The sequence below is a fragment of the Bacillus sp. SORGH_AS_0510 genome (assembly GCF_030818775.1).
GTDB lineage: Bacteria > Bacillota > Bacilli > Bacillales > Cytobacillaceae > Neobacillus.
In genome coordinates this window covers 2,675,764-2,733,434 of sequence record NZ_JAUTAU010000001.1, presented here as the reverse complement: position 1 = coordinate 2,733,434, position 57,671 = coordinate 2,675,764, and the positions used below count along the sequence as shown (strand labels likewise).

Annotated in this window: 54 protein-coding genes, 1 pseudogene and 1 riboswitch (2 of these 56 only partly in view); of the genes and pseudogenes, 34 read left to right on the top strand and 21 right to left on the bottom strand. The window is 36.9% G+C overall.

Annotated elements, in window-relative coordinates:
* The 10 genes and pseudogenes from QE429_RS14045 to QE429_RS14000 form a co-directional block, all read left to right on the top strand.
* A protein-coding gene (locus QE429_RS14045) for an MFS transporter (RefSeq protein WP_307287752.1) crosses the window boundary here: on the top strand, window positions 1-461 show its 3' portion. Its footprint begins 760 nt before the window's first position; 461 of the gene's 1,221 nt are visible here — the last part of the coding sequence; its start codon lies off the left edge, out of view; it ends in the stop codon at window positions 459-461.
* A gap of 309 nt (window positions 462-770) precedes the next feature.
* Window positions 771-1,511, top strand: coding sequence for a type I methionyl aminopeptidase (map, locus tag QE429_RS14040; RefSeq protein WP_307287751.1), 741 nt, complete (start codon window positions 771-773; stop codon window positions 1,509-1,511).
* Between the two features lie 178 nt (window positions 1,512-1,689).
* Entirely contained in the window at window positions 1,690-2,997 is a 1,308-nt protein-coding gene (locus QE429_RS14035; RefSeq protein WP_307287749.1) for a hemolysin family protein, read from the top strand.
* Window positions 2,998-3,236: 239 nt separating this feature from the next.
* The gene (locus QE429_RS14030) at window positions 3,237-4,586 is read left to right on the top strand and encodes a TrkH family potassium uptake protein (protein WP_307287747.1); all 1,350 of its coding nucleotides are present in this window, start codon (window positions 3,237-3,239) and stop codon (window positions 4,584-4,586) included.
* Window positions 4,587-6,468: 1,882 nt separating this feature from the next.
* On the top strand, window positions 6,469-7,758 hold the full coding sequence (gene istA, locus QE429_RS14025) for an IS21 family transposase (protein ID WP_307282676.1): 1,290 nt from the start codon (window positions 6,469-6,471) through the stop codon (window positions 7,756-7,758).
* Complete coding sequence (gene istB / locus QE429_RS14020) at window positions 7,751-8,503, top strand: IS21-like element helper ATPase IstB (protein ID WP_307282679.1); 753 nt, start codon at window positions 7,751-7,753, stop codon at window positions 8,501-8,503. Before istA ends, istB begins: the two co-directional genes overlap by 8 nt.
* A gap of 191 nt (window positions 8,504-8,694) precedes the next feature.
* Window positions 8,695-9,974: pseudogene (gene hmpA, locus QE429_RS14015) on the top strand (NO-inducible flavohemoprotein).
* A 141-nt stretch (window positions 9,975-10,115) separates the two neighbouring features.
* A complete protein-coding gene (locus QE429_RS14010; RefSeq protein ID WP_307287745.1) occupies window positions 10,116-11,468 on the top strand; it encodes a sugar phosphate nucleotidyltransferase in 1,353 nt (450 codons plus the stop codon).
* A gap of 13 nt (window positions 11,469-11,481) precedes the next feature.
* On the top strand, window positions 11,482-12,168 hold the full coding sequence (locus tag QE429_RS14005) for a glycosyltransferase family 2 protein (RefSeq protein ID WP_307287744.1): 687 nt from the start codon (window positions 11,482-11,484) through the stop codon (window positions 12,166-12,168).
* Window positions 12,169-12,205: 37 nt separating this feature from the next.
* Window positions 12,206-13,354, top strand: coding sequence for a glycosyltransferase (locus QE429_RS14000; RefSeq protein WP_307287742.1), 1,149 nt, complete (start codon window positions 12,206-12,208; stop codon window positions 13,352-13,354).
* A gap of 6 nt (window positions 13,355-13,360) precedes the next feature.
* On the opposite strand, the gene QE429_RS13995 is transcribed toward QE429_RS14000, so the two are convergent.
* Window positions 13,361-14,518, bottom strand: coding sequence for a glycosyltransferase family 4 protein (locus tag QE429_RS13995; RefSeq protein ID WP_307287740.1), 1,158 nt, complete (start codon window positions 14,516-14,518; stop codon window positions 13,361-13,363).
* Complete coding sequence (locus QE429_RS13990; RefSeq protein ID WP_307287739.1) at window positions 14,515-15,639, bottom strand: glycosyltransferase family 4 protein; 1,125 nt, start codon at window positions 15,637-15,639, stop codon at window positions 14,515-14,517. Before QE429_RS13990 ends, QE429_RS13995 begins: the two co-directional genes overlap by 4 nt.
* Window positions 15,640-15,802: 163 nt before the next feature.
* Here QE429_RS13990 and QE429_RS13985 point away from each other — a divergent pair, with 163 nt between their 5' ends.
* Window positions 15,803-16,363 carry a hypothetical protein gene (locus QE429_RS13985; RefSeq protein WP_307287738.1) on the top strand — a complete coding sequence of 187 codons (561 nt, stop codon included), beginning with the start codon at window positions 15,803-15,805 and terminating at the stop codon, window positions 16,361-16,363.
* 51 nt (window positions 16,364-16,414) lie between these two features.
* Here the strand turns inward: QE429_RS13985 and QE429_RS13980 are convergent, their stop codons facing one another.
* The 3 genes from QE429_RS13980 to QE429_RS13970 all read right to left on the bottom strand — a co-directional run bounded on the left by QE429_RS13980 (window position 16,415) and on the right by QE429_RS13970 (window position 18,727).
* Window positions 16,415-17,125 carry a glycosyltransferase family 2 protein gene (locus QE429_RS13980; RefSeq protein WP_307287736.1) on the bottom strand — a complete coding sequence of 237 codons (711 nt, stop codon included), beginning with the start codon at window positions 17,123-17,125 and terminating at the stop codon, window positions 16,415-16,417.
* A 33-nt stretch (window positions 17,126-17,158) separates the two neighbouring features.
* On the bottom strand, window positions 17,159-17,491 hold the full coding sequence (locus tag QE429_RS13975; RefSeq protein ID WP_307287735.1) for a hypothetical protein: 333 nt from the start codon (window positions 17,489-17,491) through the stop codon (window positions 17,159-17,161).
* A gap of 75 nt (window positions 17,492-17,566) precedes the next feature.
* Window positions 17,567-18,727, bottom strand: a complete 1,161-nt coding sequence (locus tag QE429_RS13970; protein ID WP_307287733.1) for an MFS transporter — start codon at window positions 18,725-18,727, stop codon at window positions 17,567-17,569.
* A 271-nt stretch (window positions 18,728-18,998) separates the two neighbouring features.
* Here QE429_RS13970 and QE429_RS13965 point away from each other — a divergent pair, with 271 nt between their 5' ends.
* A complete protein-coding gene (locus tag QE429_RS13965; protein ID WP_307287731.1) occupies window positions 18,999-19,766 on the top strand; it encodes an ABC transporter ATP-binding protein in 768 nt (255 codons plus the stop codon).
* Window positions 19,753-21,681 carry an FtsX-like permease family protein gene (locus tag QE429_RS13960; RefSeq protein ID WP_307287730.1) on the top strand — a complete coding sequence of 643 codons (1,929 nt, stop codon included), beginning with the start codon at window positions 19,753-19,755 and terminating at the stop codon, window positions 21,679-21,681. Before QE429_RS13965 ends, QE429_RS13960 begins: the two co-directional genes overlap by 14 nt.
* A 36-nt stretch (window positions 21,682-21,717) precedes the next feature.
* On the opposite strand, the gene QE429_RS13955 is transcribed toward QE429_RS13960, so the two are convergent.
* The 5 genes from QE429_RS13955 to QE429_RS13935 form a co-directional block, all read right to left on the bottom strand.
* Window positions 21,718-22,710, bottom strand: coding sequence for a sensor histidine kinase (locus tag QE429_RS13955; protein WP_307287729.1), 993 nt, complete (start codon window positions 22,708-22,710; stop codon window positions 21,718-21,720).
* Window positions 22,707-23,381 carry a response regulator transcription factor gene (locus tag QE429_RS13950; RefSeq protein WP_307287728.1) on the bottom strand — a complete coding sequence of 225 codons (675 nt, stop codon included), beginning with the start codon at window positions 23,379-23,381 and terminating at the stop codon, window positions 22,707-22,709. The genes QE429_RS13955 and QE429_RS13950 overlap by 4 nt, the downstream gene beginning before the upstream one ends.
* 276 nt (window positions 23,382-23,657) lie before the next feature.
* Entirely contained in the window at window positions 23,658-25,295 is a 1,638-nt protein-coding gene (locus tag QE429_RS13945; RefSeq protein ID WP_307287726.1) for a PhnE/PtxC family ABC transporter permease, read from the bottom strand.
* A 1-nt stretch (window position 25,296) separates the two neighbouring features.
* Complete coding sequence (locus QE429_RS13940) at window positions 25,297-26,049, bottom strand: phosphonate ABC transporter ATP-binding protein (protein WP_307287724.1); 753 nt, start codon at window positions 26,047-26,049, stop codon at window positions 25,297-25,299.
* Window positions 26,050-26,063: 14 nt separating this feature from the next.
* The gene (locus QE429_RS13935; RefSeq protein WP_307287722.1) at window positions 26,064-26,963 is read right to left on the bottom strand and encodes a putative selenate ABC transporter substrate-binding protein; all 900 of its coding nucleotides are present in this window, start codon (window positions 26,961-26,963) and stop codon (window positions 26,064-26,066) included.
* 396 nt (window positions 26,964-27,359) lie between these two features.
* Here QE429_RS13935 and QE429_RS13930 point away from each other — a divergent pair, with 396 nt between their 5' ends.
* Window positions 27,360-27,551 carry a spore germination protein gene (locus tag QE429_RS13930; RefSeq protein WP_307287720.1) on the top strand — a complete coding sequence of 64 codons (192 nt, stop codon included), beginning with the start codon at window positions 27,360-27,362 and terminating at the stop codon, window positions 27,549-27,551.
* Between the two features lie 17 nt (window positions 27,552-27,568).
* Here the strand turns inward: QE429_RS13930 and QE429_RS13925 are convergent, their stop codons facing one another.
* Both QE429_RS13925 and QE429_RS13920 read right to left on the bottom strand, forming a co-directional pair.
* Window positions 27,569-28,873: a nucleobase:cation symporter-2 family protein gene (locus tag QE429_RS13925; RefSeq protein WP_307287718.1), complete on the bottom strand. Its 1,305-nt coding sequence runs from the start codon at window positions 28,871-28,873 to the stop codon at window positions 27,569-27,571.
* Complete coding sequence (locus QE429_RS13920; RefSeq protein WP_307287716.1) at window positions 28,873-29,466, bottom strand: xanthine phosphoribosyltransferase; 594 nt, start codon at window positions 29,464-29,466, stop codon at window positions 28,873-28,875. Before QE429_RS13920 ends, QE429_RS13925 begins: the two co-directional genes overlap by 1 nt.
* Window positions 29,467-29,588: 122 nt before the next feature.
* Window positions 29,589-29,690: riboswitch (purine riboswitch) on the bottom strand.
* Window positions 29,691-29,887: 197 nt separating this feature from the next.
* Between QE429_RS13920 and QE429_RS13915 the strand changes: the two genes are divergently transcribed.
* The 3 genes from QE429_RS13915 (at window position 29,888) to QE429_RS13905 (ending at window position 34,239) form a co-directional block, all read left to right on the top strand.
* Window positions 29,888-30,886, top strand: a complete 999-nt coding sequence (locus QE429_RS13915) for an NAD(P)H-dependent flavin oxidoreductase (RefSeq protein WP_307287715.1) — start codon at window positions 29,888-29,890, stop codon at window positions 30,884-30,886.
* Between the two features lie 136 nt (window positions 30,887-31,022).
* Entirely contained in the window at window positions 31,023-32,681 is a 1,659-nt protein-coding gene (locus tag QE429_RS13910) for a class I adenylate-forming enzyme family protein (RefSeq protein ID WP_307287714.1), read from the top strand.
* A 10-nt stretch (window positions 32,682-32,691) separates the two neighbouring features.
* Window positions 32,692-34,239 (top strand): acyl-CoA carboxylase subunit beta, encoded by a 1,548-nt coding sequence (locus QE429_RS13905; RefSeq protein ID WP_307287712.1) that lies wholly within the window; start codon window positions 32,692-32,694, stop codon window positions 34,237-34,239.
* Between the two features lie 54 nt (window positions 34,240-34,293).
* On the opposite strand, the gene QE429_RS13900 is transcribed toward QE429_RS13905, so the two are convergent.
* Window positions 34,294-34,578, bottom strand: a complete 285-nt coding sequence (locus tag QE429_RS13900; RefSeq protein WP_307287710.1) for a hypothetical protein — start codon at window positions 34,576-34,578, stop codon at window positions 34,294-34,296.
* Between the two features lie 322 nt (window positions 34,579-34,900).
* Between QE429_RS13900 and QE429_RS13895 the strand changes: the two genes are divergently transcribed.
* Window positions 34,901-36,091, top strand: a complete 1,191-nt coding sequence (locus QE429_RS13895; protein WP_307287708.1) for a glycine C-acetyltransferase — start codon at window positions 34,901-34,903, stop codon at window positions 36,089-36,091.
* 94 nt (window positions 36,092-36,185) lie between these two features.
* Window positions 36,186-37,130, top strand: coding sequence for an L-threonine 3-dehydrogenase (locus QE429_RS13890; RefSeq protein ID WP_307287706.1), 945 nt, complete (start codon window positions 36,186-36,188; stop codon window positions 37,128-37,130).
* A gap of 204 nt (window positions 37,131-37,334) precedes the next feature.
* On the opposite strand, the gene selD is transcribed toward QE429_RS13890, so the two are convergent.
* Window positions 37,335-38,393, bottom strand: coding sequence for a selenide, water dikinase SelD (gene selD, locus QE429_RS13885; RefSeq protein WP_373463201.1), 1,059 nt, complete (start codon window positions 38,391-38,393; stop codon window positions 37,335-37,337).
* 135 nt (window positions 38,394-38,528) lie between these two features.
* On the opposite strand from selD, the gene QE429_RS13880 reads away from it, so the two are divergent.
* Window positions 38,529-38,768 (top strand): Rdx family protein, encoded by a 240-nt coding sequence (locus QE429_RS13880; RefSeq protein WP_373463200.1) that lies wholly within the window; start codon window positions 38,529-38,531, stop codon window positions 38,766-38,768.
* A gap of 100 nt (window positions 38,769-38,868) precedes the next feature.
* Here QE429_RS13880 and QE429_RS13875 read toward each other — a convergent pair whose 3' ends face one another.
* A complete protein-coding gene (locus tag QE429_RS13875; RefSeq protein WP_307287705.1) occupies window positions 38,869-39,267 on the bottom strand; it encodes an Hsp20/alpha crystallin family protein in 399 nt (132 codons plus the stop codon).
* A 103-nt stretch (window positions 39,268-39,370) separates the two neighbouring features.
* On the opposite strand from QE429_RS13875, the gene selA reads away from it, so the two are divergent.
* Window positions 39,371-40,786 (top strand): L-seryl-tRNA(Sec) selenium transferase, encoded by a 1,416-nt coding sequence (selA, locus tag QE429_RS13870; RefSeq protein WP_307287704.1) that lies wholly within the window; start codon window positions 39,371-39,373, stop codon window positions 40,784-40,786.
* A gap of 21 nt (window positions 40,787-40,807) precedes the next feature.
* Here selA and QE429_RS13865 read toward each other — a convergent pair whose 3' ends face one another.
* Window positions 40,808-40,945 (bottom strand): small acid-soluble spore protein P, encoded by a 138-nt coding sequence (locus QE429_RS13865; protein WP_024026873.1) that lies wholly within the window; start codon window positions 40,943-40,945, stop codon window positions 40,808-40,810.
* Window positions 40,946-41,058: 113 nt separating this feature from the next.
* Here QE429_RS13865 and QE429_RS13860 point away from each other — a divergent pair, with 113 nt between their 5' ends.
* On the top strand, window positions 41,059-41,328 hold the full coding sequence (locus QE429_RS13860) for a hypothetical protein (protein ID WP_307290814.1): 270 nt from the start codon (window positions 41,059-41,061) through the stop codon (window positions 41,326-41,328).
* A 57-nt stretch (window positions 41,329-41,385) separates the two neighbouring features.
* On the opposite strand, the gene sspO is transcribed toward QE429_RS13860, so the two are convergent.
* Entirely contained in the window at window positions 41,386-41,538 is a 153-nt protein-coding gene (gene sspO, locus QE429_RS13855; protein ID WP_307287702.1) for a small acid-soluble spore protein O, read from the bottom strand.
* Window positions 41,539-41,871: 333 nt separating this feature from the next.
* Between sspO and acnA the strand changes: the two genes are divergently transcribed.
* The 3 genes from acnA to abc-f all read left to right on the top strand — a co-directional run bounded on the left by acnA (window position 41,872) and on the right by abc-f (window position 47,578).
* Complete coding sequence (gene acnA / locus QE429_RS13850; protein ID WP_307287700.1) at window positions 41,872-44,577, top strand: aconitate hydratase AcnA; 2,706 nt, start codon at window positions 41,872-41,874, stop codon at window positions 44,575-44,577.
* 62 nt (window positions 44,578-44,639) lie between these two features.
* The gene (locus QE429_RS13845) at window positions 44,640-45,599 is read left to right on the top strand and encodes a phosphotransferase enzyme family protein (RefSeq protein WP_307287698.1); all 960 of its coding nucleotides are present in this window, start codon (window positions 44,640-44,642) and stop codon (window positions 45,597-45,599) included.
* Between the two features lie 263 nt (window positions 45,600-45,862).
* The gene (gene abc-f / locus QE429_RS13840) at window positions 45,863-47,578 is read left to right on the top strand and encodes a ribosomal protection-like ABC-F family protein (RefSeq protein ID WP_307287697.1); all 1,716 of its coding nucleotides are present in this window, start codon (window positions 45,863-45,865) and stop codon (window positions 47,576-47,578) included.
* A gap of 85 nt (window positions 47,579-47,663) precedes the next feature.
* On the opposite strand, the gene QE429_RS13835 is transcribed toward abc-f, so the two are convergent.
* Window positions 47,664-48,698, bottom strand: coding sequence for an NAD-dependent epimerase/dehydratase family protein (locus QE429_RS13835; RefSeq protein WP_307287696.1), 1,035 nt, complete (start codon window positions 48,696-48,698; stop codon window positions 47,664-47,666).
* A 181-nt stretch (window positions 48,699-48,879) separates the two neighbouring features.
* Between QE429_RS13835 and mtnA the strand changes: the two genes are divergently transcribed.
* The 9 genes from mtnA (at window position 48,880) to QE429_RS13790 (ending at window position 55,558) form a co-directional block, all read left to right on the top strand.
* On the top strand, window positions 48,880-49,926 hold the full coding sequence (mtnA, locus tag QE429_RS13830) for an S-methyl-5-thioribose-1-phosphate isomerase (protein ID WP_307287695.1): 1,047 nt from the start codon (window positions 48,880-48,882) through the stop codon (window positions 49,924-49,926).
* A 24-nt stretch (window positions 49,927-49,950) separates the two neighbouring features.
* Window positions 49,951-50,745: a class II aldolase/adducin family protein gene (locus QE429_RS13825; RefSeq protein ID WP_307287694.1), complete on the top strand. Its 795-nt coding sequence runs from the start codon at window positions 49,951-49,953 to the stop codon at window positions 50,743-50,745.
* 153 nt (window positions 50,746-50,898) lie between these two features.
* Entirely contained in the window at window positions 50,899-51,435 is a 537-nt protein-coding gene (locus QE429_RS13820) for a redoxin domain-containing protein (RefSeq protein WP_307287693.1), read from the top strand.
* A gap of 156 nt (window positions 51,436-51,591) precedes the next feature.
* Window positions 51,592-51,723 (top strand): FbpB family small basic protein, encoded by a 132-nt coding sequence (locus tag QE429_RS13815; RefSeq protein WP_307287691.1) that lies wholly within the window; start codon window positions 51,592-51,594, stop codon window positions 51,721-51,723.
* A 68-nt stretch (window positions 51,724-51,791) separates the two neighbouring features.
* A complete protein-coding gene (locus QE429_RS13810) occupies window positions 51,792-51,932 on the top strand; it encodes an acid-soluble spore protein N (protein ID WP_335527850.1) in 141 nt (46 codons plus the stop codon).
* Between the two features lie 136 nt (window positions 51,933-52,068).
* A complete protein-coding gene (tlp, locus tag QE429_RS13805; RefSeq protein WP_307287687.1) occupies window positions 52,069-52,299 on the top strand; it encodes a small acid-soluble spore protein Tlp in 231 nt (76 codons plus the stop codon).
* 407 nt (window positions 52,300-52,706) lie between these two features.
* Entirely contained in the window at window positions 52,707-54,746 is a 2,040-nt protein-coding gene (locus tag QE429_RS13800; protein WP_307287685.1) for an AAA family ATPase, read from the top strand.
* 28 nt (window positions 54,747-54,774) lie between these two features.
* Window positions 54,775-55,203: an acyl-CoA thioesterase gene (locus QE429_RS13795; protein WP_307287683.1), complete on the top strand. Its 429-nt coding sequence runs from the start codon at window positions 54,775-54,777 to the stop codon at window positions 55,201-55,203.
* Window positions 55,204-55,261: 58 nt separating this feature from the next.
* Window positions 55,262-55,558 (top strand): hypothetical protein, encoded by a 297-nt coding sequence (locus QE429_RS13790; RefSeq protein ID WP_307287681.1) that lies wholly within the window; start codon window positions 55,262-55,264, stop codon window positions 55,556-55,558.
* Between the two features lie 37 nt (window positions 55,559-55,595).
* On the opposite strand, the gene QE429_RS13785 is transcribed toward QE429_RS13790, so the two are convergent.
* The 3 genes from QE429_RS13785 to QE429_RS13775 all read right to left on the bottom strand — a co-directional run.
* Window positions 55,596-55,886, bottom strand: a complete 291-nt coding sequence (locus QE429_RS13785; protein WP_307287679.1) for a HesB/YadR/YfhF family protein — start codon at window positions 55,884-55,886, stop codon at window positions 55,596-55,598.
* 139 nt (window positions 55,887-56,025) lie between these two features.
* Window positions 56,026-57,174 carry a CapA family protein gene (locus QE429_RS13780; protein WP_307287678.1) on the bottom strand — a complete coding sequence of 383 codons (1,149 nt, stop codon included), beginning with the start codon at window positions 57,172-57,174 and terminating at the stop codon, window positions 56,026-56,028.
* Window positions 57,175-57,638: 464 nt separating this feature from the next.
* A protein-coding gene (locus tag QE429_RS13775; protein ID WP_307287676.1) for a hypothetical protein crosses the window boundary here: on the bottom strand, window positions 57,639-57,671 show its 3' portion. 162 nt of this gene lie beyond the right edge of the window; the window shows 33 of its 195 coding nt (coding positions 163-195); its start codon lies off the right edge, out of view — the gene reads right to left on this strand; it ends in the stop codon at window positions 57,639-57,641.

Below are 57,671 nucleotides of genomic sequence, written 5' to 3'. Positions count from 1 at the left end.
CAGATTTACACCTTTCAAACTCCATTCTTTCCATTACTTTATCCGCTGCAGGTGTTGGCGGATTAATCGCAAGTCTAACTATTAATAGATTTAGAATAAGATTAAAACTTGGTGTCCTTTTTGGACTTGCAATTATCGGAAATTCTATTGCTTATTTTGGTCTTTATTTTACAAATAACCTTATTGTATTTGCTCTTTGTTTATTACTAAACGGTTTTTCCACCACGATCTATATTATTTGTGCCTATACTTTTAGGCATGAACAGACACCTTCTGAATTTATGGGAAGAATTGGTGGGTTAACAGGCTCTTTGTTTAGGATAGGAATGCCCGTTACTATGCTCTTTTCTGGATGGATGATTAGTTGGTGGGGAACATCTTCTATTTTTATTAGCTCAGCTATCATTAACATGATTATTTTTATCTTTTATCGACGTTCCCTTCTTTGGAAACTTTCTTAGTAGAAAGCAGCAAACAAAAAGTTAACAAAAGATTAACTTACTTGGATTTTTGTATGAGTATAGGTACAATCTAAGAATGGAGTTTTTTTAGTAAAAGGCTATGTTAAAGAACAGCGTTGATTTTTATCCCCTGTTGATTGGAACGGAAGGTGCAAAGACTCCTGTGAAAGTATGGTTCAGTAGAGACCCCGCAGGCCTGAGGGCCGAGGAGGCTCGCCGAAACACCCACGGAAAGCGAAGCGCCTGGAGAGGAAATCAACAGACAAGTTTAACAAAGCCTAGTAAAATAAAATGATTGGGGAAAGAACAATGATTGCTAAGACAGAAGAAGATTTTAACGGACTAAAGGAAATAGGTAAAATAGTTGCTACCATAAGAGATGCCTTGGTACAACAGACAAAGCCTGGGGTAACTACTAAAGAACTTGATGATTTAGCAGGAGATTTATTTGAAAAAGAGGGAGCTGTTTCAGCGCCAAAAGGAATATATGATTTTCCGGGATATACTTGTATAAGTGTGAATGAAGAAGTAGCACACGGTATTCCAGGAAAACGTATCATTAAGGAAGGCGACCTTGTCAACATTGATGTCTCTGGGTCAAAGAACGGGTATTTTGCTGATACTGGTATATCGTTTGTTGTTGGCGAAGGTGATAAAATTTTAACAAAAATATGTGATGTTGCAAAAGAAGCATTCGAGGCAGGCCTTAAAAAAGCCAAACCTGGTTCTAAAAAAAGCGGGATAGGTAAGGCAGTTTTCCAAGCTGCAAGACAAAATGGATTGACTGTTATTAAAAATTTAACAGGACATGGCGTTGGTCGTTCCATACATGAGGCACCTGACCATGTATACAATTATTTTGAGCCATGGGATGATGAATTGTTAAAAGAAGGTATGGTCATTGCCTTTGAACCATTTATTTCCACTGAAGAAGAGGAAGTTTTTCAATTAGACGATGGTTGGACATATGCAACGGAAAAAAGCTTTGTTGCTCAAATTGAACACACATTAATTCTAACCAAAAATGGCCCTATCATAACAACTTTATAGTTAAATCAGTAAGATATAGATTTTTTCCTAATTGGAGAAGATTTATATCTTTTTGATTTTTATCCTCAAACCATTACGTTGACTGTACGGTTTAATATGGTATAATTTTTTGTTAGATAACTAAGTTTATATAAACAGGAGGTGTAATCCTTACTTATCCTTTTAAGTAAGGAGACCATTGATTATTGGTAATCTTATAATAATAGCAATTTTAATTGCTTTTACAGCATTTTTCGTGTCTTACGAGTTTGCTATTGTTAAAATACGGGGTTCACGAATTGACCAGCTTGTTGCTGAAGGCAACAAAAACGCGATTGCTGCGAAAACGATTGTTTCAAATTTAGACGAATATCTTTCAGCCTGCCAATTGGGAATTACAGTAACAGCATTAGGATTGGGTTGGTTGGGCGAACCTACTGTGGAACATATTCTGCACCCGCTTTTTGTGCATTTGAACTTACCTGAGTCCGTTTCAGGAGTTATGTCATTTGTCCTTGCCTTTGCATCTGTTACATTTATTCACGTGGTAGTGGGGGAATTGGCTCCTAAGACAATTGCTATTCAAAAAGCAGAGGCTGTTACCTTAACATTTGCAAAACCTATGATTCTGTTTTATAAAATTATGTATCCTTTCATCAAAGCATTGAATGGTTCCGCACGTATGGTTACAGGAATATTTGGTTTAAAGCCAGCTTCAGAACATGAAATAGCTCACTCTGAAGAAGAACTACAGCTAATCATTTCAGAAAGCTATAAGAGCGGTGAAATTAATCAATCTGAGTATAAATATGTAAATAATATATTTGAATTTGATGATCGACATGCAAATGAAATTATGGTTCCAAGAACTGAAATAGTGGCGTTTGATATCTCACAATCATTAGATGAATGTCTACAAATTGTGACTGAAGAAAATTATACAAGATACCCCGTCATTGATGGTGAAAAGGACAATATCATTGGTATGGTGAACATGAAAGAGGTTTTTACTGAATATATAAAAGGTAAAAATGTAGAAACATCTATTGCTGAGTATGTTCGACCAGTCATTCAAGTCATTGAATCCATTCCTATTCATGACCTGTTGGTTAAGATGCAAAAGGAACGCGTCCATATGGCCATCTTAATGGATGAATATGGAGGTACTGCAGGATTAGTAACAGTTGAAGATATTTTAGAAGAAATTGTCGGAGAAATCCGTGATGAATTCGATGCGGATGAAGTACCAGACATTAATAAAATTAGTGAAACAAAAACCATTGTTGATGGAAAAGTTCTTATAGATGAAATTAATGATTTATTTGGTTTAGATATTGAAAATACAGATATGGATACCATTGGTGGCTGGATTATGTCAGAGAAAATTGATGTGATCGAAGGGGATACAGTACAATATAACAATTATGAATTTAAAGTCATTGAAATTGATGGCTATCATATTAAATCCTTACAAATTCTAAAAATTAACCAAGAATCATATGCTTAAATAAAATAAGACTGACTCAAAATAAAAGAGTCAGTCTTATTTTTTTGTCCTAGTGCTTGACAAGCAAACATTTTATTTACAAATAATTCTTGTAATAGTAAGATATGATTCGTAATTATATTTGACGTTACCAAGTTTGATACATATTGGAAATGAGGTAATTATAGTGTTAACAGTCCTTTTATACCGCAACAATAAAAGGGTAGTAAACCGATCTAAGTGGAATGGATGGAGGCGAAATGGTGAATTTATTTAAAAAAAGGGGTAATCTGATAAAATTACATCCTGCGCAAATACTGGCAATAGGGTTTGCAGCCTTAATTGTCCTGGGCACAATCCTGCTGATGCTTCCTATATCGACCTATGAAGAAGGTCGAGGACTTCACTTCATAGATGCTCTTTTTGAAGCAACCTCGGCAGTGTGTGTAACAGGCTTAGCGGTTGTAGATACAGGTACCACATTTACGTTATTCGGACAAATCGTTCTCCTCTTTCTTATACAAGTTGGCGGTTGGGGATTTATGACGACTGGCATATTAATGTTTATTATTTTAGGTAAGAAAATTGGCTTGAAAGAGAGATTGCTTCTACAGGATTCATTAAATCTATTCACACTTTCTGGTGTAGTTCAACTTGTTCGAAAAATAATTGTCATAACATTGATCGTTGAAATTCTTGGTGCCACTGCTTTGGCCATCCGATGGTCGTTTGAAATGCCTTGGAGTAAAGCGATTTACTATGGCATTTTTCACTCCATCTCTGCTTTTAATAATGCTGGGTTTGGCCTTGAATCTGATAATCTTAGTAAATGGGTGAGTGATCCAACTGTAAATTTAGCTATTACCTTGTTATTTATTATTGGTGGTATCGGATTTACTGTTATTTTAGAAGTGTGGCAAAAAAGGTCATTACGAAAGTTGTCTCTTCACTCAAAAATTGCTTTACTTGTGACATTGATTCTTAATGTGGCTGGTTTCCTGGTAATCTTGATTTCAGAGTATAAAAATCCTCATACCATTGGAAAACTTAGTTTAGATGGGAAATTATGGGCATCATATTTCCAAGGTGTTGTAACACGAACAGCTGGTTTTAATACAATTGATATTGGTCAAATGACTTTATCATCCTTAGTGTTCATGATGGCTCTCATGTTTATTGGTGCATCATCAGGATCCACAGGCGGAGGGATAAAGGTGACGACCTTTGCGATCATTATGTTAGCATTTTGGTCAGTTTTGACAAATAGAGAGGATGTTAATATTTTTAGGAGACGGATTTCCTGGAGATTGGTTAACAAATCATTGTCTATTGCGGTTACTGCAATTATTTTTATTTTTGTTATTTTCTTTTTATTAACCTTTACTGAAAAGGCACCAATGGAAAAGATTTTGTTTGAAACCATTTCTGCCTTTGGTACGGTGGGGTTATCGGCAGGGTTAACTGGAGACCTCTCGCCGATAGGGAAGATACTTATTACAATACTTATGTTTATTGGAAGGATTGGCCCATTAACGATGGCATTTGCGCTTATGTCCAATCGTCCTGAATCAAAGGTAAGATATGCAGAAGAAAAAATCTTAATTGGATAATGTGAATAAAATTCAACATAAAAAACCAGAACGAGACAAAAATCGTTCTGGTTTTTATTCTTTAAAAATCTAATTTATGATACCCTATGTGTTTCAATGTAGGTCTCTAAAGCTGGATGAAATTCCTTTTGGAAATGTTGCTCTGGACATGATTTTATGATAATTGATTTTAGGGTATTGGAATGTTTAGTGTCTAACACCTTATTACATTTAGGACAATGTTCAACAAAGAGATTCTTTAGAAAGCGCATTAGTCGACCTCCTACCGCCTATTTCATTTAATTCCTATAGTTATACTATGAATTATACATGATCAATGTGAATTTTCAATGAAATTAATAATTTTCATTTGTAGAACTAGTGAAGCTTGACACATATTATGATGTTAAATATTTACCTATATATATATTCAATGGGCATAATAAAGGACAAATTGACAGAAGAAATGGCATGTAAATTGACACATGCCATTTTTGTTGTTATATCAAGGTTTAATGTCAATTTCTTTTAGTATTGACAGTCCAATATTAAAGTGTTTTTTGAGTGACAATACATATTGTACATTGAAAATTCGTGTCAATTTAGATGTCATTTAGAATGCCAAAATAAGTTCGAATTAGAGGTTAATGAGAGAAGGGGAAGGAAAATTAGAGCTTCGGTCGTTGAGACGAGTTCATAACGACCGAAGCGGTAAAAAAATCAGGTCTTCGGTCGATTAGAAGGGTTCATAACGACCGAAGGGGTAAAAAAATCAGGTCTTCGGTCGTTTAGAAGGGTTCATAACGACCGAAGGGGTAAAACAATCAGGGCTTCGGTCGTTTAGAAGGGTTCATAACGACTGAAGCTTTAAAAAAATCAGGGCTCCGGTCGATTAGAAGGGTTCATAACGACTGAAGGGGTAGAAAAAACAGGACTCCGGTCGATTAGAAGGGTTCATAACGACTGAAGCGTTAAAAAAATCAGGGCTCCGGTCGATTAGAAGGGTTCATAACGACCGAAGGGGTAAAAAAATCAGAGCTACGGTCGATTAGAAGGGTTCATAACGACTGAAGGGCTAAAAAAATCAGGTCTTCGGTCGTTTAGAAGGGTTCATAACGACTGAAGGGGTAAAAAAATCAGAGCTCCGGTCGATTAGAAGGGTTCATAACGACTGAAGCGTTAAAAAAATCAGGGCTCCGGTCGATTAGAAGGGTTCATAACGACTGAAGGGCTAAAAAAATCAGAGCTTCGGTCGATTAGAAGGGTTCATAACGACCGAAGGGGTAAAAAAAACAGGTCTCCGGTCGATTAGAAGGGTTCATAACGACTGAAGGGCTAAAAAAATCAGGAGTTCGGTCGATTAGAAGGGTTCATAACGACCGAAGGGGTAAAAAAATCAGGACTCCGGTCGATTAGAAGGGTTCATAACGACCGAAGGGGTAAAAAAATCAGGGCTTCGGTTCTTTAGAAGGGTTCATAACGACCGAAGGGGTAAAAAAAACAGGACTTCGGTCGATTAGAAGGGTTCATAACGACCGAAGGGGTAAAAAAAACAGGTCTCCGGTCGATTAGAAGGGTTCATAACGACTGAAGGGCTAAAAAAATCAGAGCTTCGGTCGATTAGAAGGGTTCATAACGACCGAAGGGGTAAAAAAATCAGGGCTCCGGTCGTTGAGACGAGTTCATAACGACTGAAGCGTTAAGAAAATCAGGGCTTCGGTCGTTTTGAGCAAAAGAGCGCATATACAATTTATTCAGATACTCTTCTTCATGTTGATTTCTGAGTAAAATAGACTGTCATTTACGCTGCCTATAAATGCTAATTTTAATATGTACAGAAATGATTGTATAAGAATGTACAGTTTTGGGTAGTACATGGCATACTCTTATCGAGGTGGAGAGTATGTATGTTCAACTAGATATTACAACAAATTTTGAAATCAACAGTCTTACAGACTTACCAAAACTTAAACTTCTTATGGAGAATTTAAATATGAAAATTAACAAGAGTAAATTAGCTAGAGAATTAAATGTAGATCGGAGGACAGTTGATAAATATATTAATGGATATGTGCCTCAAAAGAAACGAGATAGAGAATCTAAGATAGATGATTATTACGGAGTAATAAAGCTACTGCTTTCCCGAGAGTCTAAGCAGAGATTTTTTTATAAACGTGTTCTATGGCAGTATTTAAAAGATAATCATGGACTGGAATGTTCCCAGTCAACATTTCGAGCTTATATAGCTCGTAAACCAGAGTTTCAAGCATACTTTAGTGAGGGGAAACGTACAGAAACTGTTCACTCCGTAATTCGTTATGAAACCCTTCCGGGTGAACAAGCTCAAATAGATTGGAAGGAGAATATCCGGTATATAACGAAAGATGGAGAAATTCTTTATGTAAATGTGGCTGTTTTTCTTTTGTCCCATTCCCGTTTTAGAACCTTTCATTTAACAATATCAAAGTCACAAAGCGTATTGATGTCCTTTCTGACAGAAAGCTTTGAAGCCATTGGGGGAGTGCCTAAAAACCTTGTGACGGATAATATGAAAACAGTAATGGATGAACCACGAACCGAGTATTCAAAGGGAGTAGTGAATGAACGCTTTGGTCAATTTGAAAAGGATTTTGGGTTTAAAGTAAGGCCTTGTATTGCAGGACGACCAAGGACGAAGGGGAAAGTTGAAAGTCCTATGAAATTGATAGACGAGATTCATGCCTATCAGGGAAAATTTGATTATGAGGAGCTTCATGCGTTTGTGCAGAGCCTTTGTGAACGGATTAACCACAGTTACCATCAGGGTACAGGGAAAATACCTATTTTGGCCATTGAACAAGAAAAAAATCTCTTATTGCCCCTACCAAGAAAGCAAATAAGAGATTCTTATAAGATCCACCATAAACTTGTACAGGTCAATTCCGCTTGCATGATTACTTATAAATCAAACCAGTATTCAGTTCCAGCTGAATACAAAGGGAAAACCGTTGGTTTACAAGTATATGATAATCAAATCCATATTTATTATAACACGGAGTTAATCGCGAAACACGAGGTCAGTGAAATCAAACTCAACTATAAAAAAGAACACTACGTTGAGGCACTCTCAAGAGGGCTTCCGCACTTTCCGGATATTGATGAGCTGGCTAAAAATAACTTACGAGCGATTGATGAGGTGTATAAAAATGAATAGTAGTTATCAACAATTAATGCAAAACCTTGAGTATTTAAAATTAAAACAGATGATTGGTCATCTTGGTGAAACGATTGATTTTGGTATGAGTAATCAATTATCTTTTGTAGACACACTCTTAAAACTAACAAATTATGAAATCGATATGCGTGAAAAAACCATGGTTAATTCAATGGTCAAGGTGGGGGCCTTCCCCCACCGTAAAGAGATAAAGGATTTTGATTTTAATTTCCAACCATCAGTAAACAAGCAGCAAATACTTGATTTTACAACATTACGATTTCTCGAAGAGAAAGAGAATATCGTATTCTTGGGACCTAGTGGAGTCGGAAAGACACATTTAGCAACAGCCATAGGGATAGCAGCAGCCAAGAAACGAACCAGTACCTATTTTATAAAATGTAATGAATTAATCCTGCAATTAAAAAGAGCAAAATTAGAAAATCGCTTAGAAAGTCGATTAAAGCATTATGGAAAGTATAAGTTATTAATTATTGATGAAATTGGATATCTACCAATTGATCGTGAGGATGCCAAATTGTTCTTCCAGCTAATTGATTTAAGATATGAGAAAAAAAGCACCATATTAACCACAAATGTAAGCTTTAAGCAGTGGGATGAGGTCTTCCAGGATACAAAAATAGCAAATGCCATATTGGATCGTGTATTACACCACGCAACAGTTGTGAACATAATTGGTGATTCGTATCGTATTAAAAATCATTTGGAAAAGGAAAACGAGTAATTTTTGTACATTCTTAAACAATCAAAAATGTACATACTTAGCTTGACATTTACACGCTGCCGAACCGTGGTCAGGCACCTCTTAAGTGAAGCCTTTAGAATATGTCAACGTTCATTTTAACAAAACTTTCCTTCATTAGAATTTTTTATCGAGGAGATACTTAATTTGTATGAAATGAAGGGGGTTTATAGATGGAAAAAACAAATATTCAACAAAAACGCTCATGGCAAGAAGTTTTAAAAACTGTGAAAACACTCGATCCTCAAAAGCTAGAAATCATTAAGGCTACCTTACCTATTGTTAAGGACCATGGAGAAGCTATAACCAAACAATTTTATAAAAGAATGTTTAAACAGCATCCTGAACTCCTGAACATCTTTAACCAAACCCATCAACTAACGGGTCACCAACCTAAAGCATTAGCTGATGCCGTATATGGTGCTGCAGCAAATATTGAAGACTTTAGTAAGATCATGCCCGTATTAGAGAGAATTGGTGAAAAGCATCGGAGCCTGCAAATTAAGCCTGAACACTATCCTATTGTTGGTGAAAATTTACTTGGGGCCATTAAGGAAGTTTTAGGGGATGCGGCAACTAACGAAATTATTGATGCATGGGCAGATGCTTATGAGGTAATATCGGACGTTTTCATACGAATGGAAAATCGCATGTATAAAACTACTGAAACTTTGCCTGGTGGGTGGGCTGGATTTCGCGAATTTAAAGTGGATAAAAAAGTGGAGGAGAGTGATGTCATTACCTCCTTTTATTTAAAACCGAAAGACGGAAATCAAATTACTGCATTCATTCCAGGGCAATACATAACGCTAAAAGTAGAGATTCCTGGGGAAAAATATACTCATTTACGACAATATAGTTTATCTGATTCTCCTGGATTAGACTATTATAGAATAAGTGTTAAAAGAGAAGATTCTAGAGAGCAAGAGATACCAGCAGGAATCGTTTCCTCCTATTTGCATACCCATGTAAATGAAGGAGATATTCTCCCAATTACTGCTCCAGCAGGAGACTTTTATTTGGATATGGAATCTACCTTACCATTGGTGCTAATTAGCGGTGGGGTTGGACTTACCCCTATGATGTGTATGTTGAACACCACTGTTAAAAATATTCCAAAGCGGGAAATATACTTTATCCATGCAGCTATTAATAGCCATTACCATGCATTTAAAACACATGTGAATGACCTTGCAGCAGAACATAAAAATGTAAAATCATTTGTTGTTTATGAGAAACCAACAGATGAAGATAGAGAAATGAAAAATTTTGATGGGGAAGGCTACTTAAATCTCGATCAAATGCAACAAATCGTACCTACAAAAGATGCTGACTTTTACTTTTGTGGACCTGAGCCGTTCATGAAGGTAGTAAACAAATCGTTAAAAGATTGGGAGTTCCAGAGGAACGAATTCATTATGAATTTTTCGGGTCGTTTGGTAGCTTGGAATAAGGTGAAAATAACCACGCTGAAGAAATCAGCGTGGTTATTCATGTGGGTGCACCTTATGGAATTGGTTCGTTTGACCAATTCCTCTTTCTTTAAATCATCATAAAATAACCTAAGGATTCATTGTTTCCTTAGGAGGACGTTATGAAAATACTATTACTATCAGGTGGTTCAGGAAAAAGACTTTGGCCATTATCTAATCAGGTAAGATCTAAGCAATTTTTAAAATTATTAAAAGATGAAAATGGTATTTATGAGTCCATGATTCAAAGGGTTTGCCGACAACTAGATTCAATCAGTCTTCTTTCCTCGACTTATATTGTTACTTGTCAAAATCAAGTAGAAACAATTAAAAATCAGATTGGTGATTCAATAAACATTATATGTGAACCGATGCAAAGAGGAACATTTCCTTCCATATCTTTAGCCTCAACTTTTCTTTATTCTATTTTACAAGCTGATTTGGATGAAACCATTATTGTATTGCCAGTAGATGCACTGGTAGAAGAAACTTTTTTTCAACATATAAAAATAATGCCTCATATCCTAAATGAATCTAAAGCTAATCTTGCACTTGTAGGTGTCATCCCTCAATTTCCATCTAATCAATATGGATATATTATTCCAGAGAAAATAAACAAAAAAACATATGAATTAATTAGCCAATTCATAGAAAAACCAGATGAAAGTGAAGCGATAAAACTGATAAAGAAAAATTCTCTTTGGAACTGTGGTGTATTTGCCTTTCCTTTAAAATTTATTCTTTCTACCTTAAGAAGTAAGGGACTACCTATAGATTACAAACAGTTGCTTCAAATATATAAGCAGTTATCTACTATGAGTTTTGATTATGAGGTGGCGGAAAAAACACCACATTCAATAGTTGTTCCATTTAGTGGAACCTGGATGGATGTGGGTTCTTGGCTCTCAATTACAGAAGTATTGGAAGACAAAATTATCGGGATGGGATCAATATCAGATTCAACAGAAACATATGTTATCAATGAACTGGCATTACCTATACATGTTATTGGAATTTCAAATAGTATTATAGTAGCTGGACATGATGGGCTGCTAATCGCTGATAAAAATAAATCAATAAATATTAAAAGTATGATAAAGAACAATCCTCCAATGTACGAAGAAAAAAGATGGGGGAGTTATAAGGTGTTATCTCGTTCTTTGACAGTAGAAGGAATGGAAACTCAAACGAAAATTCTCAAAGTGACTCAAGGTAAAAATACTAGCTACCAAATGCACAATTTGCGACAAGAAACATGGACAATTATTTCAGGAACAGGGGAATTTATTTTAAATGATCACTGTTTTCCTATTCATGAAGGAGATACGCTGATCATCCCAAAAGGTGCTAAACATGCAGTAAAGGCGATCACATCTCTAGAGATTATTGAAGTCCAGTTGGGAACAAAAGTAGATGAAGAAGATATCTTTAAATATACCGATTCCTGGGAAGATGCAATTAAACAGTGTAAATAAGGGAGGAAGTTCATTGATCTCTATCATATGTTGCACCATTCGGCAGCACTTAATGGAGAATGTATTTAATAATTATGAAAGGCAGACGTGGCAGGAAAAAGAATTGATTATTATTTTAAACAAAGATGATATGGAAATTGGTCAGTGGGAACAACGCGCAAAATGTGCTTCAAATGTAACCGTTTATCAATCGATGGAAGAATGGACATTAGGAGAATCTCTAAATTATGCCATTGAAAAGGCAAAGTATCCTTTTATTGCAAAATTTGATGATGATGACTATTATGCCCCCAATTATTTAACAAAGTCGATGGAAACATTAGTGAAAACAAATGCAGATGTTGTTGGTAAACAATCAGTCTTTATGTACTTTGAAGAGGAGCAAATACTTGTCATCCAAAAGCCGGGTAAAGAAAACCAATTTGTGAATCAGGGGGTCAAAGGAGCGACATTACTTTTTAAAAAAGAGATTTTTGAGAATGTTAGATTTCCTTCATTAAACCTTGGTGAGGATACGTTTTTCTTACGAGAATGTGCAAGAAACAGGTTCAAAATATTTTCGACAGATAAACACAATTATGTATGCTTGAGGAAATCTAATCCCGCTCATCATACTTGGAATATTAACAATGACATTCTCTTAAGAAAGTCTAGGTTTCTGTGCATAACCGATGATTATAAACCATTCATTCAAGATTAAAGAGTAAAGAATAATAAATGCTTTTAACGGAGGGAAAATGGAAAACTATCAGGTTGTATGGAGAGGACCCGTTCTAGATTCAACTGGTTATGGTATAGCGAGCAGAGAATACGCCTTAGCACTGGACCGTCAAGGAGTTGATGTTAAAATTGAAACCTATACTTGGGGGTTTGGTTCTAAATTTATTGAAAATGTAACAAGAGAGCGGTTATTACAATTAATTGAAAAGCCAATTTCATTGGAAAAGAAAAAGATATTAATTCTTCATTCTCCTCCGGGGAATATTGTTTGGAAGGAAGAGGAACGGAAAATATTTGATCGGATAATTTTGAATACCGTATGGGAAACATCGAGAATCCCTAGTAAATGGCTGGAAACCATACAATCATTTGATGCAGTATGTGTTCCTTGTACCAATAATGTTATTGCAATGATGGATAGTGGTGTAACTGTTCCTATATTTCATGTACCACATGGTGCCGATACCGTTACATTTACACCCGAAAATAAGAAGTTAATAATGAATGATGCAACCAAAAAATTTGTTTTTTTAAGTATATTTGATTACCAACTCCGCAAAAATCCTGAAGCATTATTAAAGGCATACTGGGAAGAATTTTCCTCAACCAACGAAGTCTTATTATTGATTAAAACGTATGGCGTTCCACGAAAACACATACTTGTAGCAATAAATAAGTATAAGAAAATGCTTGGTTTTGAGAAAGAAACTGCTCCATTTTCTATCATCACAGGTGTCATAGGTGAACAGCAATTAAAAAGCCTTTATTCACTAGCAAATGCATTTGTTCTCCCGACTAGAGGGGAAGGCGTAGGACTTCCTTTTATAGAAGCATTATCAACTGGTATCCCTGTCATTGCAACTGGTTGGGGAGGGCAAATGGATTTTTTACATGAAAATAACTCATTCATAGTTGATTACCAACTTTGTACTCCTTCCACGAAATCCAATCCATTAGGGACTGTTTCACCGGACATTTATGAAAATGACAGGCAGCTGTGGGCTGAAGTGGAATTGGTTGACTTAAAAAAACAAATGAGAAATGCATACGAAAACCCAATGCTTTGTATCCAAAAAGGAGAACAAGGGAGAAAGGACATGATAAAACTAACATGGGACCAAGCTGGAATCTTACTAAAAAACTTTCTACAAAGGCTCATAGGTTAAGTGGATTTAATATCCCTCAATCTCCTCGTATATCCCTTTAGCAATACTACTCCAAGAAAAATTGGCATTTATATATTTTTGTCCACCAGTTGATACTTCATTTAGAATTTCTTCATTTTGGTGATAGTTATTTAACTTATCTGAGAAATTTTCCCTATCAACATGAAAATAATGTTTGTGATCAGTTAGTTCTAGACCTCTGATTCCAAATTCGGTTGAGAATAACGGAATTCCAGCTGATAAAAATTCTAATGTTTTAAGATTAACGCCTGCGCCAGTCATGATAGGATTAAGTGCGATATTTGCTTCCGCAAATAGTGTTAATTTTTGCTTGTGTAGAATTCGCCCTAAAAATTGCACATTTGATTTTTTCAGTGTTAAAAATGGATTACAGCAACCGCCCGCTATAACAAAATCAATATCAGGACATTTGTCAGCTAACTGATTAATAATAAAATTAACAGCTTCAATGTTAGGCAAATAATCTGAACCAATGAAAATAGCTCTTGTTCTAATATGTGACCTAGTTGTTTTCTTTAACCATACGTCTGGATGTATTCCATTCGGTGCTAATTTTACTTGTTTGGGATCTTTTCGATACATGGAAATAAAACTTTGTCTTTCATTCTCAGACGTTGCAAACACAATGTCCGCATTTTCTACTAATTTTTTTTCCTCTTCATATAAAATAGGTAGAAATTCTTTTGCTTTTTCATTCATCCAAATTTTTTTTGCTAATAGGTATTCATGATTATGACTGTTATAAATTCTTAATTTACCATCTAATCCTATGAATTGATCATAGCCGAGAAGGTAGGGGGATTCATGAATAATTATGTCACTTGTTTGATATAGATTGTTAAAATACTTCTTAAAAATCGTGTCTTGATAAGAAAGAGTCATATGATTAATTAAAGTAAATTCATATGACTGCCTATTGTTACTATCCGTCATTTTATTATAGAGGTGGTCCTTTTCAACTTTATACTCATTAAATGTAGGGGAATATTGAAATAGGCCACTTTTGTGACTCCACGATTGAGATAAGAGTGTAATATGGTAATACTTACTAAGCTCTTGGTATAAATGAAAATATCTTAATGTACCTCCACTTATAGGAGGCTTCACTGTTGGAAAATGATTAATAACAAGAAGGTTTTTCATTGTTCTCTCCCACTTTGTAATACGTTGTTAAAAACATCCATTGTTTTTCTTACACTCTTCTCCCATGAGAATTGTTTTACCTGTTCAGTGCCCTTTTCAATAAGGTCTACTCTTGTCTTCAAATCCATTACTTGAAGTATTTGCTGGGCAATTTCATTTACGTTCTCCGGGTTAAATTGCAGCCCGGCCTCTGCAACAATTTCAGGAATGCTCCCTCTATTAGAACAAGCTATCGGACATTTCGCTTTCATTGCTTCTATTAATGGAATGCCGAACCCTTCATAAAGAGAAGGAAAAACTAAAAAGGAAGCACAAGAATATAGTGTGGACATTTCTCTTTGAGGGATGTAGTTTACTATTTTTATTTGTTTTTCTAAATGATGCTCATTCAAGAAGTTCACAACCTGTTGATATACGCTGTTCCCTTTGTACGCATAACCAGTAAGAACCAAAAAGATTTCCTTATTATGTTGTTCACGTAGTAACAAAATTGCTTTTAGTAGATTAAGATGATTTTTGTGTGCATTAAAACTAGCTGGGTAGACACCAAACACTTCTGGAAGTTTATATTTTTCTTTTAAATTTACTAATTCCCCTTCATCCAGCAATCTTTCAAAACCTATTGGAACATCCTGATAAGTTACATGAATTTTTTCTCCTGGAATGTGTAGGTGTTTCATGATCGTATCTTTTGAGAAATTCGAAACAGTAATTATAGCATCAAAGGATGGAAGATATTGCTGGTAATATTGATTATGGTAATCTACATTCTCGGAAACATACTGAGGGTAGGATGTGTGAAGAAGATCATGAATGGTTACAACCGATGGAATAGGTATATCTGGGATATAGGATCGATGTAAAGGGCAAAACCATAAATCTAACTTATTCTGCAGAATAGCTTTACGGATTTGAATGGGGTCGATTACATGTTTAATCATTACTCTTTTTATCCGATTATGATATTTAGGGAATGCGTCAAGGAAAGGCCTTGTAAGAAAAAGAAATAACTGCACATTCGCTTGACTGTTTGTTAAATGCCAAATTAAATTCTTAACGTATTGTTCCACTCCACCAAATCTGTCCTCTGAAAAATTCAGTAGATTAACTCCAATTCTCATATTTTTCACTCCTCACTAATAGGTTATTAGCCTTTTTATAAGGTGGAACGGCTTTTGTCAGACGTCATTCTAGTCAAAACCACAATTTTAAAAAACTAGTATACATGCCCTTACAGAATGACAAGTGCCTTCATTTAATAAAGAAGGAAAGGAGGGATTTTAAATGGGGGAAAAACATGATCACAAAAAAGTAAAGCTTACTACAGGTCCATTTCTCATTTCAGAAGAAGTGGCTTTGGACTTTCAGACAGGCAGAAATAATGATAGACTTGTGATTACTTTAAAAAATCCAACGGATAAAGAATTAAAAGCATCAGTCAAATTGGGCGTATGCTTTCAACCTACAATAGACTCTGTCCAAGAACAAAATACCATTCAATATAATGTATTTAGTGACATTCATGAAAAGGATTTTTATTTAGGTACGCATGAATTAAATCCTCACACTTGTACAAGGATCGAAAGAGATATTCCTGGAGGCATTCTTGATGGCCTTGTTAATGGAGTAGTACTGGACGAGAGAAATGCTGTGTATCGAGTAACGGTAGAAGGGGATTTCAAAATTTGCAAGAAGAGTTGTCAACCAATCTGCGGTCTACTAGAGGTTTCAGTCGTTGCCGGTAGTATTTTCAACCCTTTGATCCCTGGTATTGAACAAGCTGACCCATCCACATTTTTCCGATACAAGGACTTTGTTTTTTGTGAAGAGCATAAAGACGATTGAAACTATTTAACTCATTTTAAGATGGCATTTATTACATGCCATCTTTGTTTTTTATCTTTTTCTGATATTTAAATATTCTTGTTGGTATTCATTTAAATATTCTTGATTAACCTCATGTAATGGATGGAAATTTAATCCATAGTCAATCGTTCTAATACCATCACAATTGTATCCTTGAAGCCCTATATGTTGGAAATAACTCTCATTTGAAACCAGCATAGGTATCCTTTTTCTTCGTAATAACTCACTCCACTTCCAATCAAAAGAATCACTAGGAGGCAACGTTTGAACGATCTCGTTTACAATTTCTCTAGATATGATTGAGCCTGCAGCACCAATATGATTTTTTTCTAAAAAGATATTTCCATTAATCAAGTTTGTTTTAAATGGTTTATGTCGTTTAGAATTATACAAACTCATGATGCCTTTCGTATGGTGAAAATGATCTTTTGTAAAAGTCAACCAGTCAGGTCGACAAATAAGGTCTGAATCCATGGTCACCAAGGCATCATCTTCCGTTTCTAGAAAATCAACATACATTTGTCTTAAATTTCGATCAGGCCCCATATTATGATTTCTTTGAGTAATTGTCAGTGCAGTTGGAAAAAGTTGTTTTATGTCTGAGATGGTTAATTCGGTACTGCAATCGTCATAGATTCGAATGTTACATGAATCTAAATTATGCGATAAATATAAGGAGTGTTGAAGCTTAGCTAAATATTTCTTTCTATTAAAGGAAGTAATACCGATTGTGACTTTCAATTTATTGCCTCCTTTCAAAAAGACCGCTAAACATTAGCGGTCTTCATTGTTATAATCCCAATATTTAAGTGTGTCTGTTTTCCCGGTAGGTTCACTTTTTACAACATTTCCATCTTTGTCTTTATAGACTTCAAATTCCTCATAGGTCTCAAGGATATAACCATCCACTTTTTCACGCTTTTCAAGCTTTTCTTCCAACACGGGAGTATCTTCTGCCGGCTCTACATCAACTGGCTGTGCCATTACAGGCTGGTCAGCAGAATACGAATAGTTCTTATTTAAAAAAGAAAAGGGTGAATCAAGATAGGCGGCAAAGACCAAAATGGCAATAAGGAAACATACATTCATAAAGGTTTTTCGTTTCATTCTACTAGGCTCCTTTATACATCAATCCTTATAACCCATTCTATGCATGTCCTAGAAACATATGACACGTACAATTTACATATTCGTTGATTTAATAGTGGCTACTTGTGGTCGAAATAAAACAAATAATAGTAACGCCGCCATTGAAATGATGGCACCAGAGATATAAGGAAGACCAATGGATAGTGAAAAAAGCCAGCCACCAATCGGTGGTCCGATAATCCGTCCCAGAGAATCAAAGGATGATAACAGACCTGTTGAACTTCCATGCCCAGCAGTAGACATTTTCGTAAGTAAAGAGGAGACACTTGGACGAATTACGCCATTTCCTAATCCGAAAATCGTTAAGAAAATTGCTGCAGTTGTAAAACTATGTACAAGTAATATTAATCCAAAACCAATGGCGGAAATAATAATTCCACCTTGGATAACCGATCTTTCTCCATACTTTTTTGTAAATCGGCCGACTAATCCGCCCTGAACTAAGGCACTGCCAAATCCCATAATCATAAAAATATAACCAAGTTGAGTACTGCCCAGACCCGCTCTTTTGGCAGCGAAATAAGCAAAGGTAGCTTCCAATCCGGAAAGTGATAAAGAAATCAATAATTGTACAAAGAATAGAACTGAAACATTGGTATTAAAAGCTTTCCAAATAGAGTCTCTTTTAACGGTTTTCTTTTTATCAGATGATTCTTTAAGTAATAGAAAAACAAGGATTAATGTAATCAAGGAGGAACCACTAGCTAAGTAAAAAGGCATATTTAAGCTGATTTTTGAAAAGATCCCGCCAATTGCAGGTCCAAAAACAAAGCCTAGGCCCGTGGCCGCACCTATAATTCCCATTCCTTTTCCGCGATTTTCTTCTGTTGTTATGTCAGCAACATATGCCATAGCTGTTGGCATATTTGCAGATGAGAGAATGCCCCCTAAAATCCTTGCAACGAATAACATCCAAAGTTGAGAAGAAATGGCTTGAATAAAGAACGATAGAGCTAGGCCGGTAATTCCAATCATCATTACGGGTTTCCGCCCAATACGATCAGAAACCTGACCCCAAATTGGAGCAAAAATTAGTTGCATGAGTGAATAGACCGCCATTAATAATCCAAGCTCAGTGGGGTTCGCTCCTATTTCTTTCGCATAAAACGGTAAGACAGGGATAATAATACCGAATCCAACCATTACCAAAAACATCACTACAAATAGTAACGGTAAAGCAGTTTTTGTTTGCAAAGTGATTTCACTTCCTTAGATGATTTCAACTGTCGTTGTTTATGACACATTCACACTATAAATAGAATAATGGAAAGACCTGTTACAATACAACCTTAATACATAATTTCTAGTATAGAATCTGTCCGTGTGATACGTTTATTAAGGAAGAACATTGGAATCTTACAAAACTGTAAGGTTCGCCGTTCAATATGTAAGGATTCATTATGGAAGAACAACTGTATTTTTCTTATAGTTAAAGTAAGGAATTTACAGAAATGGGTGAATTGGTATGGAAATTATATTAGATGCAAGGGGAGTAAATAAAGTCTTTGGTAACAGAAAGAATTCCTTTTCTGCTCTTAGAGATATTGATTTAAAGATGGTAAAAGGTGAATTTGTGGCTGTTATGGGTCCTTCTGGAGCCGGAAAGTCAACTTTACTAAATGTTTTGTCAACTATTGAAAAACCATCTTCAGGTGTGATCATGGTTGATGGACAAAATGTAAGTGGTATGTCAGATAAGGATTTAACAGAATATAGACGAGGAAAAATGGGATTTATTTTTCAGGATTATAACTTACTCGATACGTTAACTGTAGAAGAAAATATTCTATTACCGTTGGCCTTTTCTCGCAAATCTCCAGGAGAAATAAATAATCGTGTTAAAGATTTGGCTGCTCGTTTTGGTATCAAAGAAATTCTTGATAAATATCCATATGAAATTTCCGGAGGCCAGCAGCAGCGAACCGCTGTTTGCCGTGCCATTGTCGGAAATCCTAGTATTCTCTTTGCAGACGAACCAACTGGTGCTCTTGATTCAAAGTCAGCGTATCAGTTGCTTGAAACTCTTTCAGGACTTAATCAGGAGAAACAATCAACCATATTAATGGTTACACATGATGCCTATGCAGCAAGCTTTTGTTCACGAGTTGTATTCATCAAAGATGGGGCCCTTTTTACCGAGATTCGAAAAGGGGAGCAATCCCGTAAGCAGATGTTTCAGCAAATACTTAACATCCTATCAACACTAGGAGGTATTCAATATGACATTGTATAGCCTTGCTAGTAAAAATATTAAAAAAAGCCTGCGCCAATATTTGATTTATTTAAACTCTATGATTGTAAGTATTTCAATTTATTTTACGTTCGTTTCATTAGAATATAATAACCAGTTACTTGGTGCGACAGTGACACTTGGAAAAATGGAATCGGCATTTCGTGCTGCCTCCATTGTTTTAATGCTTTTTTCAGCTATTTTTATATGGTACAGCAACTCCTTTTTTACTAGAAAACGTAAAAAGGAAATTGGATTGTATTCTCTTTTTGGCATGAGTAAAAGAAAAATAGGACAATTACTTTTTTATGAGAATCTGATTATTGGATCGATCGCGCTTGTCTTTGGAATAAGTATTGGGATTCTCTTATCCAAGTTGTTCATGATGATTATTTTTAAATTAATGAACTTTTCCATGGAAGTGACATTCATTATTTCGAGTCAGGCTTTGATTCATACCATTATTGTTTTTTATATCATTATTGTGTTTGCCTCTATACATGGTTATCGGGTCATCTATCGCTATTCACTTGCTGAACTTTTTAAAGCCGATCGAAAAGGGGAGAGAAGAGGGAAAACCACAGTTATTACGAGTTCTCTCGCACTTGTATGTATAGCTTTAAGCTATTTACTTGTATTGAATCCTGAAGGAATACATTTAATTGAAAATACGGGAATTCGGATCTTAGCATCTGTCATATTCTTAATTATGGGTTCCTATTTATTTATGCGATCCCTATCAAGCTATATATTACTTATATTAAAAAGAATGGCATCTGTTTATTACAAGGGTAAGAACCTGCTGAGTATTAGTCATTTAATGTATCGAATGCAAGGGAATGTTATAGTATTAACTGTCATTTCCTTATTGAGCAGTATTACAATTATTGCTTGTGTGTTAACCTATAGTTTTTATTACCATATTGATACGATATCTAAAAAGGAAAATCCCTATAGTTATATGTTTAATTTGATGGACAGTGAAGGTAATGATCGGCTACAGTCAATTATTGAAGAGGATTCCTCTGGAATTATTAGCTATCGTCAACAGGTAGAATACTTACCTGTTCAAACGGAAGGAGCAAAGATAAATAGGGTACCTGATTTTTATCAAACGATTCTTTTATCTGATAAATCTTATCGTGAAATGATGAAACAAAGAGGATTTACAGAGGATGTACACCTTGCCAAAAATGAAGCACTTGCTTTTTATGATGGTAATTTAAATCAAACCATTGACCCTTATAGCGGGAAAAAGCTTTCCTTGCCTAACCAGAGAATGATTAATATCAGAGACTATAAAGACTATTCTTTACTAAACCAAGGCAACATGCTCTTCCCACTAGTTATTAGTGACAGACTATTTCAAGAGTTGAAAAAAGAAATGACGGTTCAAAAGCTTATTCTTTATAAATTAAAAAACGAAAAAGAAGTAAAGGGTTTAAATAAAAAGCTTGATAGACTTGCAGATTCGAAAAAATATGTGGACACTGTACCGAGACCCATATTCTCAAGTTTTTACGAAAACTATCATTACGGTTTAGAAACTTACGGGTTGCTTATTTTTATTAGTGGGTTTCTTGGATTGGTTTTTCTGTTGGCAACCGGCAGTATCATCTACTTTAAACAACTTATGGAAGCAAACGCAGACAAGGGGCGCTATAAGATTCTTGATAAGATTGGAATTTCTGACAAAGAAGTGAAGGGATCAATTGCAAGACAAGTGGGATTTACTTTTTTGCTTCCCCTGGTACTTGCAATCAGCCATAGTATCGTAATCTTGTATGTACTATCAGAGTATTTACCAATCAAATTGACCGTTCCGTATATCACTTGTTTATGGGCCTATTTAGTTATATACTTTTTCTACTTTTGGATTACCACCAGATCCTATTATAAAATCATTAGGGAAAATTAAAAGAGGTTGACGAATTAGTCAACCTCTTTCTTATCCTCAATTATATAAATGAACACGTTCAGGAAAATGGAGTACAGCTTGCGTTCCTGTACCGACAGTCGAAAAAATAGTAAGCTCATGCCCAAGTTTTTCTGCTGTTTTTTTAGCTAAATATAACCCCATACCCGTGGATCGTTGAAACTTTCTACCGTTTTTTCCTGTAAATCCTTTTTCAAACACACGAGGAAGGTCTTCTGAAGGGATCCCGATTCCTTGATCTTGAATAATCAGCCGTCTTGATTCTTTGTTTATCTTAAGGGATATTTCGGTGTGGTCATTCGAATACTTTAATGAGTTGTGTAGGATCTGTTTGATAATAAAAGCTAAACCTTTTTTATCACTTAAGATATTTATTTGTTGGCCATCAAATGTAACTTTTATTCGTTTTGAAATAAATGATTTAGATTCTGCTTTAATAATCTCTTTTAAACTATCTTCCAGATTGATTTCTTCAATTATATAATCCTTATTGAACTCATGGAGTCGTGAAAAGTAAAGTGCTTGCTCCACATATCCTTCTATTTTATTGATTTCCTCTAGAAGACTAGGCGAGTGAATTTCAGTTTCTAACAATAAACGGCTGACTGCAATAGGGGTTTTTATTTCATGAAACCACTGTGTCATAAACTCCAGCTGTTCTTTATTCTCTTCATCGCGCAAATGAGTCTTGAGTAGATATTGATCGTTTAATCGTTTAATCGACTCAAGGTAAATTTGCTGTTCGTATGAACCGGCCAAGGGGAAGGAGTCAGAATGAACATTAACTAAGGGGAGCTGCTCCCACTTGTCAAGCTGACTCTTTTTATTAAAATATGTGATCATAAGGAAACCGCTAAAAATAATGATTGATAGTGTGACAAGATAAATGATGCTCCCAAAAGAGATATGTAGCTTAGGGTCAACACTTATTATTATCACAATGAAGAACAAAACGATTGTAAAGGTAAGGACCATCCATTTTTGGTCTGAAAGAAAGTTTGTAAACTTCATTTGATTATGTATCCTTGTCTCTTTTTTGTCTCAATAAATTGGTCAAGTCCAAGTTCTTCCAGTTTCCTTCGTAAACGTGCGATATTAACCGTTAGTGTATTATCATCTATAAAATTTTCACTTTCCCAAAGGGCGGTCATTATATCATCGCGCGAAACAATAGTTTCCTTATTTTTCAATAGTAGGTATAATATTTGAAATTCATTTTTAGTCAAATCTACCTCGGTCTCTTGGAAGGATATGCTGTTTTTATCAACATGCAGAATGAGACCTCTATGTTCAAGATAATCTTTATCTTCCTGTTGGTAGGTGTACACTCTTCTAAAAATCGCATTAATTTTTGCCATTAACACATCGAGAGAAAAGGGCTTTTGAATAAAATCGTCTCCTCCCATATTCATCGCCATGACAATATCCATATTTTGTGACCGAGAAGAAATAAAAATAATCGGGACATTGGATAGTTGACGAAATTTATTGCACCAATAATAGCCATCATACACTGGAAGGTTAATATCCAATAAAACGAGGTGCGGTTTCGTATTCCTAAATTCTTGTTCAAGATGTTCAAAGTCAGTTGATTCTATTGCCTCGAATTTCCACTTTCTAAGAGTTTGAGCAATGATCGAACTAATTTTTGGATCATCTTCAATAATCATAATTTTGTACATTTCTTATACCACCATATATTAATATATTCTTTGATTCTATTATACTGATAAATGTTTAAATGTGGAAAATTTATCAAAATATTAGCTGAAATCCTTTCACAAATAAAACGTAGATAACGCTAATAAAAGCTTATTTTTCGCAAATAAGACATGTGTTTCGCGAATAGAAACCTAATTTAACTCAAATAAAGCCTTTAAAATGTATAAATTTTACACTATTTAGTAGGTAGAACCTAAAAAGATAAAAAGCGGATGTCGTTTTGACATCCGCTTGAATTATTTTACTGCTTTTCTTGTGCTTTCTGATGCAAAGTCTGCGATTATGACGAGAATCATATAGCAAAGTAGAAGAAGAGTGATTTGCGTATATTGGAAAAAACTCATTGCCAGTTTAAATTCCATGCCGAGACCTCCTGCACCAACAAATCCTACTACAATAGTAGTTCTCATAATCACTTCCCAGCGATAGAGAATATAAGTAAGAAATCGAGGTAATGCCGTAGCCAGAATTCCATAAAAGAAAATTTGAATCCTGGATGCGCCAGTGGATGCCAAGTTCCTAATTGGACGAGGGTCCATATCCTCAATCACTTCCGCCCAAAGCTTACCGAGAATACCAAAATTATGAAGCGCAAGGGCAATAGCACCAGGCAAAATCCCAGGTTTAAAGATAAAAATAATCATCATGGCCCAAACCAGTTCGGGTACAGCCCGTGAAAAGATATAAGAGATACGAACGAGTCCATAAAGAATCCAATTGTACCAACTTTTAGATGACGTAAGATTTCCATTTGCGATATTTCTAGCCGCTGGAATCACAGTAACGAAGGCAGCAATGGTCGAAAATCCGATTGCCATGATACTCATCTCTAATGTTTCAACCGTTAATTTTAATGCGGATGACCAGCTATCTGCATGTAAGAAAGCTATATTATCTTGATGCAAGCCGATTAATCCACCGAAAAACTTCTTAGCATATTCAAGATTTTTTTCAGTCAAAAGCTCTAATAAATGGGCATTTTCTGTAATTAGTATATAAAACCAAGAACCCCCAATTAAAAGAAAGGTAAGAAGAGTAGATAGCCACCCATAGCTTAAACCATTTCTTCTTTTTCGTTCCGTTAACCCTTTACGAACAAAATTGCTCCAAATATCAACAATTAGCACCAAACCAATGAGAAAGAATACATACGTCCATACTTGATCGTATTTCAGGTCAGCCAAGGATAATTGAATTTGGTAACCCAGGCCACCAAGTCCAACAAAACTCATAATTGCTGAAGAACGAATCGAGCATTCAAATCGGTACATAGTGTAGCTAATCATATCTGCCCAAACTAAAGGTAGATAGCCATAAACTAAGGTTTGCAATCGGGATGCTCCGGAAGATTTCAATGCTTGGATCGGGTTCTGAGGCACGTCATTTAACATATCTGCAAATATGCGTCCAAGAATACCACCATATGGAATGGCAAGAGCAAAGATAGCTGCGTAAGGTGATAAGCCTACAGCTGCCACAAAAAGCCAAGCCCAGATTAATTCATGGATTGACCGAGTAAAGCCTAATATCCCTCTAAAGAAAATCTTCGAAATGATCCTAGAAGTACGGCTAGAAGCTAATGTTCCTGATGCGAGTATACCAACGACAAATGCGTAAATGATGGCCAATGACATTCCTACGACAGCATACACAAGGGTAATCCATGAAGATTCCAGCCCTTTAATTAATACCTCCGTTGAGAAGTCGGGATGGAACAGGCCTTCAAAAATTTGAAGCAAAGTGGGAATGCCGCCAGAGTGAAATAATTCCTGATTCCATTTAATAGAGAAAAGGCTCCATATGAAAATGGCCGCTAACAATATTGTGAGGAGGAGGCGGTTATGTAAACGAAAGATGGGGTAATGTTTCATCATCTTACATTTGCTCCATTATCTGATAGAGGTCCATTAACATTTCATCAGTAACTTGGTCTGTAGGTAAGTCGAAAAATATTTCTCCATTTTTTAGAGATATAATTCTGGTGAAATATTTTCTAGCATATTCAACGGAATGCAAGCTCGCAATTAAAGTCTGCTTTTCCTCTGTAACAATTTTAGTCAACATAGAAAGTACATCTTCTGCCCTTGCGGGGTCAAGTGAAGCAACCGGTTCGTCAGCTAGTATAACTTCTGGCTTTTGAACCAATAAACGTGCCATCGCCACTCGCTGTTGTTCGCCTCCAGATAAAGAGGAAGTAATTTCATACACTTTGTCTCCTAGTCCGACTCGCTCAAGTGCATTAATTGCCAGATTTTTTTCTCGAGGAATTAGCAATGAAAAAAGGGACTTAAAAAGGCCCCATTCAACTAATCTTCCAGCTAAGACATTATGAATCACTGCTAGTGGACCTATTAAGTCGAACTGTTGGCGGATTACGCCTACCTTTTTTGCTAAGGCTTTCCCATTCTTATAAGATACATGTGATTTCCCATCAATTAAAAGTTCGCCACTTTGAATAGGAACCAATCCTGCAATGGTATTCAAAAGAGTAGTTTTTCCGGCACCGCTTGGCCCGATCAATGCAATCATTTCACCCTCTTTTATAGAAAAAGAAAGGGAAGATAGGGCTATCTTCCGCTCAAATTGTTTCGTTATATTATTTGCTTCTATTTTTATTTTCGCAGACATCAATATTACACCTACTACTTAATAATCTTTAATTCCTTTGCAACCTTTTGAATCTTTTTGTAGTTATCGTTATTTGTTTCTATAAATTTATCAGTTTGGAAAAAGTCTGTGATGTCTTTTTGTTCCGTTGTAATGCCAAGAATGGCATCCTCCACTTTTTTCATTGAGCCTTTTCCAAAAACATCATCAACATTGCTATTGATGGTCCAGTTGTAGTCATAGAAAGCTGGAGTTGTATAGAAAACTTTTACTTTATTTGTATCCACTTTTCCTTCTTTTACAGCAGCCTGCCAAACAGCCTCATTTAACGCGCCAGCTTTATAGGTACCAGCCTCAATTAATTTATATGTGGTATCATGTGAACCAGAGAAATTAGGTTTTCCATCAAAGTCTTTATTAGGATCGATTCCTGCTTCAGATATGAAGTAACGTGGCATTAAATGTCCAGATGTAGAACTTTCACTGCCGAAAGTGAATGATTTTCCTTTTATATCATTAAGGGATTTAATTCCAGAACCCTCTTGAGTAATAAACACGGAATGAAACTCAGCATCTCTGGGTCTTTGAGCAAATGATTCTGCGTCAGGAACAAGATTAATCGCTTGAACACTTGTTAGACCACCAAACCATGCCATATGGATCTCACCACGTTGGAAAGCAGTGACAAGAGCAGCATAATCAACAGACGGAACAAATTCCACTTTCATGCCCGTCTTTTCACTTAAGTAATCAGCAACAGCCGTCATTCCTTTACCAAGGTCGGCAGCATTCTGGTCAGGAATTGCTCCTATCTTAAATACTTCTTTAGTTTTGGTTTCTTTTTTTGTTTCACTTGCTTTGTCCTCTTTCTGTCCACAAGCAGCTAAAGAAAGAAGCAATAATATAGTAATAATAGCAGACAACCATTTCTTCATAAACAAATTCTCCTTATTTATTATGATTTATACAGTAGTTTTAACCTTGCCTTTAAAATTATAGATAAATGATATTTTAAAACAAATTCATTAAATCGATTTATTAAATTGATTAAAATCGATTATATAGATATTGGATTTTAAGAAGAATGAGGGAATTGCCTGATAATATAAGAAAAACCGCTATATTGGTGCATGGGTTCTAAACAATTGTTAAATCAGATAATTGTGACCATTTTTCGACATTCGTAATTTTCGTAATCCTATCTTCATAAAAGATAGGTTCGTGGGAAACTAATACATTAAATTCACTGAAAAGTAACACCATTAGTGAAGTTGCTTAGACAAGCTCCGAACTTGTACATATAATAGTAAAAAAGCAGGGGGGAGCAAAGAGTGGAGAAGAAACAAGAATGTGTTAATATTGGTACTGTATCTGGTGGAATTGTAAATTTTGGCGGCGCTGTTTATATTGCACCAATCTCCGTTACGAAGTCAATTTCTGGTTCAGGGGAAGATGAAAGTATTTCTTCGAGTCAGCGAAGTGTAACAAGTTTAATTGATTTTATTAGGCGGAGCATAGAGTAGCTCCGCCTTTATTTTATTTAAGAAGCTTTTAAAGTGGAAGCCGCTTGTATTTTTTTTGCTGGCTTCATGACATTAAAAACAATATTTAATAGGATAGCAGATATACTTCCAGCAACTATACCATTGTTAGTCAGGATTTTGATGCTTTCAGGAAGATGAGAAAATAAATCTGGAACAGCTGTAACACCGAGACCCATACCAACGGAACAAGCAATAATTAGTAGATTTTCCTGTGAGCCGAAATCTACTTTGCTTAGCATTTTTATCCCATAGGCAATCACCATTCCGAACATAGCTACCATTGCCCCACCAAGAACAGAAGTTGGGATGACTGTTGTAAAGGCACCAATTTTCGGTACAAAACCAAGAACCACGAGAATTCCACCCATTGTATAAATGACATTTTTCCCTTTCACACCAGATAACTGAACGAGACCGACGTTTTGAGAGTAGGTGGTATATGGGAAAGCATTAAATAAGGCACCAAGAATACTAGCTAAACCTTCTGCTCGATATCCTCTAGATATATCATCCTCTGTTAGTTTTTTACCAGTGATATCGCTCAGGGCCAAATAAACACCTGTTGACTCCACTAGACTTACAATTGCGACCAAAGTCATTGTGATAATCGGAGTTAATTCAAAGGTTGGTGTTCCAAAGTAAAATGGTTTTACCATATGAAACCATGAGGCATCAGCAACGGCGGAAAAATTCACCTTGCCCATGAATGTGGCTGCAATTGTTCCAGCCACTAATCCTAATAGGATTGAAATAGAACGGATAAAACCTTTTGTAAAACGATAAAGCAAAACGATAAACAATAAGGTACCGAAGGCAAGGCTGATATTTGAGATACTACCAAAATCAGGGCTTCCTTGACCGCCAGCCATATTATTCATTGCAACAGGAATTAAGGTGATCCCAATGATGGTTACCACAGAGCCCGTAACAACAGGAGGGAAGAACTTAATCAGCTTACTGAAAAATTTGGAAATAAGAACGACAATTAATCCGGAAATAAAGATAGACCCATATATAGAAGAAATACCGTATTGGCTGCCAATTGAAATTATCGGTCCTACTGCGGTAAAAGTACAACCAAGAACAATGGGTAAACCAACCCCGAAAAAGCGATTTTGCCAAACTTGTAGAATAGTTGCAATACCGCACATTAAAATGTCTATTGAAACCAAATACGTTAATTGTTCGCCAGTAAAATTCAGTGCACCACCGATAATCAGAGGTACAATCACTGCTCCGGCATACATGGCCAATACATGTTGAATTCCTAACGAAGCGATTTTTAAAGGATGTTGTTTCATTAGATGTATTCCTCCACTTTTTCATTAATAAAAGTAACTTCACCGTTTGCTAGTGAGGCAATCTTTGCTAGTGATTCAACTCTAATACCAAGGTCTTGTAATTTTTGCGAACCATTTTGAAAGGATTTTTCTATAACAATACCTATCCCGAAAACTCTGGCACCACTTTGTTGAACGATATTCACCAATCCTAGTGCTGCCTGACCGTTTGCGAGGAAATCATCAATGATGAGCACTTTGTCATCTGCGCTGACATATTTCTTGGAAATCGAAATTTCATTTGTTTCATTTTTTGTAAATGAATGAACACTCGCTGTAAACAGGTCATCAGTTAGTGTTAAGGATTTCTTTTTCCTTGCAAATACAACAGGGATTTTCATATGTAATCCAGCCATAACAGCAGGTGCAATACCAGAAGACTCAATGGTGACGATTTTCGTTATTCCGTTATTTTGAAATCGTCTGGCAAACTCTTTACCAAGTTCATACATCAAATCAGGATCTACCTGATGATTTAAAAAGGAATCGACCTTTAGAACATTTTCATTGATGACTGTTCCATCATTCTTAATTTTTTCCTCTAATAGTTTCATATGTTTACCTCCAATAAAAAATAAAAGCCCAAAAGTCATGCTCACAGGATAAATGAGTGAGCAATGACCTTTGGGCTTGTTTGCCGTAAGGATATAGAAAAGTTCGCTATAAATATAGCAGCGACATCCTATTACTCACTCATAGTCAGATTGTTAACGGCAATCCGGTAGAAACTTGCGGGCCATATCCCCGCGATTATATGAGTGATAACTTATGAATTTATTTACATTATAGCATGGTGTTATTATAAATCAACCGTAAGTTCCAGAAGAAGCGTATATTGTTATATATAAAATCAATAATGTTCGTTTTTTACACCATTTAACATTTCATCACTTCAAAGATTGAATAACCATTCATTTTCAGTTACTATAAAAGAGAGTCTTTTGTTCAGAAAATTCTAAATTAGGAGTGTGTACGATGAAGAAAAGTGTTCCTGAAAATTGGTGGGCTCAACTAAAGCTTCCTGTCATTTCTGCACCGATGTTTTTGGTCTCAGGACCAGATCTGGTTAAAAATTGTTGCTTAAATGGTGTAATTGGATCATTTCCGGCTCCGAACGCAAGACCTATTGAGATGCTTGATCAATGGATGGGGCAATTAAATGAAGAACTCGAGCAAGCCCGCGCAAAAAATCCTGATCGGAAAATTGCACCATGGGCTATGAATATGGTGGTACATAGCAGCTATAGCCGCCTTCAAGATGAATTAGAACTGATTAAAAAGCATAAGCCACAATTAGTTATTACCTCACTAGGTAGCCCAAAACATGTAGTCGATATCGTTCATGAATATGGCGGTCTTGTATTCTCTGATGTAAGCGATTTAAAATTTGCTAAGAAGGCGGCTGAAACAGGTGTCGATGGGCTAATTTTAGTAGCAAGTGGGGCTGGGGGCCATGCCGGTCAAATTAATAGCTTTGCTTTTGTCGACATGGTGAGAAGTTTTTGGGATGGAATCATTGTTTTGGCGGGGTCGATTTCAACAGGTAAAGGAATTTTAGCGGCCCAGGCTGCGGGTGCGGACCTTGCTTATATGGGAACACGCTTTATTGTCGCCACAGAAAGCATGGCAAATGATGAATATAGAGAAATGTTAGTGGAGTCAACCCAAGAGGATATTGTATTGACAGATGCATTCTCTGGAGTCATGTGCAATATGTTAAAGCCTAGTATTGTAAAAGCGGGATTAGACCCTGAGCAACTGGTAAAAAAAGATCAGGTTAACTTTGATAGTATGCAGAGAGAGTCGAAATCAAAGGCATGGCGTGATATTTGGTCCGCAGGTCATGGGGTTGGTGCCATCGATAAAATTGAATCGACTGCCGACATTATTAACCGATTAGAAGAAGAGTATAAAGAGGCTCTAGAAAAAGTGAATAGTAGCGCTAGTAAATTAAGTGGTGTTCATGTGAATTAATAGGTTTATAGTTGAATAAAAGTAGTAAGGAGAGAGAAGAGAAGGCTCCATTTAAGGGTCTTCTTTTCTTTAAAAATACTAACCGGTTAGCATGTAATTTTTCAAAACATCCTATTCTTTAATTGGAGGAATGTAAATGGTAGAGAAGACTCGCCCCTATTGGCCGAAGCAGTTACCCGATAAACTGACTTATTTGCAAGGAGAAAAAACGTTAGTTGATTATTTGGAACAGCATAGTAAAGAAATTCCAAACGAAACTGCCTACATTTTCTATGGGACGAGAATAACTTGGAGTAAACTTTCGGAATATGTAAATCTCTTCTCACACTATTTACATAGGAAGGGAGTTAAAAAAGGAAGTTGTGTTGCCCTTTATTTACAGAACTGTCCTCAGTATATCATTGCTCATTTTGCCATTCAAAAACTTGGCGGAATCGTTGTACCATTGAACCCTATGTTTAAAGAGAATGAATTAGCTTATTATTTAGAAGAAGCCCCTATAGAAGGGATTATTACTGGTTCTGATGGTTATTCCCTTGTAAAAAAAGCGCAAGAAAAATCCCGTCCACTGCACTTCGTTGTCACCACTAACTATGATGATTTCCTGCCACAACAACCTGAATGGAAGTTTCCAGAGGAACTCCTGATACCAAAACAACAACAGATGACAGATTCAGATGATTTCTGTGAAATTCTAAAGACCGAGATTCCCTATGAAACGAAAGAACCAATTGATTTATGGAATGATATCGGATTAATGGTCTTCACCTCCGGCACTACCGGAAGACCGAAAGGAGCCATGTTAACGTATGGTAATGCGTTATTTAAAACAGCTGCATCACAGCAAGCAAATGGAATGGATGATAAGGAGGTATTATTAGCAAGTGCTCCGTTATGTCATATTGCTGGAATGGTTATGGGGCTTAATAGTCCTATATATACAGGTAGACCTTGTGTTCTCTTCACTCGATTTGATCCACTTGCCACTGTGGAAGCAATTGAAAAGGAGAGAGTCACATATTGGTATAGCGTCGCCCCTATGAATTGGGCTATTTTGCAGATACCTGCCATCAAGGAAAGAGACCTTTCTAGTTTAAGAACCAATTTGGCAACGAGCTTTGGTGTACAAGTAACGAAAGAACTAGCGGAAAGTTGGCGTGTAATAACAAAGGGCTGTACGCTATTCGAAGCAGCCTACGGTCTAAGTGAGACCCATACATGTGATACCTTTATGCCAATTGAAAAAATTAAGTACGGTTCTTGCGGGATTCCCATCTATGATACTCAAATTCGTATCGTTGACCTGGATACAGGTGAGGATCAGCCAGCCGGAAAACAGGGTGAAATTGTTGTAAAAAGTCCTGGTGTATTTAAAGGGTATTTGAACAGACCTGATGCAACAGCGGAGACTCTAAAAGACGGATGGGTTCATACAGGTGATATCGGATACCTAGACGAAGATGGCTTTTTATATTTTCTTGGCCGGATAAAAGAAATGATAAAAAGTTCTGGATACAGTATTTTTCCAGAGGATGTTGAAGCCTTGCTTAATCTTCATCCTGCCATCCGTCAATCTGCGGTAATTGGGGTGCCTGACCCCATAAAAGGTGAAGTGGTTAAAGCATTTGTTGTCTTAAAAGAATCAGAAAAAAACAGTATTACTCCTAATGATATTATTGGCTGGGCAAAAGAGACCATGGCTTCCTATAAGTATCCCCGGTATGTAGAGATTATTGATCAACTTCCCTCTACGACTTCAGGGAAAGTTCTTAGGAAGTTATTGAGAGGAGAATAGGAGAGATAGGATGGAAATAATTAAGAAGCTTACAGATGACCTTCAGGCAAGAAAAGAAGCTGCTCAACTAGGGGGAGGCACAGAAAAAATAGTTGCCCAACATAGTCGAGGGCTAATGACTGCAAGGGAAAGAATTCATAAATTAGTAGACACGGGAACGTTTATGGAACTTGGGATGCTGAACACCTCGGATGTTAAAGGGACGGAACATAAAAGCTATGGTGATGGTCTAATTGCTGGGGTAGGAAAGGTCAATGGAAGACCTGCAATCATCCAGGCCGGGGATAAGACTGTTTTTGCGGGTACGGAAGGGAATGTCCATATTCGTAAATCAAGAAGTATTCATGAGTTTGCCATTAAGAATGGACTACCCATTTTTTCCCTGCATGAAGGCGGCGGCTTAAGGATGCCTGATGGAATGGGGTCCGATGGGATCAGCGATAAATTATTTCCACGTGAACTGCTTACACTCCACCGCCAAGTCCCGACCATGACAGCTATTTTAGGGGACAGTTTTGGCGGGCCGACCTGGGCGGCGGTATCCTCTGATTTTGTCACCCAACTTCGAGGGACATGCATGGCCATTGCTGGACCGCGGATGCTTGAACTTGCGAATGGCCAAAAGTTAGCACCTGATGAGCTTGGCGGTGTGGACATTCATCATAGATTCACAGGTCAAATTGATGAAGATGGTGCAACTGAAGATGAGTGTTTAGAGCAGTTAAAATCGTATTTTTCCTATATGCCTCAACATGCAGGGGAACGTCCAAACATGAGACAAACGAACGATGATCCTTACCGCTCTGTTGAAGAAGTATTAACGATTCTACCTCAGCAGAGCAATCGTGTGTATGATATGAAGAGAATCATCGAAGTTATTGTTGATGATGGAATTACCTTTGAATATCAACGTAAATTTGGTAGAGGCTTGATCACCACATTTGCTCATTTAAATGGACATTGTGTTGGAATCGTTGCGAACCAGCCTTATCATTATGCTGGGGCACCTGGTCCACAAGAATGTCAAAAAACAACGGAATTTATTTGTCTATGCGATTCTTACCATATCCCGCTTATTTTTTTACACGATACCCCTGGTTTTCGTATCAGCAGTGAAGCGGAAAAAGCAAAGATGCCTACCAAAATAATGGTTTGGAATCAGGCTTTGGCTCTCTCAACGGTACCTAAAATATCGGTAGTAATAAGAAAAAGTATTGGTGCAGCCTATGGTAATATGTGTGGTCCTGGTATGGGTGGAGATTTGGTTGTCGCCTGGCCGACTGCAGAGATAAATTTTACTGGACCGGAGGTTGGCGTCAACGTGGTTTTCGGCAGAGAACTTGCATTTGCTGAAAATCCTAAAGAAGAAAGGAAGAAGCTGTTAGAGTTGTGGTCATTTGATAGTTCACCCTATAAAGCAGCGGCAAAACATTTAATCGATGACGTCATCCACCCAAGTGAAACAAGGAAATTTCTCTGTCAATCCCTCGAGTACTTGCTTACTACTAAGCGGGAAAAAAGTGACCGACTGCTGGCAACCTGGCCAACAGGAATATAACGTTAAAAAGGAACCTCCAATGGTTCCTTTTTTGTGTGAGAAATTAGCTTAAATCTACTTTTTTTGCTCCTTTGAGACCATTTTGACAATTTTATAGCCAGGTTTCACTTTTATTTTCTTGGTCTCTTTATTCGTAATCACTTGATACATCGTATATTTTTTTGGTAGATGTTCCAACTGATCGATTTTTTTGACCTTTTCTTTACTAAAGTATTTATGTATCTTGCTAATTTGCTTTTCCTGATTTTCTCCATAAAAGAATTCATAGGCAAGTTTAAACAAAAAGATAAACACGGTCCCGACAAGTAGGGTATAAATTAAAGAAACTAATAATGACAAGGTTGACATCCTTTCGTAACAGACAAAGAGTTTGTTTAATTTAATGATTATAACGTAAAGAGTGTATATTGAAAATGAACAAAATAGTAAAAGAAGATTTCTTGAAATAAGGCCTATTAGTTAGGGTATCCTAAAAAAAATAAAAAATATTTTTTACTTTTGTCCTCTAGATATGAACAACACGAGAAAATTATGATAAAGTATAGGGGATAAATCCTTTAATCACGCTGTTTAAATCCAAACAACTGTCCACTCGAGACGGACAAATGTTTTCTAGAGGAAAAATAATACTACTTTCTAATGCAATTAGGGGGAATTGAACATGTCCAGTAAGATTTTAGAGCAATTTTTAAATGAAAACCTTGAGGAGCTAAAGGGTAAAGGGTTGTACAATGTGATCGACCCACTTGAAAGCCCAAATGGTCCTGTTATTAAAATCAACGGCAGAGAACTAGTTAACCTTTCTTCCAATAATTATTTAGGTTTAGCGACCGACGAACGGTTAAAAAAAGCAGCTGAAGATGCTATAGAAAAATATGGCGTTGGAGCGGGTGCGGTTAGAACAATCAACGGAACCCTTAAACTTCATGTTGAATTAGAAGAGAAATTAGCAGAATTTAAGCACACGGAAGCAGCGATTGCTTACCAATCTGGTTTTAACTGTAATATGGCAGCTATTTCTGCCGTAATGGATAAAAATGACGCCATTTTATCTGATGAACTAAATCATGCCTCTATTATTGATGGTTGCCGCCTTTCAAAAGCAAAAATTATTCGTGTTAACCACTCTGACATGGACGACTTACGTGCAAAGGCAAAAGAGGCAAAAGAGTCTGGACTCTATAATAAAATCATGGTCATTACTGACGGTGTGTTCTCAATGGATGGGGACGTTGCCTTACTACCTGAAATCGTGAAAATTGCCGAAGAGTTTGATTTGATTACATATGTTGATGATGCACATGGTTCTGGAGTACTGGGTGATGGTGCCGGAACAGTAAAGCACTTTGGACTTTCTGATAAAATCGATTTCCAAATTGGAACTCTATCTAAAGCCATTGGTGTCGTTGGAGGTTACGTAGCTGGAAAGAAAAATTTAATTGACTGGTTAAAGGTACGAAGCCGTCCATTCTTATTTTCTACTTCTCTTACTCCCGCAGATGTAGCTGCAAGTAAGAAGTCGATTGAAATTCTAATGGAAAGTACCGAGCTTAACAAAAAGCTTTGGGAAAATGGAAACTATCTAAAAAAAGGTCTAAAAGAGTTAGGATTTAATATTGGTAACAGTGAAACACCTATTACTCCTTGTATCATTGGAGACGAAGCACTTACCCAACAATTCAGCAAACGTCTGAATGAAGAAGGGGTATATGCAAAATCCATTGTATTCCCTACTGTACCAAAAGGAACAGGACGGGTACGTAATATGCCTACTGCGGCGCATACAAAGGAAATGCTTGATCAAGCGATTGCCATCTATGAAAAAGTTGGTAAAGAAATGGGCGTTATTTAATTTTTGTGTATGAACGTCACCTTTAGAAACAACGTGACGTAGCTATAAATGTAAGACTGAATTATTTAGCATAAGTGAAGAGGACGGAGAAACAATGAAGAAGATTTTAATTACAGGTGCCTTAGGACAAATTGGTTCAGAATTAACTTTAAAGCTTAGAGAGATTTATGGAGCAGATAATGTAATTGCTACAGATATAAAGAAGAATGACAGCGAGGCAGCAAATAGCGGGCCTTTTGAAACGGTTGATGTAACCGATCTAAACAAAATGGTGGAGACGGCAAAAAAATACCAAGTAGATACAGTCATGCATTTAGCTGCCTTACTTTCAGCTACAGCTGAAGCAAAACCTGTATTTGCTTGGAATTTGAATATGGGCGGTCTAATGAATGCATTAGAAACGGCTAGAGAGTTAAACGCTCAATTCTTTACGCCAAGTTCCATCGGAGCCTTTGGTCCAACGACACCTAAAGACAGTACACCACAGGACACGATTATGCGACCTACCACTATGTATGGAGTGAATAAAGTGGCGGGAGAATTGTTATCGGACTACTATTACCACAAGTTCGGTGTGGATACTCGCGGCTTACGTTTTCCAGGTTTAATTTCTTATGTAGCACTTCCTGGTGGAGGAACAACTGATTATGCGGTAGAGATTTATTACGAAGCCATTAAGAATGGTAAATATACTTCTTATATTGATAAAGGGACATATATGGATATGATGTATATGCCGGATGCCTTAAATGCAATTGTTGACCTAATGGAAGCAGATTCTTCTAAATTGATTCACCGCAATTCATTTAACGTAACAGCTATGAGTTTTGACCCTGAAGAAATTACAGCAAGTATTGCCAAGTATATCCCTGGCTTCGAAATTTCATATAATGTCGATCCAGTTCGTCAAAGTATTGCCGATAGTTGGCCAAACTCAATTGATGCAACAGCGGCTAAGAACGAATGGGGCTTTACTTATAAGTATGATTTAGACAAAATGACAAAAGACATGATTGAAAAACTGCGTCAAAAACTGTAATAGTTAGAATCCTGAGTCTAAGAGGGCTCAGGATTTTTTTATGAAGAAGTGGATTGGCTCATTTTCTTGTGGGATTGGCTTATTTTTAGGTTGGATTGGCTCATTTTTTCGAATGATTGGCTCATTTTTCATATGCATTGGACATTTTTCCATAATAAGGAAATTATACACATAAAAAAACAGCGAAGCATACATTCTCCGCTGTTATCTAGTGACATATATCAGTTTATCTTTTTTCTCGGTCACTCTCCCAATGATAGACGCATGAGCCAGTCCTTTAGAATGCAATTGATCCACATATTCTTGCGCTTCTTCTTCACTCATCGAGATAAGTAGCCCGCCAGAAGTAATGGCATCACAAAGGATAAGTTGCTCCTCAGGGAGAATGCCATCCTCATAAACAACATCATTGATTAACCATTTATGATTTGACTTAGAACCACCAGGGACTACACCGTCCTTCGCTAACTGCAAAGTACCTTCTAGTGTAGGAACCTGATTAAATGAGATTTCAAAACTAACTTCACTTCCGCGTGCCATCTCGCTGCCATGACCTAAAAGTCCGAAACCAGTAACGTCAGTAACGGAATGCGGCTGATAATTGGTTAATACTTCAGAAGCTGTCTTGTTTAACATCGCCATCGTTTCTGTGACGATTTGTTCTTGCTCAGGTGTAACTACACTTCTTTTAATTCCAGTAGTCAAAATACCCACACCAATAGGTTTCGTTAAAACAAGAACGTCACCAGGTTTAGCTCCGACATTTTTCCACACTTTATCTGGATGTACAATACCAGTAACCGATAGACCGAATTTAGGTTCTTGGTCATCGATTGAATGGCCTCCAACCGTAATCGCGCCGGCTTCTTTTACCTTATCAGCAGCCCCGCGTAAAATCTCAGAAAGCATTTCTGCACCAAGCTTTTTGATTGGGTAACCGACAATATTTAAGACTGTTTTAGGTTGTCCACCCATTGCATAAACATCACTTAATGCATTTGCAGCGGTAATTTGACCAAACATATATGGGTCATCCACGATGGGGGTAAAATAATCTACGGTCTGTATAAGAGCGATGGAATCCGTTAATTGATAAACACCGGCGTCATCAGATGTATCAAGACCCACCAATAGTTCAGGAACAGGTTCTTGTTTTGGTAATAGACGCAAAACTTGCGCCAAGTCCTCAGGACCAATTTTGCAGCCTCAACCAGCTTTAGTTGATAAAGAGGTCAGGCGAATTTTTTCTTGTTCACTCAACATGTCCACCTCCATTTCATAGTATAACTCTTTGGTAGAAAAACCGCACTTAAAAGAGTCAAAAGATTTGCGATGGTATTGGGAATGAGTTAAAATGTTTCTACTATATAGATAGAGGAAATATGGAGGTTTACAAAGATGAAGAACTACCATGTAGTCGTTGAATTTTGCATGCAATGAAACTACGCACCAAAAGCCGCGAGTTTCGCGGAAGAGCTATTTACGCATTTTAATCGAAATATCCAAAAGCTTGAATTAATTCCGGTCTCTGGTGGGGCTTTTGAAGTGACACTTAACGGTGAGAAGATTTACTCTAAGCTTGAAACAGGTCTTTTCCCAGATACCGAAGAGATGATTCAATTGATAGAATCTAAATAATTTGAAGAGAGGCTGAATCAAAAAGATGATTCAGCCTCATTTATTGTCAGTAACAATATTATGTTAACTTAATTGCAAAAAATATTGCCTCTTTCACAATCTAAGGCAAGGTAATATATCTATTTTTTCCTAAGCCATTCTTTGTCTTTGATATAAAGATCTCCAAAATCCCATTTGTAAAAGAAGCCAAAACCTCTTGTTTTATCACTAAGAATGGAAAGTTAATCATCCGCACCTTTTTGGATTGGCTCTTTGAAGGGGGGTACTTCGATGCAGTAATACTTAACTTACATTCCTCTATATAAACTTTAATTTCCGAAGAATCATACTCATTTAACAAAGCCTCAACGATCCATTCCGTTTCAGTTTCATAAAGGTCAATACGAAATTGACTTTGATCTTCAAAAGAAGTCAAAGGATCGAGGAAGTAGTTCTCCAACCATTTCTCAACTAATTCATAATCAAAGGATTGATTTTGAGAATGTTTTTTTTTTGTCATATTTAAACCCCCTTGCTCGTTTCATTTTATTCAATGGACCTTAAAATGTGAAACCCCTATGATATAATGGGACAAAAGATGGATGAATGAAGGAGTTTTTTCGTTGAAACATTTACTACGCTCTCTTCCAGCAGTACATGAACTTCAAACTCATGAAAGATTTTTAGAGCTTCTTAATAAAAGCCAGATCGATTCTACACAGCTTACCAAACGATTAAAAGAAGTACTTGACCAGATAAGGTCTGCGATTTTAAAAGAGAAATGGTCTGGGGGGTTACCTGGAACAGACATATTTATCGAAGAATTATTTTTAATTTTGGAGAAAAATGTAGGTCAGCAGTATTCATTTACAATAGAGCAAGTAATCAATGCAACTGGGACCATCCTACATACCAATCTTGGCAGGGCGAGATTAAGTGAAACAGCCATGGATCATGTCGTTGAAACCGCACGCCACTATTCCAATCTTGAGTATAAGTTAGAAGAAGGGGAAAGAGGCTCACGCCATAGCCACGTCGAGGCGCTCATCAAGGACATCACTGGTGCAGAGGCAGCCATGGTTGTTAATAATAACGCTGCCGCTGTCTATCTTGTATTAAGAGCTTTAGCAAAAAATAAAGAAGTGATTGTTTCTAGAGGCCAGCTTGTAGAAATAGGCGGATCGTTTAGGATTTCTTCCATAATGGAGGAAAGTGGTGCCGTTCTAAGAGAGGTGGGAACGACCAATAAAACTCACCTTTTTGATTACGCGGATGCAATTACACCTGATACTGCCATTATTATGAAAGTCCACACCAGTAATTTTAAGGTCATTGGATTTACAAAAACGGTGGAATCAAATGCACTTATTGAATTAACTCAAAAACAAGAAAATGTCTTATTTTATGAAGACTTAGGAAGTGGAGCTTTGTATGACTTTAGAAAGCATGGAATTGGAGATGAACCAGTCGTAAAAGAGGTCATTGAAATGGGGGCAGATCTCGTTACCTTTAGCGGCGATAAGCTTCTTGGCGGCCCACAAGCAGGTATTATTGCTGGCAGAAAAAAAATCATCGATAGATTAAAGAAGCACCAGCTTGCTCGGGTTGTTCGTGTGGATAAGATGACATTAGCCGCGCTTGAAGGAACACTTATTGATTACGCCCGTGGTGAAAATGCTGTAAAAAATATACCTGTCATTCGTGATTTATTAGTATCTATTAATGAATTAGACGAAAGATGCCATTCTTTTGTTACAAGATTGTTACAAGGGACAAATAGCTATCAGACAAAAATTTATAAAGACACAAGTCAAGTAGGCGGGGGGACCATGCCTGATGTTGAGTTACCTACCATGGTAATTGCGCTACAGCATAATTCATATACTGCCGAACAGCTAGCAAAAAAATTAAGAACGGAAACGAAGCCAGCCATTGTTGGACGGATTCATAAAGATGAGTTTATCATCGACCTTAGAACCGTTTCAAACGAAGAAGAAATCAATTTAATAAATGCTTTAGTAAATATGGACCCCTCATAAAGAGGGGTCTATTGTATTGAGTTACATATCATGATGTGAATTATGCTTTGCTCGGGTATGATTACGGTTCTTTACTTTATGAGAACCGCTCAATGGTTCAGGCTGTCCCGATTGTTTTGGAGCATTTTTTCTCATATCTTTGCCATCGTTTTTGTTCATTTATCATCCCTCCTAATTGTTAGGATGCAGTGATTAAGTCTTTTTATGCTGAATAAATTTTGTTGTTCTGTGCAATTTAACGGTAAACAAAATGAAGGAGTGTGAAAAAAACAATGGAAAAATATCCTTACAACAAGGACAAACAACAGGCATTTCAAGCAGCACAGCAAGGATATGAAGAAGTACAAGGATTTTTTAATCAAATCGTCAATGATAGTGCCAATTATGGCCATCAATTAAAACACCTAAAAAACGAAGTCAACGAAGCCTACCAGCAAATTGAGAACGCTCTTGAGGTAGCCTCAGAACACCAACGTGCTCAATTAGAAAGATTCCAGCAAGATTTACAAAGCATTGTTGCAGAAGTAAATCAGACTGAATAGCGAAATACAACCAAAAAAGAGGCATTCCCACTTTTGTAAGTGGGAATGCCTCTTTTTTTATTGGTTTTTCTTACGTTTTTTATTGTTCATCTTTTCCTTCACACTTAACCCTTGTTCACTAGCCAATTCCTCATTAAATCCGGCACCATTCCCTTGTCCCTTAGCAGCGTTTGCGCCAGGAATTACATGGTTTGATTTGCGCTTTGCCATCTAACATTCACCTCCTGATATTTTTACTATTTCCTTTAAACCTTCAAAAATGACAAGTAATTGGTTTTTTGCGATAATATTAGCGAGAAGTTTTTATTTTTCCTGTAACCGTTTTCGCGTGTGCTTAATAACATTTTCGAAATATTCCGAACAAAATACATAAAAAAATATAAGAAAAACTTATCAATCACAATAACTTTCTTGTTATTTACTTATGTAAAAGGTTGTATTAAGATTAGAATTGTGAGAAAAGTGAAGATGGATGGGAAAATTCAAACTTTTCGACTTTTCGTTAAAATTGTATTATTATGACGAACGAGGGGGTTTTTACACTTGGTAAAAAATGATGTATTTAACGCGCGTTCTTCCTTTGAAGTAAACGGCAAACGCTACCACTATTACCGTTTAGCAGCATTGGAAGAAGCAGGCATTGGTAATGTATCCAAATTGCCTTATTCTGTAAAAGTATTACTTGAATCTGTTTTACGCCAATATGATGGCCGTGTAATCACAAAAGAGCATGTTGAAAACTTAGCAAAATGGGGAACAGCTGAACTTAAAGAGGTAGATGTACCATTTAAGCCTTCACGTGTAATCCTACAAGACTTTACAGGTGTACCAGCAGTAGTTGACCTTGCTTCTTTAAGAAAAGCAATGGCTGACCTTGGTGGAGATCCAGACAAAATCAATCCTGAAAAAACGGTTGATCTTGTTATTGACCACTCTGTACAAGTTGATGCTTATGGTTCTGCTGATTCATTAAAGGTAAATATGGATCTAGAATTTGAGCGTAACGCAGAGCGCTACCAGTTCTTAAGCTGGGCTCAAAAATCATTCAACAACTACCGTGCGGTTCCACCAGCAACTGGTATCGTACACCAAGTAAACCTTGAATACTTAGCTGACGTTGTTCACGTTTCTGAAACTGACGGCGAACTAGAAGCATATCCTGACACATTAGTTGGAACTGACTCACATACTACTATGATTAACGGTCTTGGTGTACTTGGATGGGGCGTAGGTGGTATTGAAGCAGAAGCCGGAATGCTTGGACAGCCTTCATACTTCCCAGTTCCTGAAGTAGTCGGGGTTAAGTTAACTGGAGAGCTTCCAAACGGAGCTACTGCAACTGACTTAGCATTAAAAGTAACCCAAGTACTTCGTAGCCAAGGTGTAGTTGGTAAATTCGTAGAGTTCTTCGGACCTGGGGTATCTGTATTACCACTTGCTGACCGTGCTACGATTGCTAACATGGCACCTGAATATGGTGCAACTTGTGGATTCTTCGCTATTGATGGTGAATCTTTAGAATACATGCGCTTAACTGGCCGTGACGAAGAGCAAATTCAAGTTGTTGAACAATATTGCAAAGAAAACGGCTTATTCTTCAATCCTTCAGAAGAGCCAGTTTATACAAATGTAGTAGAAATTGATCTTTCTGTGATCGAAGCAAATCTTTCTGGACCTAAGCGTCCACAAGATCTAATTCCACTTTCAAAAATGAAAGAAGAGTTCACTAAAGCGGTTTCTGCACCACAAGGAAACCAGGGCTTCGGCTTACAAGCTGACGAACTTGCTAAAGAAGCAACAATTAAATTCAATAACGGTGAGGAAGCTGCCATCAAAACAGGTGCTGTTGCGATCGCATCTATCACTAGCTGTACAAATACTTCAAACCCTTACGTTCTTGTTGGGGCAGGTCTTGTTGCGAAGAAGGCCGTTGAACTTGGAATGGAAGTTCCTAAGTTTGTAAAAACTTCTTTAGCACCTGGTTCAAAGGTTGTAACTGGATACCTTCGTGATTCTGGATTACTTCCATATTTAGAACAAATCGGCTTCAACCTTGTTGGTTACGGCTGTACAACATGTATCGGTAACTCCGGTCCATTAAAAGAAGAAATCGAAAAAACAATCGCTGAAAACGATCTTTTAGTTACTTCTGTTCTTTCAGGTAACCGTAACTTTGAAGGACGTATTCACCCGCTTGTAAAAGCTAACTATCTTGCATCACCACCACTAGTGGTAGCCTATGCCCTTGCTGGAACAGTAAACATTGACTTCGCTAATGAAGCAATTGGTAAAGATAAAGACGGCAATGATGTATTCTTCAAAGATATCTGGCCATCCACTGCAGAAGTAAATGATGTAGTAAAACGTACGGTAACTCCTGAATTATTCCGTAGAGAATACGAGAATGTATTCGGTGATAACGAGCGTTGGAACGAAATCAAAACGAGCAATGAGCCATTATATACTTGGGATGAAGATTCTACTTATATTGCTAACCCGCCGTTCTTTGAAGGTCTATCACCAGAACCTGGTACAGTTGAACCTTTAGCAGGACTTCGTGTAGTTGGTAAGTTTGGCGACTCTGTAACAACTGACCACATTTCACCAGCAGGAGCTATTGGTAAAAATACTCCAGCTGGTAAATATTTATTAGAAAAAGGCGTACAGCCTCGTGACTTTAACTCTTACGGTTCTCGCCGTGGTAACCACGAAGTTATGATGCGCGGAACGTTTGCAAACATTCGTATTCGTAACCAAATCGCACCTGGTACAGAAGGCGGATTCACTACTTACTGGCCAACAGGCGAAGTTACTTCTATCTACGATGCATGCATGAAGTACAAAGAAAACGGTACCGGCCTAATGGTTCTTGCTGGTAAAGATTACGGAATGGGCTCATCTCGTGACTGGGCTGCTAAAGGAACAAACCTTTTAGGTATTAAAACTGTTCTTGCAGAAAGCTTTGAGCGTATCCACCGTTCTAACCTTGTATTAATGGGTGTGCTTCCACTTCAATTCAAAGATGGCGATAGCGCTGAAACACTTGGATTAACTGGTAAAGAAACATTCGAAGTACAAGTAGACGAAAATGTAAGACCACGTGATCTTGTAAAAGTTACAGCTACAGACGAAGCTGGCAACAAGAAAGAGTTTGAAGTTCTTGTTCGTTTCGATTCTGAAGTTGAAATTGACTACTATCGTCACGGTGGTATTCTACAAATGGTTCTACGTGAGAAATTACAAGCTTAAATTAGTTCTCAAGAAAAACACCATGCAGATTTGCATGGTGTTTTTTAACGAAAGGAAGATTAATGAGTATACATCAAATTGCTGCAAGGTATGACCTTGCACCTGAAGAGCTTATCCCCATCACTAGCGGATTCCAAAATTCTGTATATACCTATTACAAAGATGGAAAAGAATATATATTAAGAGTTTCCAATCGAAATAGGAAGAGTCTCTCTGCACTAGAAAATGAATTAAAGTTTATTGCAGCTCTAGAAAAAGAAGAAGTATCCGTCTCACGTCCAGTTCCTTCTAAATATAACCTTTTGATTGAATCAGTGGACCATTTTTTTGTGGTTGCCTTTGAAAAAGCCCAAGGTGTGCCTGTGGATGTTACGGATGCAAATGTATGGAATAGTGATGTATTTTATAATTGGGGAAAACAAATCGGCAGGATGCATAAGGCTTCACAGCGAATACAGCTTGATAGGCCTAAGTGGACAAAAGAGGAGCCCGATCTTCTTGATCTTCTTCCAAAAATTGAATCCAATCTCATTAAAGAGCGATACACTGAACTTTTGGATAAATTAAGAGACTTCCAGCAAGATTCCCATTTGTTTGGGCTTATCCATAATGATTTTCATCAAGGTAATTTTTTCGTAAAGGACAGAAGAATCACTATTTTTGATTTCGATGACTGTGCCTATCATTGGTATGCCTATGATTTGGCTGTTTCCTTTTATCATGCTTACTGGCAGGCGTCATCCTTTACACCAGAACAAACGGATTTTAGTAAGAATTTTTGGCATCATTTTTTGAAAGGGTATTATGAGGAACATACGATAGACATAGAAATGCTGGAACAAATTCCTACTTTCTTGAAAATAAGAGAGATATTTTTATATATGTTATTTTTAGAGAAGTGGGATTTAGACAGCCTGGTGGATTGGCAAGTCTATACGCTCGAAGATTTGAAGTATAGAATAGAGGATCAAATCCCATATTCTAATGTCAATTTTAAGGAATTGATTGACAACTTTAAGTAATATTAAATACAATATATGTATCAAAATGTAAAGGAATGAATTTGGGCCGATGAAGTTATAATCTTATTTTTCAGAGCATGATTCGAATAACGAAAAATGTTGAACCTGAAGAATAGGATTAGTCTGTCCTTTTTTATGTCCTGAACGTACATGTGTAACTCTTAAACCTTTGACAGGTTTATTTGTTGTCTCGTTTATACGGGAACTCATGACCATTACTTGACATAAATCTCTCTTTCAGGTTCATTGAAGGGAGTTTTTTTATGTTTACAAATCAAAAAACGCTACTAAAAGTTACAGGTTTAGATAAAAGTTTTCAGTTACGAAAGGTATTAGATCAGATCCAATTTGAAATTAAAAACGGGGAAAGGATTGGTCTTGTAGGCTATAACGGCACCGGAAAAACAACCTTGGCAAATATTCTTTTCGGAAAAATACTACCTGATAACGGGCACATCGAAAAGCGAACAGATCTACGAATTGGCTACCTTTCCCAATCCATTGATTATGAAATAAATGATTTTCATCAGTCGCTATTCGCTAGTTCGAATATTGAGTTGTTACAGCATGCAAAAGAGCTAGGTCTGAAGAAGGTCTATGATTGGGAGGAAACACGCCTATCCCACCTTAGCGGAGGGGAAAAGCTAAAACTTGCCTTATCTATGATTTGGTCCTCTAAACCAGATTTCTTAATACTAGATGAACCAACTAACCATTTAGATTTTAAAGGGATTGAGTGGCTGGTGTCAGAATTAGAAAAATTCCATGGTCCTGTTTTGATTATTTCCCATGATCGACATTTTTTAGACAGAACAGTTAACCGTATATTTGAATTAGAAAATAGTAAGATTGACTTTTACAATGGGAACTATAGCAGCTACCGTAAGGAAAAACAAAAACGCAGGGAGAACCACCAACACCAATATCAAGTCCAGCAACGCCAAATTGATCTAGTTGAAAAGCAAATGGACCAGTTAAAAGCCTGGTCTGATAAAGCTCACCAAACTTCGACCAAACAAAGCAGAGATTACGGATATAAAGAGTATCACCGGGCTAAAGCAAAAAAAAGAGATACACAAGTTAAATCAAAAATGAAACGGCTGCAAAATGAACTCGAGAAAAATAAGATTGATAAACCCGTGGAAGAAACTGCCGTTAAATTCCAATTTGAAAATAGTGGGAAAAGAGGGAAGCGAATAATTGAAGCTAAAAAGCTAACAAAAGTTTATTCAGATAGGACTCTTTTTCAATCCACTAATTTTTACATTAATCACGGGGACCGCATTGGACTATTAGGTGAAAATGGCTGTGGGAAGTCAACTTTACTAAGGATGCTTTTAAATCAAGAACACGTGTCAGATGGTGAACTGTGGAGGAGTGACACTATAAAAGTAGCCTATATGAGCCAGGATGTAGACGACTTGCCAATTGACAAAACGGTGATTGAGGCACTCGGTTTTACAGATAGAGAAAGCATTCTTAAGGCTAGAACTATGCTGGCCAATTTAGGGTTGACGGAAGCTTTGATTACAAAGCCCATAGCCACATTAAGTTTAGGAGAACGGACCAGGGTCAAACTTGTTGAGATGTTAATGAAGGAATACGATGTGCTAATACTAGATGAACCAACCAATCATTTGGACTTACCAAGTAGGGAACAGCTTGAACGGACATTAACTGAATTTGCAGGTACGATTATTACGGTATCACATGATTATTATTTCCTAAATAAACTGTGTGACCGATTGCTAGTGTTCGAGGAACAGCAGATCAAACGAGTGGAAATGAAGCCTGAGGAATATTTGAATAAAGATAATAAAGATGTACAAAGTTCGAAGGAAGAGCTCTTAATTATCGAAAATAGAATAGCTTCTATTTTGGGGGAATTATCCACTATTGGTCAAAAAGACCCGAAATATCTTGTTTTAGATCAAGAATTTAAGCAACTTCTGCAGCAAAAAAGGAATTTAATCAGCTAAAACCACAAAGAGAGCAAAACTATTTGCTCTCTTTGTGGTTTATTTAAAGTTTATTTGCGAAGATTACATTTTTATTTGAGTACCTTCATTTTTTCAATAATGTGAGAAGCTCTTTCTCTCTTTCTGCTCGCATACCCGATTTCCATTCATCTTCGCGCAAACTTCTTGTCTTTTCCCACTCGTATATTTCAGTTAAACTTTCGTCCATTTTCCTGAAAGTAAGTCCACTTTGCACCGCTTTATCAATATTAATTGAAAAAGCACCCTTCCATGGCTTTTCTAATTCAGGAGATAGCGGGGAATTTTCAGGCACCCATAGAGGCATCTCTGTCCAGGGTGCAACCTTATGATCAAGTAGGAATTCCTCATTCACCCAAACTATTTCAGCATCAGCACCAGTCACCCTAATGCATGCATCTATGAATTGTTCCATCGTGAGAGGATAATTAGGTCCTGTTGCATTAAACGTTCCCGTTGAACAAGAGGTCATCATGTTTAATATCCACAGTGAGATATCTTTGTTGTCAATCAGTTGAATACGACGATTTGGACTTCCAGGGACTAAAACTTTCCCACCCATAGCCACTCTATGTACCCAATATGGAATACGATCTGTATAGTCATTCGGACCAATTAATTGGCCAGCTCGGACATTTAAGTACTTTCCAGGAAAATTCTCTTCTACAATTTTCTCACCTAATGCTTTAAAATGTCCGTAATATTCATATATTGGACCGTCCACATCCTTTGATAGCTCATTTGCCTTTTCCAACGATATGTCTAATACAGGATAGGTTTCATCTAGATTTTCAGGGACCCAGTCTTGATAAACAGATATACTAGAAATAAAAGTATAGTGGTTCACCCGATCTTTAAGTAACTCTGTACTATTTTTTATGGTATATGGAATAAAACCACTAGTATCCAAAACCGTATCCCAATAACGATTTTCCAGTTCATTCAAATCGCCAAAACGATCACCAGTAAGGATTTCAACATCCTTTAGACAGGCATTTTGATTCCCGCGATTAAATATCGTTATTTCATGATTTTGAGATAGCGCTTCTTCGACAAACGCCCGCCCTAAAAACCGACTTCCGCCTAAAACTAAAATTTTCAATCCAATCCTCTCCTCTCATTTACATCTTACTAAAATTTCATATTATTCCGTTAATATTAAGAATTCCAATTTTTAAAAATGAAAGTATTGCATATGTCATGAATATTGTTAAAATTACAATGGTAGAAGTCACACTTATAAAAATAATTACTTCTGAGTGAACTATGAGGAGATGTAGCAAATGGAGCACACTTTTTTACAATCTGTGTCTTATGATAATGGGATATTAAAAATATTAGATCAAACTAAAATTCCAAGTGTAACAGAATTTTTAGAGATCACTAAAATTGAAGATGCATGGGATGCCATTAAGCAATTAAAGGTTCGTGGTGCACCCGCTATCGGAATAGCCGCTGCTTACGGATTAGTAGTAGGAACAAAAGATGCGCCTGAGAATTCTTTTGAGGACTTTTATACTTATTTTAAGAAACAAGCAGATTATCTAGCTACTTCCCGTCCAACCGCAGTCAATTTATTTTGGGCGTTAAAGCGGATGGATGAGCGGGCACTAAAAGAAAAAGATCATCCAGTTGCCCAAATTAAGGCTTCTCTTGAAGAGGAAGCACATACAATACGGAATGAGGACGAAGAAGTTTGTCGTACCATTGGAGAACATGCTTTGACACTGTTGCATGATGGAATGGGCGTTCTTACACATTGCAACGCAGGTGGAATTGCGACAGCGAGATATGGAACAGCTCTAGCTCCACTTTATTTAGCAAAAGAAAAAGGTTGGAATATAAACGTATTTGCAGATGAAACAAGACCATTGCTACAGGGTGCGCGTCTAACTGCTTGGGAGTTAATGCAATCAGGGATTGATGTTACCTTAATTACGGATAATATGGCGGCCATGGTCATGCAAAAAGGCTGGGTTCAAGCGGTCATTGTCGGCTGTGACCGAGTAGCAGCAAATGGCGATGTAGCGAATAAAATTGGTACCTATGGTGTGGCATTATTGGCGAAAGCACACAATATCCCGTTCTACGTCGCTGCGCCACTCTCAACCGTTGATTTAGATACAAAAACAGGCGAGGAAATCCCTATTGAGGAACGTGATGCCTCTGAAATTACGCATGGTTTTGGAAAAAGAACTGCTCCAGAAGGTGTAAAGGTGTTTAATCCGGCCTTTGATGTGACGCCGCATGAACTTGTAACTGCTATTATTACTGAAAAGGGTATACTAAAAGGAAATTACAAAGAAGAGCTTCCAAAACTTTTTCAATGATAAAAGTGGAAAGCGGGTATTTATATGATTTCTGAAATTAAATATAAAAAGCAAATTTGTGATATCGGTAAAAGAATTTATGAAAAAGGGTTTGTAGCTGCGAACGACGGAAACATTTCGATTCGCCTTTCTGAAGATGAATTCCTCATCACGCCTACCGGTGTCAGTAAAGGCTTTTTGACACCCGAAATGATTATAAAGGTAAATGCCAACGGGGAAGTATTAGAGGGAGATTACAGACCCACATCTGAAATGAAAATGCACTTGCTAGTGTATCGTGAGCGGCCGGACATTCATGCTGTTGTTCATGTTCATCCACCATATGCAACTGCTTTTGCCATTGCAGGAATTCCTTTAAATCAGGCAATAATGCCGGAAGCTGTAGTTTACCTCGGGACAATACCAGTAGCAGAGTACGGTACACCTTCAACCGAGGAAGTTCCTGATTCAGTAAAAAAATATGTACATGAGCATCAAGGCGTATTATTAGAAAACCACGGGGCATTAACCTGGGGTAGAAATCTCGAACATGCCTATTACCTTATGGAATCAATGGAATTTACTGCAAAAATTAATTGGATTGCAAAGCAATTAGATGGAGATCGCGAGTTGTCCAAAAGACATGTCCAAACGTTAATTGAAATGAAAGCGAGTATGGGTATAAAAGGAAATTCGCCTCTTGGAGTAGATACTGAAGAGAATGTTCATGCTAAGAAAATTATTTCTTCTACAGGGTCTAATTTATCCGAACAGGACCTTCATTTTATTGTTGACCAAGTGACAAAAAACATCCTTGATGAATTAAAGAAACATCAATAATCAGCAAGCGGTTTACGCTTGCTTTTTCCAATGGCATTTTATGAATTGACCTATATGAATTTGTCACAATTTCGGCAAACCCATGTTTTGTTTCAACAGAGTTTATAGTGTAAAATCGATGTAGCAGATCAAGAACAAAAGGAGGCATCGGGGATGATAAAGAAAATAATTGCTGCCGTTGTTTTAATTACACTCCTAACCGTAGCGATTGTACAAGCAATGGATAAAAAGACAGAGGCACCCGAAACGTCAAGTCAGGCTACTGCAAATAAAGAAGGGCTTGCTATTGGAGGCAAAGCACCCGATTTTCAATTGAAAACACTAACAGGAGAAAACGTCAAACTCTCTGACTTAAAAGGTAAAAAGGTTATGCTTAATTTCTGGGCAACCTGGTGCCCGCCATGTAAAGCAGAAATGCCAGAAATGGAACAATTCTCAAAGCTGGCAGGAGATGATATCGTTATTTTGGCTGTTAACATCGATCCACAGTTGGATGTCAAAGGATTTGTTAATGAAAACAAGATCACTTTCCCTATCCTATTAGATGCTGAAGACAAAGTGAATGAGGCCTATCAAGTAATATCCATACCAACCACATATTTTATAGATACAAACGGGGTAATTCAAAATAAATTTACTGGATCTATGACCCTTGATGTAATGAAAGATTTTACCCGAAAATTAAAATAAGACAAAAGACATTGGTTGATATCCAGTGTCTTTTTTATGTGCTTTAAACATTAAATTAACTTTTTCATTTTTAATAAATTTTCAAAAAGTTGTAATAATTACAACCGTTTCCGGGCATAATAACTGTTACAATAGTAAATAAGGAAGGTGATACTAATGAGAAAACCTAGAAAACGCTCATTTGCAGAACTTGTACTAGAAAATAAATCACAGCTTTTGAAAGATCATGCTGCAATGGAAAAGATTGAACAGCGCTTAGAAGAGAAACGACTCGGGAAAGCAGAGTAATCTCAATGTTTTCCAATCATGGTTTGTAATCCTCATGGGCAAAATGTAACCAAGGAGGGATTATGACTATGGGTAAAGGTTATCAAACGAAACGTTTTCAACCAGACCATGTAGGAACGCAACCACGTGGTTTTAGTGGAAATAAAGGTAAAAAGATGAATGATACATCAGGTAAACATGCACAGGTAATTCAAACTAAAGGTGAATAATGTTTATATATTGAAAAGGCCCACTTCTTAAGCGGGCCTTTTTTCTCTTTAAAATTTCATTATTTTCTCTGTGATATTTTCTGTCTTCCGATACAAACTATATCTGTAGTAAATACACTTCAAGGAGGAATTAGACGTGGCCTATAATAATAAGCCTAATCCAGATGACCGTAGCGATAATGTGGAGAAACTTCAATCCATGATTCATAATACAATTGAAAATATGGAAGCCGCTGAAGAGTCGCTTGCATGTGCAGATAGCGAGCAGCAGCGTCAACAAATTGAAGCAAAAAACCAACGTAGACGTGAAAGTATCGACTCGTTCCGTTCCGAAATTAAGGATGAAGCAAATAACCAACAAAGCTAATTTTACTAAAAAGAGCCTGTTCCAATTGGACAGGTTCTTATTTTTAAACAGTATATTTCTTTTGCTTAGTCTTATTGTGGTAAGATAGAGGGGAAATTTTTATAAAGAAGTGATGATCTTGATACAACGTGCCAATCAACAAATAGAAATAAAATGTACAAATAATACAGTGGGAAAAAGAACTAAACGAATCGGGTGTTCTTTCAAATGAAGGTCTATTAATTAGTGCCATCAGCAAGGAAACGGATCCGAAATCTTTATCGAAACTATTAACACTTGGGGCACTTTCAAGGCTTGGACGCGATAAAGGGGATAGCTTAGCAGCTGTTTGGTTTGCTAAAGCCCTGACACTCGACCCTGAAAACCAAAAAGCAAATGAATTTAGCATCCAATCTGATTGGAAAAAGATGAAAGACCTGTTGTCATCTCTTTCTTTTCCCCCTATTCGAGAAACTGATAATCGTACAGCTAAAAAGAAAACAGCAGAGCAGTACATAGATATTTGTGAAAGCTTTCTTAAAGTTGCCGATGAACAATTACAAGGTTTGCAGGCTAAAGTGGATTTAACCTCCACTATGGTAAATCGACAGCATTTCCTTAAATATCAGAAGCTGTTTGAATTACTTTCAACTGCTATTGAGGAAACCGGTAGTTTGTTAAAGGCAGCGAAGGAATACGATCAATCCATAACTGGTGTCTTCCATACGTCCACTTTTTACGAAGACTTAAAATTGCACATGTCTAATTTAGATGAAATCAAACAAACTTGGGCACAGCAATTTGATGAAGAAGAATCTTCTTCTGCAACTAAAACAGAAAACGCACTCGAACAGTTAAATAACATGATTGGTATGGATTTAGTCAAGAAGCGTGTAAATGATTTTTATCGTTTCTTAAAATACCAAAAACAACGGAAAGAGCTTGGATTCCAAATTAAGGATGAACTCAGTCTAAATATGATATTAACAGGAAATCCTGGTACTGGAAAAACGACACTCGCTCGTTTATTGGCAAAAATTTATTATGAATTAGGGGTTCTACCACGTGAAGAAGTCGTCGAAACTGACCGCTCACAGTTAGTGGGAGGATTTGTTGGACAAACAGAGGAAAATGTTCGAGCCGTCGTGGAGCGTTCTATTGGCGGAGTATTATTTATAGATGAAGCCTATAGTTTAAAACGCGAAGGTCAAACAGGCAATGATTATGGCCAATCCGCTATCGATACACTCGTTTCCTTAATGACAGGAAGTGAATATGGTGGAAAATTCGCAGTGATTTTAGCGGGATATCCAGAAGAAATGCGTACATTTTTAGAAGCAAATCCAGGCCTCCGCAGTCGTTTTCCGCAATCAAATTTTATTCATTTACCTAATTATACCAACAATGAACTCATTCAAATTGCCGAAAAAGTGGCTTTAGATAACGACTATTTACTTACAGAGGAATCAAAAAGTGAAATAGAACTACGACTCGAACACGAGCGTGTAGATGAAACGTTTGGAAATGCACGAACCGTACGAAATATAGTTTTAGATGCTATCTTTAAAAAAGGAGCCTACAAGAAAGCCGTAGAGGAGGATCTACTCGATTATATGCTCCTGAATAAAGAAGATTTTCGTTTGGAAAAAGAGAGCAATCCTGAACCACCGCAAGAAAAATTGGATCGATTAATTGGTCTTCCATCGTTAAAAGAAGAGATGAAGTCCTTAATTTCATTTGTAAAAATGCAACAATTTAGAAGAAAAAAAGGGCTCCCCACCGTTCCTATCCAGCTTCATGCTGTATTTACTGGAAACCCTGGTACTGGTAAAACAACCGTGGCTAAGATTTATGCAGAGTTTCTTAAAGAATGCGGTATCTTGAAACGGGGGCACCTTATTGTTGCCAGTAGAGCAGATTTCGTGGCAGGATTTGTGGGCCAAACTGCAGGAAAAACAAAGAAAAAAATTAAGGAAGCACTTGGTGGTGTATTATTCATTGATGAAGCCTATTCCCTTCTTGGTCATTCAAACAGTGATTTCGGGAAAGAGGTAATTGACACCCTAGTTGATGAAATGACGAAACAAAATGAAAACCTTGTGGTAGTCCTAGCCGGGTATCCAAATGAAATGGACCAACTTTTAGAGAGTAACCCTGGTCTTCGATCGAGGTTTAAAAAATATTTTCTTTTTCCAGATTATTCTTCAGAAGAATTGCTTGAAATTATGGGAACCTATGCTGAAAATTATCAGTATCACTTAACAGAAGAGGCGAAAAGGGAATTAATTGAAACCATTGAAACAGAAAATACTAGCGGCAACGGTCGTTTTGCGACAAACTTGGTGGATGAAATGATCCAAGCACAAGCATCACGGTTAATGGGTTTTGAGCACGAAGAGACTCTTATGGAAAAATCTATGTACCTTGAAGTAGAAGATGTGAATGCAGCTTTAAGAAAAATTAAATAATTTTGTTTGGATGAGAGGAGTACTTTTCGTGGAAAAATATTATCAATCGACTAGAGAGATTCAGCTTTACTATGCAGATACAGATATGATGGGTGTCATTTACCATGCCAATTATTTAAAGTTTTTTGAGCTAGGCAGAACAGGATTTATTGAAGATCTCGGATATAATTACTTAGCGATGGAAGAGTCCGGTTACTATGCCCCTGTATATGATATTCAAATCACATATAAAAAACCTTTACGGTATGGTGATCAAGCCTTTGTAAAAACATGGGTGGAGTTAAACGATGGAATAAAAACTATTTATGGCTATACAATTGTAAATGGAAACGAAGAAATTTGTGCAGAGGGAACATCCACTCATATTATTGTCAAGAAAGAAAATTTCAGGCCTACTTCTTTCAAGAAAGCCTTTCCTGAATGGTATTTAAAATATGAGGAAGTAAAGAAAAAATAGCAATTGAATCCTCCTGAAAGCACGGATTGCCGAGGTGTGTCTGATTAGGGGTGATGTTGTGGCATTCGGTATTAAAAAAAAGGACATCTTAGATTGGAAAAGAAAGATTGATCGTGGAGAGATTGCTATCCTAACCCACTATTGGCTTGATGATCGTTTCCCAGGAGCAAAAACTGTTTCAAAAGTTGGGTGTGCCGATCTTGAAAAGCTGGTTGCCTGGGGAAGAAAGTACGGGTTAAAGAAGGAATGGATCCATCATAGAGCAGATGGGTATTCGCATTTTGATTTAATTGGAGAACGAGGAAGAGAAGTTTTACAAAAGGCAGGCTTTACTGAACATATTTGGGATAAATAAAAATGAGGCTGGCTCTTGGTGAGTCAACCTCTATTTTTTATTTGTTATATTGAAAAACAGGCTCTTCATAGGTTTCTTTATATTCAATGGTTAAATCATGGTCATCAAAAAACCATAAATCTTTTTCTTCAATATAAAAGTTAATTCCATCGACTTCTGACTTTGTGCCAATGTCGATTGGTTCGTCAGTAGAGATACCTAGAGAAAAACCACTTTGGACAGTGCTACATCCTCCATAGCGGGCGAAAAAGCGAACATAATCACCATTGCTAAGTCCGAGCTCCTTTTTATACCATGCTGCTGCTTCATTTGTAATATGTATTTTCATATGATGAACTCCTTTCTACTGGCTAATCATTTTATTATATAAGAAATAATATCGAGAATCGACTAATTTGACTAATACATGCTTTATCATACCCTAAGACATTCTCCTGTATAAAGAAATAAAAATAAAAGGCTCCGATCTAACGGAGCCATTGATACATGTGTTGCTGGATTTCCTTGTATTTTGCCTCTGCATTCGGAAGCCCAAAAGTATTCGCCATTTGTAACGGAACGACCTTAAACTGATGATCTTTTTGACTCGAGACATAAGTAGGGAAAAAGACAGGATTCGAGATTTCGATTGTTTTTCCATGATCCGTGACCTGTTTCGTCACATCGATTGTTGCCAGACCACCAATGTCTTTATAATGATTATTTTGTCCTGAAATAAAGTTGCCTAATGAATAGACCACAAATACATTTCTGCCATCTGTTGTTTTAATCCATTCCATTGGCTGAAGAACGTGTGGATGGGATCCAAAGATGATATCCACTCCTTCATTTGCCAGGAAACGGGCTAAATCTTTTTGTGCATTAGTAGGGATTCTTTGATACTCATTTCCCCAATGTATGCTCATAACAACAATATCTGATGCCTTTTTTGCACGGCGTATTTCTTCTTTCATTTTATCACGATTAATCAGGTTTACTAAGAAATCCTGGCCTTTTGGAACTCGTATCCCATTTGTGCCATACGTGTATGATAGGAAACTTATATTAATTCCATTTTTGTTTATAATACGCAACTTTTGCTGATCTGTGGTGTCCACAAAACTGCCTACATGGGGTAATCCAATGCTTTCTAGATAAGCTGTTTCTGATTGTATCCCTTTGGAACCCTTATCTAATGTATGGTTGTTGGCTGTAGAGACAATATCTACACCGGAATGAAGAAGGGTATCAGCTACTTCAAACGGACTATTAAACCTGGGATATCCCGAAAGCCCCAGATCAGTTCCACCTAGTATACTCTCTTGATTAGCCGTTAACACATCAGGCATTTCTAAAAGATTTTTTACATTTTCAAACATAGGATTGAAATTATAGCCTGTCCCATTAAAGGCATCTCGATAAATGACATCATGTATGAGGATATCTCCAATCGCACCAATTGTTACTTTCTCTATTAGATTTCGATGCATTAATTTGAAGGGACGGGTACTATGATTTTTAGAAGGGTAAACTTTCTTTTCTTTTACTCCTGTTTGTTCTTTGACGAAAAGAACAGATGCTAGTGTTGCACAAATGATCATAATAAAAACAGAAGGAATAATGGCTTTCTTTCTCATAAATTCTCCTTGTATGAGCTAATTCAAGCAAATTATTTTTGTGCCCCATGATAATACTATAATATATTAATATGATTTTTTAAATTTTTTCTTAAATAAATCATAAGAGATAGGATCGTGAGGTTAAATGTTTCGTATTACGGGAAGTGCACACAAGTTTTTACAGGAATTAGTTATCAAGGAAAAAAAGCCTGAGGATGAAAATCTTTATGTCCGATTAAGCATGGGAATTGGTTGAGGGGGACCCAAATTAAATCTGTCTCTGGAAGAGCGGAAAATTCAAGGGGATCTTACATTTGAGTTCGATGACTTAACCATCCTAATACATGAAAAGGAATTTGTTTACTTTGATCACACTAAGCTTGATTATTCTGACGATGTATTAGGAAATAAGAAATTCCACCTATTGAAAATGTAAATGAAGGGCTGCCCTATCAATGGACAGCCTTTCATTTCTTTTGTTGTTATTGGTCATCAAATTCATCTAGGAATTCTAG

What these genes read in the sequence shown, in the direction of transcription:
- map (WP_307287751.1), top strand. Translation starts at nt 771, where the DNA reads ATGATTGCTAAGACAGAAGAAGATTTTAACGGACTAAAGGAAATAGGT.
- QE429_RS14030 (WP_307287747.1), top strand. Translation starts at nt 3,237, where the DNA reads ATGGTGAATTTATTTAAAAAAAGGGGTAATCTGATAAAATTACATCCT.
- istA (WP_307282676.1), top strand. Translation starts at nt 6,469, where the DNA reads ATGTATGTTCAACTAGATATTACAACAAATTTTGAAATCAACAGTCTT.
- istB (WP_307282679.1), top strand. Translation starts at nt 7,751, where the DNA reads ATGAATAGTAGTTATCAACAATTAATGCAAAACCTTGAGTATTTAAAA.
- QE429_RS14010 (WP_307287745.1), top strand. Translation starts at nt 10,116, where the DNA reads ATGAAAATACTATTACTATCAGGTGGTTCAGGAAAAAGACTTTGGCCA.
- QE429_RS14000 (WP_307287742.1), top strand. Translation starts at nt 12,206, where the DNA reads ATGGAAAACTATCAGGTTGTATGGAGAGGACCCGTTCTAGATTCAACT.
- QE429_RS13995 (WP_307287740.1), bottom strand. Translation starts at nt 14,518, where the DNA reads ATGAAAAACCTTCTTGTTATTAATCATTTTCCAACAGTGAAGCCTCCT.
- QE429_RS13990 (WP_307287739.1), bottom strand. Translation starts at nt 15,639, where the DNA reads ATGAGAATTGGAGTTAATCTACTGAATTTTTCAGAGGACAGATTTGGT.
- QE429_RS13985 (WP_307287738.1), top strand. Translation starts at nt 15,803, where the DNA reads ATGGGGGAAAAACATGATCACAAAAAAGTAAAGCTTACTACAGGTCCA.
- QE429_RS13975 (WP_307287735.1), bottom strand. Translation starts at nt 17,491, where the DNA reads ATGAAACGAAAAACCTTTATGAATGTATGTTTCCTTATTGCCATTTTG.
- QE429_RS13965 (WP_307287731.1), top strand. Translation starts at nt 18,999, where the DNA reads ATGGAAATTATATTAGATGCAAGGGGAGTAAATAAAGTCTTTGGTAAC.
- QE429_RS13960 (WP_307287730.1), top strand. Translation starts at nt 19,753, where the DNA reads ATGACATTGTATAGCCTTGCTAGTAAAAATATTAAAAAAAGCCTGCGC.
- QE429_RS13955 (WP_307287729.1), bottom strand. Translation starts at nt 22,710, where the DNA reads ATGAAGTTTACAAACTTTCTTTCAGACCAAAAATGGATGGTCCTTACC.
- QE429_RS13950 (WP_307287728.1), bottom strand. Translation starts at nt 23,381, where the DNA reads ATGTACAAAATTATGATTATTGAAGATGATCCAAAAATTAGTTCGATC.
- QE429_RS13945 (WP_307287726.1), bottom strand. Translation starts at nt 25,295, where the DNA reads ATGATGAAACATTACCCCATCTTTCGTTTACATAACCGCCTCCTCCTC.
- QE429_RS13940 (WP_307287724.1), bottom strand. Translation starts at nt 26,049, where the DNA reads ATGTCTGCGAAAATAAAAATAGAAGCAAATAATATAACGAAACAATTT.
- QE429_RS13935 (WP_307287722.1), bottom strand. Translation starts at nt 26,963, where the DNA reads ATGAAGAAATGGTTGTCTGCTATTATTACTATATTATTGCTTCTTTCT.
- QE429_RS13925 (WP_307287718.1), bottom strand. Translation starts at nt 28,873, where the DNA reads ATGAAACAACATCCTTTAAAAATCGCTTCGTTAGGAATTCAACATGTA.
- QE429_RS13920 (WP_307287716.1), bottom strand. Translation starts at nt 29,466, where the DNA reads ATGAAACTATTAGAGGAAAAAATTAAGAATGATGGAACAGTCATCAAT.
- QE429_RS13915 (WP_307287715.1), top strand. Translation starts at nt 29,888, where the DNA reads ATGAAGAAAAGTGTTCCTGAAAATTGGTGGGCTCAACTAAAGCTTCCT.
- QE429_RS13910 (WP_307287714.1), top strand. Translation starts at nt 31,023, where the DNA reads ATGGTAGAGAAGACTCGCCCCTATTGGCCGAAGCAGTTACCCGATAAA.
- QE429_RS13905 (WP_307287712.1), top strand. Translation starts at nt 32,692, where the DNA reads ATGGAAATAATTAAGAAGCTTACAGATGACCTTCAGGCAAGAAAAGAA.
- QE429_RS13895 (WP_307287708.1), top strand. Translation starts at nt 34,901, where the DNA reads ATGTCCAGTAAGATTTTAGAGCAATTTTTAAATGAAAACCTTGAGGAG.
- QE429_RS13890 (WP_307287706.1), top strand. Translation starts at nt 36,186, where the DNA reads ATGAAGAAGATTTTAATTACAGGTGCCTTAGGACAAATTGGTTCAGAA.
- QE429_RS13875 (WP_307287705.1), bottom strand. Translation starts at nt 39,267, where the DNA reads ATGACAAAAAAAAAACATTCTCAAAATCAATCCTTTGATTATGAATTA.
- QE429_RS13865 (WP_024026873.1), bottom strand. Translation starts at nt 40,945, where the DNA reads ATGAACAAAAACGATGGCAAAGATATGAGAAAAAATGCTCCAAAACAA.
- QE429_RS13860 (WP_307290814.1), top strand. Translation starts at nt 41,059, where the DNA reads ATGGAAAAATATCCTTACAACAAGGACAAACAACAGGCATTTCAAGCA.
- sspO (WP_307287702.1), bottom strand. Translation starts at nt 41,538, where the DNA reads ATGGCAAAGCGCAAATCAAACCATGTAATTCCTGGCGCAAACGCTGCT.
- QE429_RS13845 (WP_307287698.1), top strand. Translation starts at nt 44,640, where the DNA reads ATGAGTATACATCAAATTGCTGCAAGGTATGACCTTGCACCTGAAGAG.
- abc-f (WP_307287697.1), top strand. Translation starts at nt 45,863, where the DNA reads ATGTTTACAAATCAAAAAACGCTACTAAAAGTTACAGGTTTAGATAAA.
- mtnA (WP_307287695.1), top strand. Translation starts at nt 48,880, where the DNA reads ATGGAGCACACTTTTTTACAATCTGTGTCTTATGATAATGGGATATTA.
- QE429_RS13825 (WP_307287694.1), top strand. Translation starts at nt 49,951, where the DNA reads ATGATTTCTGAAATTAAATATAAAAAGCAAATTTGTGATATCGGTAAA.
- QE429_RS13820 (WP_307287693.1), top strand. Translation starts at nt 50,899, where the DNA reads ATGATAAAGAAAATAATTGCTGCCGTTGTTTTAATTACACTCCTAACC.
- QE429_RS13815 (WP_307287691.1), top strand. Translation starts at nt 51,592, where the DNA reads ATGAGAAAACCTAGAAAACGCTCATTTGCAGAACTTGTACTAGAAAAT.
- QE429_RS13810 (WP_335527850.1), top strand. Translation starts at nt 51,792, where the DNA reads ATGGGTAAAGGTTATCAAACGAAACGTTTTCAACCAGACCATGTAGGA.
- QE429_RS13800 (WP_307287685.1), top strand. Translation starts at nt 52,707, where the DNA reads ATGAAAGACCTGTTGTCATCTCTTTCTTTTCCCCCTATTCGAGAAACT.
- QE429_RS13785 (WP_307287679.1), bottom strand. Translation starts at nt 55,886, where the DNA reads ATGAAAATACATATTACAAATGAAGCAGCAGCATGGTATAAAAAGGAG.
- QE429_RS13780 (WP_307287678.1), bottom strand. Translation starts at nt 57,174, where the DNA reads ATGAGAAAGAAAGCCATTATTCCTTCTGTTTTTATTATGATCATTTGT.